The organism is Arthrobacter sp. GW822-FHT05G07 (genome assembly GCF_058799755.1).
This window is the reverse complement of the sequence record NZ_JBXALT010000005.1, coordinates 285869-343539: the sequence shown is the minus strand read 5'-3', so window position 1 is coordinate 343539 and position 57671 is coordinate 285869. Positions and strand designations below refer to the sequence as shown.

Here is a 57671-nt window from a genome sequence, read left to right as displayed (position 1 = left end):
AGCACCGACGCGAACTTTTTGATGGCGCCACAGAGGCCATTTCCGAGGTAGGTGGGTTCTCTGCCACGATCGGCGGACAGCGGACCTACCTGCTGCAAACTGCGGAAAAGGGCCTCTCGTGGCTGCGCCTCGTAGCCCATGGCCGGGCAGGACACGGCTCCCAGATCAACACCGACAACGCTGTTACCCGCCTTGCCCGTGCTGTGACCCGCATCGGCGAACACAAGTGGCCTGTGGAGCTGACGCCCACCACCCGACAGTTCCTGGACGGCGTCACCGAACTCACCGGCGTCGAGTTCGACGCCGACAACCCGGACATCCTGCTGAAGGAACTTGGTACCGTGGCCCGGTTCGTCGGTGCCACCCTTCAGAACACTTCCAATCCCACGTTCCTGCGTTCCGGATACAAGCACAACGTCATCCCTGAGTCTGCCGAGGCGTTCGTGGATTGCCGCACACTGCCCGGACAGCAGGAGCTGGTGTTCGAGACCATCAAGGAACTCGCCGGGGACGGCATCGAGATCAGCTACGTCAACAAGGATGTTTCCTTGGAGGTGCCGTTTGCAGGGAACCTGGTGGACTCCATGATTGATGCGCTGCACTCCGAAGACCCGGGCGCCAAGGTCCTTCCCTACACGCTCTCCGGTGGCACGGACAACAAATCACTGAGCAAGATCGGCATCACCGGCTACGGGTTCGCTCCTCTGATGCTGCCCGACGAACTCGACTTCACCGGGATGTTCCACGGTGTTGATGAGCGCGTGCCGGCCGAATCCCTCCAGTTCGGTGCCCGCGTCCTGAACACGCTGCTGACTAACTACTAACGGCAATCACCGGAAGAAGCTCCACGTCATGACTCCCGAAGAAATCCTGCCCGACGAACTGCTCGAACGGCTCCGTGGCCGCGCAGCAGGATACGACCAGAACAACCAGTTCTTCCACGAAGACCTGGAAGACCTGGCGGCCGCCGGTTACCTGAAGCTGTTCGTACCGGAGGCCGACGGCGGCGCCGGACTCGGTCTCGAAGCAGTAGCCGCGCTGCAGCAGCGTCTCGCCACGGCTGCACCGGCCACAGCGCTGGCCGTGAACATGCACCTGGTGTGGACCGGCGTCGCGCAGGTCATGGCGGCCAGGGGAGACGACTCGCTGGACTTCGTACTCAAGGAAGCCGGACAGGGTGAGGTCTTTGCTTTCGGCATCTCCGAGGCCGGCAACGATTCCATGCTGTTCGATTCCGGCACGGTTGCAGAGCTGCTGCCCGATGGAGGCTACCGGTTCACCGGCCGGAAGATCTTCACCAGCCTCTCGCGCGGCTGGACCCGGCTGGGCACTTTTGGCAAGGATATCGATGCCAGGGACGGAGAGGGTGAGCTCGTCTTTGGATTCCTCCGCCGCGATGAGCCGGGCCACGAAACACTGAGCGACTGGGACACCTTGGGTATGCGTGCCAGTGCATCCAACACCACCCTCTTGCACGGGGCAGTGATTCCCCCGGACCGCATCTTCCGCAAACTGCCCGTGGGACCCAACAAGGACCTGCTGATCTTCGCGATCTTCGCCTGTTTCGAAACGTTGCTCGCCGCTGTGTACACCGGCGTAGCCGAGCGAGCGTTCACTCTGGGCGTGGAAAATGTGAAGCGTCGTGTGTCAGCCAAGTACGGTGGCCGCAGCTATGCGCAGGATCCGGATATCCGCTGGAAAGTGGCAGACGCCGCGTTGGCGATGGATGGGATCTATCCGCAGATATCCGCCGTTGCGCGAGACGTCGACAACCTGGTGGATCACGGGGCGCTTTGGTTTCCAAAGCTTGTGGGGATCAAGTCCCGCGCCACAGAAAATGCACGCCACGTAGTGGATCTGGCCATCCGGGTTACTGGTGGATCCAGTTACTTCCGCGGCTCCGAAATGGAGCGCCTGTACCGGGATGTGCTTGCCGGTATCTTCCATCCGTCAAATGATGAATCCGCGCATAACACCGTGGCCAACGCGTGGTTGGGGCCCTTGGAGTAGCGGCGGACGCTTAGACGGTTCGCTGCACGGAATAGACTTTACGGCGCAGCCAAAAGCGCCGGCCGCCTCCGAGATAGAGCACGCTGCGCTCGAGTTCCCACTTGCCGTATTCGGAATGCTCGGCAAGCCGGCGCCGGGCGTCCGGCAGCGAATCGTCAGGTCCCACCGTCAGAACGAGGTATTCGTACTGACGTGCGTAGTCTCGTTGGCGCTCAACGGAGCTGCCCGGAAATTGTTCTCTCATCCCTCTCCATTTTCGTCCTTTTCCAGCTAACGTGAAGTCATGAGCATCGATCCGCGTGTCGCGCTTCAATCACTGACCGCCGCCCTGGAAGAACATCTCGCTGCCGCATCCGCGCGCAGGGGCGAAGGTGACCCCAACGTCGAAGCGTCATTTTTCGCCGTCGCTGACGCCTTCGAGGTTTATGAAGACGCACTCTACGAGGCCTATTCCGAGGTTACTCCGCTTCAAGTTTTTGACGACGAAGATGAGGAAGACGACGAGGTTCTGGACGAAGACCTGGAAATCGTAGAGGACTAAATACCCTGATGACCGGCCACCCACTGGGTGGCCGGTTTTTCGTGGCTTCCTGGCGCGTTCTTGTGCCGTTTCCAGCCCGGATTTCCGGCGTTTTCCACCTCGTCGCCGAGCCCGAAAACACGTAGTGTGGTCGCCGCCGGCTAGGTACTCGCACGTAGATGCAATGGGTAATCCTGCGCAAACTTGAGTACAGACTACTGGTGCGCCTCCTGACCGCCGCCGCTTCACTGATAAGTAGGCAATGGCAGGTCTGCAAAGAAGGCTGACATGGTGAAAGTTCCAGTCTTGCGTATAGGCAAGGTAGCGGCACCCACGGGTGCGGACCATGCCCTGGCGGGGTCAGCCTTTCCCGCAAAAAATGCCATCGCCGACGTCAATCCGCCGGCGTCTCCCTGGATTGACAAGTCCGTTGCTGCACAACGGACTGAAAAGGCGGGACTGGCGGCACCGAGGTCCGAGGTCACCCTGGACTTCGTGCCGCCAGTCACCCGCAGGACCCCTCGGATCACTTTCCCTCGCCGGGGCCGCTCCGACTGGACGCACTCGCTGACCAACAGCCTTCGCATGTCGGACACGGCCCTCGTTGCTGCGGCTGTGTTCGCGGGCTTTGCGCTCAACACCAATGGCCTGTCCTTGGCAGCGGAAAGCCCTGCGTTCACGCACCATCTGATGACGGGATTGATTCTTGGCCTGGTTTGGTTGGGTGCACTGGAGGTCTACCGCACCCGGGATCCCAAAGTTCTCGGCGTAGGACCCGAGGAGTACAAGCGCGTCCTGTCGGCCAGTTTTCGCGTATTTGGCTTCCTGGGCATCGTTGCCGTGGTTTTCCGGCTCGATGCCGTTAGTTCATTCGTGCTTGTCTCCCTGCCCCTTGGCCTGGTGGCGCTCACCGGCAGCAGGTGGAGCTTCCGCCGGTGGCTGAGTCACGAAAAGTCCCGTGGGCGCTGCCTCTCCCGCGCGATCGTTGTGGGTGAACCCCAGGACGTCAGATACGTCATCAAACAGATCAACCGAAAGTCCGGCGCCGCCTACGACATCCTCGGAGCATGTCTTCCAGGTGCCCGGCGTGGTGCGGTGCTGAAGGTGGACCACCTCCGCGTCCCTGTCCTGTCGTCGATCTACGGCATCGCCCACACAGTCCGGCAAACAGGGGCAAACGCAGTAATTGTGGCCGGCCCCGTTCCCGGAGGAAACCAATTCATTCAAGAGCTGGGGTGGCAGCTGGAGGAAAATGCCGCGGAGCTGGTCCTCGCAGCCACCCTGACCAACGTTGCCGGCCCGCGCATCCACTGGCGGCCCGTCGAGGGACTTCCCCTGATGCACGTGGACATCCCGCATTACTCCGGGGGCAAGCACACGCTCAAGCGCTTGATGGACATTACGGTCTCGGCGTCGGCATTGCTGATCCTGTCACCGATCCTGCTGCTCCTCGCCGCCATAGTCCACCATGACAGCCCCGGCCCCGTACTTTTCCGGCAGGAGCGGGTTGGCAGGAGGGGCACCACCTTCCACATGCTGAAGTTCCGTTCCATGGTGGTGGACGCCGAATCGCGTTTGGAAGAACTCAATACCCGGGATGAGGGCGCAGGTGTACTCTTCAAGATCCGCGGCGACCCCCGCATCACCCGTTGCGGCCGGTGGATGCGAAAGTACTCCCTCGATGAATTGCCCCAGTTCTGGAATGTCCTGGTGGGCAACATGAGCCTGGTGGGGCCACGGCCACCCCTGGCCCGGGAAGTCAGTGGATACGAACGCCACACGCATCGTCGGCTGCTCATCAAGCCCGGTATCACCGGCTTGTGGCAAATCAACGGGCGGTCCGACCTTCCATGGGATGAGGCCGTGCGGCTGGACCTCTACTACGTCGAGAACTGGTCCATAGCGGGAGACCTGATCATCATGTGGCGGACCTTCAGGGCAATGATTCAACCCTCCGGAGCCTACTAACCAGTATCTGCAACAAACCAAGCAAATCGCGCTGTCAACATAGAAGCAGAGTGGGAAATGAGCATACGAACCATTCCATCAGGACAACTGAACGGCCACGGACTACAAGCCAAGCTCCGAATCGCGGTGGTCGGGGCAGGATATTGGGGGCCCAATCTGGCACGGAACCTCAAGGCCAGCCCGGACTGGGATCTCGTGGCCATCTGCGACCTCGACGTCGAACGCGGCCTGAAGCTCGCAGAGACGGTCGGTGGGGTGGCCGTCGTCGAATCCTTGGACGAGCTGTTGGATACCTACAACCTGGACGCCATAGCCGTAGCGACGCCGGCGCATACCCACCATGGAGTGGTGATGACGGCCCTGCGCGCAGGTAAACACGTCCTGGTGGAAAAGCCGTTGGCCGACAGCCGGGCCAAGGGCTTGGAGATGGTGGACGAAGCAAAAGCCAGGAGATTGGTCCTTATGGCAGACCACACGTATTGCTTCACTCCGGCGGTCCTCAAGATCCAGGAACTGGTGTCCAGCGGCGCCCTGGGCGATATCTTGTACGTGGATTCCGTCCGCATCAATCTGGGGCTCGTCCAACCGGACGTCAACGTCTTCTGGGACCTGGCCCCGCATGACCTCTCCATCCTGGACTTCGTCCTGCCCGGCGGCCTGCATCCCACGGAAATTTCAGCTCACGGCGCGGATCCCCTGGGAACGGGCAGGGACTGCGTTGGACACCTCACCTTCGGTCTGCCCAATGACGCCATGGTCCATATTCATGTGAACTGGCTCAGCCCCACCAAAATCAGGCAAATGATCATCGGAGGGTCAAAGAGGACCCTGGTGTGGGACGACCTCAACCCCCAGCAACGCCTCAGCGTCTACGACCGCGGGGTCAGCCTGGAGCACCAACCCAGATCTGCCGCAGACAAACGGACCTCGGCCATCTCCTACCGCCTCGGCGACACGTGGTCCCCGGCGCTGCAGGAAAGGGAACCCTTGGGCCAGGTGGTCAGTGAACTTGCCTCGTCCATCCGCAACCGCACAACGCCACGGACCAGCGGTGAATCCGGGCTCCGCGTCTTGTCCGTGCTCGAAGCCGTCACCAAAAGCCTTGGTACAGACGGACAATCAACAATCGTCGCCGGGAATGAAGTCTCCCTCCAGGTTGCACGATGAAAGAGCTTCCAGGGGCGCGTGTCCTGGTCACCGGAGGCGCCGGCACCATTGGATCGACGCTGGTTGACCAACTGCTCGACGCCGGTGCGGAACACATAGACGTGCTGGACAACCTCGTCCGCGGCCGACGCGCAAACCTGAACGAAGCCCTCTCCAGTGGGAGGGTGCAGCTGATCGAAGGCGACCTCCGTGACCGCGACCTCGTCCACGACCTCACCAAGGGCAAGGACCTTCTCTTCCACCAAGCCGCCATCCGCATCACCCAATGCGCGGAAGAACCACGGCTGGCCCTCGAAGTACTGGTGGATGGGACCTTCAACGTCTACGAGGCCGCCGCAGCACACAAAGTGGACAAGCTCATCTCAGCGTCAAGTGCCTCCGTTTACGGCATGGCGGAGGAATTTCCCACCAAAGAAAGCCACCACCACCACAACAACGACACCTTCTACGGTGCTGCAAAGTCCTTCAACGAAGGAATGGCACGGAGCTTCCGAGCCATGTCAGGCCTGGACTACATCCTGCTGAGGTACTTCAACGTTTACGGACCCCGCATGGACGTCCACGGCCTCTACACCGAGGTACTGGTCCGCTGGATGGAACGGATTGTCGACGGCCAGCCCCCGCTGATTTTCGGCAGCGGGCACCAAACCATGGACTTCATCCATACCGCGGATGTCGCCAGGGCGAATGTCCTTGCTGCCGTCAGCAACGTACGCGAGGGCGTCTTCAACGTGGCCAGTGGTACCGAGACCAGCCTGGCGGAACTCGCACAGACACTGCTGAAAGTCATGGACTCACCACTTCGACTGGAACATGGCCCGGAACGTGCCGTCAACGGAGTTGCCCGAAGACTTGCAGACATCACGGCAGCACGCGAAGCCCTGGGCTTCGAGGCGGCCATTGGCTTGGAAGACGGGTTGCGCTCGCTGGTTTCGTGGTGGCGTCCGCTTCGGGCCGAGATCGCTGCAGCCCGCACCACTAGTCGTCCAACAGCTCCGGCAGTGGGTGCGCGATGACCATCTCCGAAACCCGATTGGCCCGCATTGATGTCATGAAGCCGTGGCTTGGCGAAGAAGAGACCCAAGCCGTTGCTGAAGTGATCGCATCAGGTTGGGTTGCACAGGGCCCCAAGGTGCGGCAATTCGAAGACGCCTTCGCCGCCGAGCAACAAGCCGACTTTGCCATTGCAACGTCGAGCTGCACCTCGGCACTGCACCTGGCGCTCGCCGTCGCTGGAGTTGGACCAGGGGATGACGTGGTGGTGCCGTCGTTCTCCTTCATTGCCACCGCCAACGCGGCAACATACGTGGGCGCGCGGCCGGTCTTCGCCGACGTCGACATGCATACAGGCTGCGTTACTGCAGCAACCATCAAGGCTGCCCTGACACCCGCCACCACAGCGGTGATCGCCGTTGACCAAGGTGGAGTCCCTGTTGACCTGGAACCCATCCGGGCACTCTGCGATCCTCTCGGAATCATCGTGGTGGAAGACGCTGCGTGCGCTATCGGCTCCAGATACCGCGGACGACCTGTAGGTTCCAACGCCGAGCTGGCCGCATGGTCCTTCCATCCGCGCAAGATCCTCACCACGGGAGAGGGCGGGATGATAACCACTCCTCGCCAGGATTACGGTGACAGGGCACGACGGCTTCGCGAACACGCCATGAGCGTTTCAGCCGCCGACCGCCACGCCAGCCTGCTCGCCCCTGCTGAGGAGTACCTCGAAGTCGGGTTCAACTACCGCATGACCGACCTTCAGGCCGCCGTCGGACTTGTCCAACTCGGCCGTCTCCAAGCAGTTGTCCAACGGCGGCGTCAGCTCGCCGCTACCTACGCCAACGCCTTCGCCGGCGTCGAAGGCCTCCGGCTGGTCAGCGACCCCCATTACGGCATCAGCAACTTCCAATCGTGCTGGTTGGAGATCGGCCCGGCGTTCCCGCTGGGACGGGAGGCGTTGTTGACCCGTTTGGCCGGAGACGGCATCTCTGCCCGCCGCGGAATCATGGCGGCGCACAGGCAGCCCGCGTATTCCGGTGCGGACACCGGCTCGGCTGAGCTGGGCGTTACTGAATGGTTGTCGGATCACACGCTCATCCTGCCGCTCTACCACGAACTGTCACTGCAGGACCAAGTCCGGGTCATCGACTCCGTGCTGCGCGCGGCGGGACAGCCATGAGCGAACTACTCCTCATTGCTGCAAGCGGCCTCGCCCGGGAGGTGCTTGCCATGGTCCGCAGCAGCGGGCCCTTCGACGTCATTGGGATCCTCGACGACGACGAAGACAAACTTGGGCGCGTAGTAGATGGGGCCCATGTGCTGGGCCCCATCCGCGACGCCTTGAAATTCCCCCATGCGATGCTCCTGGTCTGCATCGGCTCAGGAAGTGGGCGGGAGGGCGTCGTAATGCGGCTACGGACACTCGGACTCGACGATGACCGCTACGCGACAGCGATCGATCCATCTGTGAACGTTCCCGAGGGCTGCTTGATTGGCCGCGGAAGCATCATCCTGGCCCACGTCAGCATGACGGCATCCGTCACTATCGGCAGCCATGTCGTCGCGATGCCGGGAGTAACCTTCACCCACGATGACCTCATCGGCGACTACGTCACGTTGGCCTCCGGCGTGTCACTGGGCGGCAACGTCCACATCGGCCGGGCAGCCTACATAGGAATGAATGCCAGTGTCCGCGAGCGCCTGACCATCGGTGCGAAAGCAACGATCGGAATGGGCGCTGCCGTCCTCAGCGACGTCCCGGAAGACGAGACGTGGGCCGGTGTCCCTGCCCGGGTGATCAGGCGGGGCAACTCTCCGGCGCTGGAGGGGGCCCAGTGACACTTCGGAGCCCGGTCACTCCCCGGCGGACACCAACGCCCACCAGGGCATTCGTGATCAGCGTGGTCAACGCTTTCATCACGAAGCTGGGCACGATCGGAATCGGCATCGCGCTGGCACGCCTGCTGGGTCCCGAAGAATTCGGAACCTACGCCGTAGCGTTTGTAGCTTTGGTTGCGGTCCTGAGCTTCAATGAATTGGGGGTCAGCCTCGCGATCGTTCGCTGGCCGGGTGACCCGAAGGCCATAGCGGCAACCGTTACCACTATTTCGGCAACATGCAGTGTCCTGCTCTTCGCCGTTTCCTATGCAGCTGCACCCTACTTCGCGGCCGCCATGGGAAATGAAGCAGCCACGGATGTGGTCCGTGTAATGGCGGTCTGCATCGTGCTGAACGGCTTGGTGGCCACCCCTGCAGCCCTGCTGCAACGGAACTTCCGTCAAGGCCAGCGCATGGTCATTGACCAAGTCAATGTATGGCTGGGGGCTGGCGCCTCGTTGATCATGGTGATCGCCGGAATGGGCGCCATGAGCCTTGCCGTTGGTCGGGCCCTGGCCAGCTTGGTAGCCGGCGTCCTGTTCCTCATCTATTCTCCCTTGCCCTACCGTTTCGGATTCTCGTCGAAGGTTGCCAGGCAATTGCTGGCCTTCGGGCTGCCCCTTGCCGGCGCCAGTATGGTGGTCTTTGCGGTTGGCTACGTTGATCAACTCGTTGCGGGAAAGATGCTGGGGCCTGTCGCGTTGGGCCTGTATGTCATGGCGTTCAATATGGCTGGTTGGCCTTCCAGTTTGTTGTCTCCGCCCCTTCGGAGCGTGGCACCTGCTACCTTTGCCAGGTTGCAGGACAGGCCGGGGGACATGCAGTCGGCGCTGTTGTCCCTGACAGGGGCGCTTGGAGCAGTACTGTTGCCGGTCTGCGCGGTAATGATGGGATGCGCTGTCCCACTGGTCATGCTGGTTTATGGCGATGCCTGGGCTCCGGCCGGCCTCGCCCTTTTTTGGTTGGCTCCGCTGACCGCCGTGCGAGTGCTTCACGAGCTTTTTTATGACTACCTGGTCATTCTTGGTTTGTCTGGTCCGATTTTCACGGTCCAACTGATGGCGCTCGCAGCTTTGGTCCCCGCCCTGATTGTTGGGGCCATTTATGGCGGCATGTTTGGACTGGCTGCAGCGCCGGTGGCCGTTGCTGTTGTGGTGACCTCACCGATGTACCTCAGGGCCATGAAGCGGGCGAACGTTTCACTGCGGGCGTTGGCCGGTCGACTTTTCCGGCCCTTCTTGGTGGCTGTTGCTGCCGGTATTGGTTGCGCGCTGCTGAGCCAATCTGTGCGGTCACCGATGGAAGCTGTTCTCTTTTCTGCTGGTGTGGGCGTTGTTGCGATGGTCCTCACGCTTGCGTTCGGCAGGCGGGACATTGCCGACGTCCGGCGTTGGGGCCGTGGTCGGGGCCCTGAGGAGGCCTGGACATGAGAATCCTCGTTTACCCACACGACCTCCGCCTGGGCGGCAGCCAGCTGAATGCAATTGAATTGGGCGCAGCCGTACAGCGCTTGGGGCACGATGTCCTGCTCTTTGGGCAACCTGGTCCACTGGCGCAAACGGCTGTCGAGTTGGGATTGGAGTACGTTCCCGCACCACTTCCCGGGAAGCGTCCTTCGCCAACTGTCATCAGCGCCTTGGTACGCACTGTTCGCGAGCGCGGTGTGGACGTTCTTCACGGATACGAGTGGCCGCCGGCCTTGGAGTGCTTGGCTGCTTCCAAAGTGGTCCGTGGGACTACGGCCGTTGCCACCGTCATGTCCATGGCCGTGGCTCCGTTCATTCCAAAGTCCATGCCGCTCATGGTGGGTACTGAGCAGATCCATCATTGGGAGTCTTCCCGGGGGAGGGGAGAAGTGCACGTCATGGAGCCGCCGGTGGACACGCACGCCAACCAGGCGTCCGCGACGGTGGGCTTGGACGCATTTACCCGGCAGTTTGCACTGGCTGATCGTTCCCTGACCGTTGTCTGTGTTTCACGCCTGGCGCAGGAATTGAAGCTTGAGGGCCTTATGAGCGCCATGGATGCTGTACGGCTGTTGTCCCTTGAACATCCGGTGAGGCTGATCATCACGGGAACAGGTCCGGCGTCGGATGCAGTCGCAAGCCGGGCTGCACTTATCAACGCGGCCACTGGGCGGGAGACGGTGACGCTCACTGGTGAGCTCGCGGATCCGCGGCCTGCCTACGCTGCTGCGGATGTGGTGTTGGGAATGGGTGGTTCAGCATTGCGCGGCCTGTCCTTCGGGAAGCCCCTTGTGGTGCAAGGTGAGCGCGGGTTTTGGGAACTTCTCACACCCGATTCCCTGCCTACTTTCCTGTGGCAAGGATGGTACGGATCCGGTCCGGGTTCAGGCGGCGAAGGACAAAACGCTTTACTCGCCATCCTGCGAGCGCTCATGAACGATGAGCAACTTCGCCGCGATTTGGGGGTCTTGGGTCGGCAGGTCGTCGAGCAGAGGTACTCATTGGACTCCGCTGCTCGACGTCAGGTGCGCCTTTACGAGGATTTTGCCGCTGCCCGCCCTGGCCTGGCTGCGACCATGGCGTCTGAAGTGGCAGCCATAGGCCGATACGCCGGCTATGTGGGGATACGACGTTCTCAGCGCGTGCTGCGACGACTGCCACGGGACGACTTCAATGCACGCCCTGTTGCCAGCCACGCTGCAGGGCCGGGGCTACACGTCGCCAGGGGGGTCTGATGGAAACCATCATGTATATCTCCGGGGGGCGGTGGGATGGCCTGCCCGGCACTGACCGCCTTCTGGTGGAATCGCTCGCGGTAGCCGGTCCTGTGCTGTGGGTTGATCAGCCTGCGCCGGTTTTCCGTTTTGGGGATGTACGGAAGTACATGGTGAGAAGTCTCCGCGGCGTTCCGGAAATCCTGACCCCGCACCTCAAGCGTCTCCGGCTTCCAGCACCCCCGCTTTTCAGTTCCAGTGTTGGCCGTCCCATCACTCATGCAATCTCAACACACTGCATGGAAAAAGCCATCCGATTCTCCGGCCGTCCGCCAGCGGCCGTCATCAACGCTTCACCCGTTGTGGCATTTCCCGCGAATGTTGCCGGGACACGGTTGCTCCATCTGACAGATGACTGGTTGGCCGCAGCTGACCTCATTGGGTTCCCGTCGAGCTACCTGCGTCGTTCACTTGAACGCAACTTAGCGGCGGCAGACGTTGTTACTGCTGTTTCGCCTGGATTGGCTGCGAAGATGTCCAGCTTCGCGGGGCGGCCCGTGGGCGTTCTTCCCAACGGCTGTCGTCCGCCCGTCAGGCGCACTACCGATAATCGCCGGCGGCCCATCACGGCCCTGGTTGGGCAGCTCAATGAGCGCCTGGACCTGGATGTGCTCGAATCGTTGGCCGACTCCGAACTCGACATCCTGGTCCTTGGCCCACGGACTGCGTCCGACCCCGCAGCCAAGCTAAGACTCAATGCTTTCCTGAGCAGGGGAAATGTGGACTGGCGTGGATACGTTCGGCCCAGAGAGGTACGCCGGCTCCTGGAGACAGCATCGGTAGGGATCACTCCGTATGCCAACACTGAATTCAACAGGTCCAGCTTCCCCCTTAAGACGCTGGAATATCTTTCTGCGGGACTGCCCGTCGTAGCAACGGACCTGCCATCAGTCAGCTTGCTGGAGTGCAGCGCTTTGTTCGTTGCCGGTGACCGCGCAGAGTTCGTGGATTTGGTCAGGGGAGCCTTGGACCATCATCCGGATCAACAGCAACGCGACGACATGCGGCGAGTCGCGGAGGCAAACTCCTGGGAAGTGCGGGCTTCAACCATCCGGGACCTCTGCGGACAACACATACCCCCGGACGCCGTTGCTGAGTCCGTTCGAGGAGGACACCATGATCGATGACAACCGGACAACCGCCGATTCGCTTGATCACGTCTTCCTGACGCGTTTCAACCTTCCCTCCCAAGGCTTCGAGAGCCTTGTAAGGGCCCAGGACGGGTGGCTGAGAGAACGAATGGTGCTTTTCGAGCGCTACTGCCTTCCCTCCGTGAAAGCCCAAACCAACCAGGACTTTCACTGGATCATCTACTTCGATCCGGAGAGTCCGGTATGGCTGCTGGATCGCATCCAGCAGCTGAACCGGGACCGGACCTTTTTACCCCTGTTCAGGACAGCTGTCAGCCCTTCCGAACTGCTCCAAGACATTCGGGCAGCAGTTCGAGGCGATCGCCAACTGCTCCTCACCACCAACCTGGATAACGACGACGGTTTGGCAGTGGATTTCGTTGAGCGACTACAAAAGGCTGCCGGCGGCGAGGGCAGCACAGCCATCTACCTTGCTTCCGGCCTTGTTAAGGGAAATGGCTCCGTTTTCCTCAGGCACGACCCCAACAACGCGTTTTGCTCCGTGAGCGCAAACTGGTCCACACCCGTGACATGTTGGGCCGCATGGCACAACATGCTGGGAAACTCCATGAACGTCAGGACGCTCCATGGCTCACCGGCATGGCTGCAGGTGGTACATGACCACAATGTGAGCAACCGGATTCGCGGTCGCCGTGTAGCCCCCGAGCCATACCGGCGCCTCTTTCACAGCCTTTTGGAGGATGTGCCCAACCCCGGCTTGCAGACGATCATCGCGGACCGCGTTTTTGAGTCGCCACTGAGGGTTCTACGGGAGCTGATTCGATGCACTGCCAAGGCAGTCACCATTGCACTGCTGGGACGCCAAGGGATTGATCGGATCAAAACGGCCGTCGCAAGTAGGAAAAGCACCATGCCAGGGCCGTGAGCCAAATGGCCGTCCAACCCTAAGTCATCGAATGAGAGGTAAGTGCGGGACATGCAGGTACAGAAGATATTGAAAAGCCTGGGACGCCGATGGTTCATTGTTGTGCTTGGGCTTGCCCTGACCGCGGGTACCTGTTTCATCCTTCAACGGAGCACTCCCGACAACTACAAGGCCCAGGCAAGTTTGGTTCTGCTGCCCTCAACCCAAAGCGTTGGAGAGACAGGCAATCCATATTTGGGGCTAGGCGGCATGAGCGAGGCTCTTGACATCCTGACGCGAAAGATGTCCTCCGAAGAGTTCAAGGAGAACATCCGCGAGCAGAGCGGGGCAGCCACGTTCACAGCTGAAGCCGACCGTGGAACGAGCGGCGCCATCCTCCTTATCACGGCCACTTCACACGACGCCGACCAAGCACTCAAGGTCTTGGACACGGTCATGAATCAGGCCCCGGTGGCTCTAACCGAACTACAAGACGTGCTCAACGTTCCTAACGCATCCCGCATTTCCACAATGAACCTGTTGGAGGACAGCAAGGCTGTTCCAGAGGTCAAGGCGCGGACTCAGCTCATCCTCGTAACTGCTGCCGGAGGGACAGCCTTCACCGTCATCATCACTGTGCTGCTCGATGGCTTGCTTCTGACAAGGAAGAGTCGCAGGAGTACACAAGGACCCGCAAATCACACTGGACCAAAGCCGCCAAACCCGGCTCGCCGTCGGCAAAAGACCGTGTCGCGTGCCTCTGCCAGCGGCACAGTCAATCAACCTGCAGTCCCCATCCTGAACTCGCACCACGTCCACAAGCCATCATCCCTCGGTCGCCCTGCACGTAGTCGGCCCAAAGCCGACGATCCGGCTTACCTCGCAGGTGAAACAGTCACCGTCGTACCCAGCTCGTCCAGGCCGGGATAATCATGACCGCAGCCGTCCTCCTAGGCATCATGGCCAGGCGCTGGTACATCCTGGCCATCGGAATCGTCGTCGGTCTCGCGTCCCTGGGCGCCGTCCGGTCATCTGAACCTGTGTACTGGACAAAGGCTGAAGTCACCTTTGTGGCTCCAGACCGAAAGCCCGCATATTGGATCCCCGGCGATGACTACGCCTCGCTGGTCGATTTCGCAGCAATGGTGGAACGACGCGTGAACTACAACTCGGCTTCGGTGGACCTCACGCTGTCAAGCGGAACCCTCTATGGCGCCGGTGTACGGCATGGTTACTCGGTGAATCTACTGAACAGTGGTGGTCAGTGGGCCAAGAGCTTCCGATGGCCGGTCCTCTCCGTTCAAGTCGTTGACTCCAGTGCTCAAAAGGTGAAGGAAGTCCTAAACGGTGTCATTGACCAAATCAACGCTGCATCACTGGCCCTGCAAACTGAGGCCGGGGTCCAACAGGACCTGATAACTACGCTCACTTCACCGTCAAGCCCGGAGATTGTTTTCGGCGGAGGAACCCAAATCAACCGCGTCAAGGGCGCCGTCTTCTGGGTAGGAATAGCAGCCACGCTTTCAACATTAGCCGCCGTGATCATCGACGCACGGCCTCGTCGAAGCAGGACCCCAAAGAAGCAAACTACGCGTGTGCAGCAAGCAGAGGGAAAGTCCCATGTACCGGGTTAATGGTTTGCTCCACAGCGAAGGTACCCAAGGAGCGGCCCGGAAATCCGATGCCCCCATGTTCCTCACCGTGTACTTGGTGCTGACCTTTGCACTGCCATCGAACCTGGTCATCGCATCCCTGGGTTCCGTCGGCCGACCGAACACGCTGTTTGCGCTCCTGGGATTGGCATGGTGGATTCTTCACCAATTACAACGCACCAAATCATTCACCAAGAGCTTCCACCCCTTACGCATTGGCATCTCAGCGTTCCTCATGGTCGCCCTAGCCAGCTATGCCTACGCAATGGTGAGAGGACTACCCGAAAGCGAAGCCAGCCCTGCAGACGCCGGTTTGCTGAGGTTGGCGGGCTGGGCCGGGATTCTGCTGATCGCAGCAGATGGCCTGACTACCCGTGAAGGAGTCAGGAAGGTGCTCCGCCGGATCGCCCTTGTAGGCGGATTGACAGCAACTCTGGGATTGCTCCAGTTTGCCACTGGATCGTCACTGATCGAATGGATCAGAATACCGGGCCTCAGCGTCAGTTCCGAGCTGGCAAACATCGACTCCCGCGGCGGATTTGTTCGGGCAGCAGGCATGTCCATGCACCCTCTCGAGTACGGAGTAGTACTGTCCGCCTCCCTACCTATCGCCATCACACTCGCCCTCAACGACGTCACGAAGCGCCGAGTCCTATGGTGGATCCCGGTGGGCCTGATTGCAGTGGCTGCCATGTTGTCAGTCTCAAGAGCCGCGCTGATCTGTATGGCTTTGGCCTTCCTCATTCTTTTGCCGGTGTGGCCCAAACAACTCCGACGACGGGCTGTGGTTGTTTCGGCGTTACTGGTCGCAGTCATATACGTAGTTACCCCCGGCATGATCGGGACGCTCTTTGGCCTTTTTACCGTAGGCACCAATGACCCCAGCATCAGCTCACGAACGAATGGATACTCCACTGCCTTCGGAATGGCAAGCCAACAACTGGTGTTGGGCCGCGGGTTCGGAACCTTCCTCCCGGCGTACGTCATCGTTGACAACCAATACCTTGGACTTTTGGTCGAGCTCGGCATAGCAGGTCTTGTCGCCTTCCTGCTATTGGTGTCTGCCGGAATGTTCTGCGCCTGGCGGGCACGCAGGCTGGCAAGCAATAATGAACAGCGTCAAATGAGTCAATCAGTACTGGCCTCCATCGCGGCGGCCGCCCTGGCCTTTGGATTCTTTGATGCTTTTGCCTTCCCCATGGCGGCCAGCCTATTATTCCTCATGCTTGGAATTGCTGGAGCGCTGTGGCGGATTTCGCATCGTGAACTCGCTGACGCGCAGCTGAAAGAACACCTGAAGGAAGAGGCCGCCCCTGCCGGGAACGACTGAGCAAGGTCCAAGCCGGGCTGATCTGCTAGCGGCGACTTTCATCCCTTTCCCAAACGGGGGAAGACTTGGCGGACAACGACGCACCACGGCGACCCACAATCGCGAACGTGGCGTAGATGAAAGCGTCAAAAGCCGTCCACGGCCCCCGCACTGAAGCGATCAACTCCCGCAGCGTCCGTGTCAAGGACGCACCACCAGTCGCAACGTCCTGCTCGGTATTTCCACGATATGTACGCCGCAAGACCGCCAACAACGCAGCAGTGGTCCGGGGCGTTCGAACAATTACCGGCTCCGTAGGAAGTACAGCTTTCTCCCGTTCATCAAACAGCCTGTCCACAAAGTAGTCGTCGCCCGTAAGGGCAGGAAATTCACCCAAGCGATCATGCCCGCGCCGGCTCAACGCGTAAACACCTGCGCCCCACAGGCCCTGCGCGTTGCCTGGAATCCGGCTACGGGCCCGGTAGTAAGCGCGTACGGGCACAGAAGCACCCTGGGTGTCGTAACGAAATGCCGGGCGTGCTGCCAGAAGGGCGCCATCCTCCAACGCCGTGAAAACGGCCCTGAGCGCCTTCGTGTTCACTTCGATGTCTGCATCCAAGTAGAGACGCGGCCACAAGCAAGTGCACCGGTCGCCGGCATTCAGCGCAGCAGCCTTCGACGCCTCCGGCACATGAAGTACAGAAACACCCTCCCACCGGGACACGATCGCATCCGTGCCATCCGTGCACCCGTTGCAGGCCACGACCACCTCAACTGTTCCCCATCCAATGACTTCACTGAGGGACTGAAGTGTCCGTTCGATCACTGCGGCCTCATTATGCGCAGGGATAATGACAGCGCCCGAGGGAAAAGCCGCGGGCATTCAGTGGCCTCCATCCGCACTCCGCACAGCGTGGGGGAGGAGATCCCTCCGCCGCTTGCTGGCCAAAGCCCACACAGCGACCAGGTGACCAGGCTTATTCAGGCGAACGACCTCCGCAACGAGCACGGCACAGCGAAATGCCAGCACCCGGCTCTGATTGAAATACTTCTCCGCATAGCGGACCCTGTTCACAGACATAAGCGCTGCCAATTGGGGCGACGCCCCGGAACCACCACGCGTGTGCCACATCCTGGCCGCCGGCTCAAACCAGATCGAATAACCCGACGCCCTCAGACGATGACAATAATCCGTCTCTTCCGAATAAAGGAAGAACCTTTCGTCCCAAGCGCCCACCACCGTCGCTGCCTCGGCGCTTACCAAGAGCGCAGCACCAGTAGCCCAATCCACCTGGTGCCCGTGACGGTAGCTCTCTTCATCAAAGTCCATCTCGGACAACCAACCAGGGCGGGCTTTAAAATGACTGCCCAAGGCCGCGTCACCAAGCGCTCGCAGAATGCCCGGCTCGCGACGCAAGGAGGGATACACGCTGCCGTCATCGTCCAACAACATCGGCACCACCATTCCAGCGCCGGATTCATTCATGCGCTTGAGCATTGCCCTGATCGCGCCCTTTTCGACACGGAGGTCCGGGTTCAGAATGAGATAGGCTCCAGCTTCTCCAGCTTGCGCAAGTGCGGCGTTGATACCGCCGGCGTAGCCCAGGTTTCCTCCGGTTGCAACGACCGTGACATCGGGATGGCGCGCGAGTTCTGTGCGCGTGAGGTCGTTTGCGGAATTGTCGGCTACCACCACCTTGATGGACTGGTTTACTGCTTCTTTCCGGAGTCCCAAGATCAACGGTCCTACATCGTCTGCATTGTTGTAAGTGACAATGACAATGGCGAGATCAGCGGTGGCACTTGACGACACAAAGGTACCCGGAGCGCGGCTGGGCTCACGCTCCGGGACGACGGAGGCAAGGCGGATGGACGGCGTCCACGGTGGGACGGACAAACTGCTGTCCCTGCGCAACCGGAAATATGCTTCGGGCCCGTCCACGAGGTATCGACGGGACAGCCGACGCGGTTCCATTGCCAGCCTCCAGGCCCACTCCAGCCCATTGGAACTGATCCAGGACGGAGCCCGCCGGACGTGCCCGGCCAGAAAATCCACAACAGCACCGAAGGCCAGCAGTACTTTGGCGCCGGTCAAATGGCCGTACTCCGAAATCCAGAGTTCCTGCCGGGGCTTTCCCAATCCAACGACCAGAATGTCGGGAGCCGCCTCGGAAATCCCAAGGGCAAGTTGGCGGGACGCCGCATCGTCGTTCAGCGTGGTCCGCGCCGGAGCCCACCAACCGGCCACCGCAAGGTTCGGCCGGTCCACAGCGAAGTTCTCGCGAATCAGGTTGTGAGCTTCTGCTGACCCGCCAAGGAAACCAACGCTAAGCCCCCGCAGCCCCGCTTCATCCAGCAACGGTCCCACGAGGTCGCTGCCAGCCAGGCGCGGCCACGCCCTGCCCGTTAGACGCCGGGCCTCCGTCGCCAACGGCGCTCCATCTATGAGGGTTAGCCATTCAACGGTCCCCGCCTGGTCCAGGGTGTCGGACCAGCGTCCGCCCGCCCCGAAATGGCGAATGTGGTCGAGGTTTGCGGAGCAGACACCCAAAGGCGGTGCGCCCGCCTCGACTGCCCTGCCCAGGATATGTTCAACCGCGGCGTTGAACTCCATGAGTTTCACCGGTACGCCGCCCAGGCCTACAAGTGACGCGGCGGGGACAGCCTCACTCCGCTCAGGCGGATTCGTAGGACGGTGGAAAAGGAGACTGCCACCGGCGATGGCGTGTGTAGAGGAGGTTTGGGGGAGTACCCGATGAAGTGCGTTTCGGGTGGGCGTGGTCTTCGGTAGCAGCATTCTCGGCTCCAGGCTCGGGGCAAGCTCAAGGCATAACCATGTGGCCCACGATCCGTGGCTGCTGCACTGCCAGGATCGTGGGTGGCGGAATAGCTCCGCCACGTCGACATGTTTTCTTGAGTTGTCTCCCGGCCTCCTGCCAGAGGCTGCCGTAGGCCTACTGTAGGCCGATTTTTCGGTCTCCGCCAGAGTCTCGGATGCATCTACCCGGCAGGTTCCGCCCGGACTTCTCCTAAAGTGCTATGCGGTAAACATGATGAGAGTATTCGTTCGGGAATGCATCCGTGAACTGTCCGTCCTGGATGGGTATTGACCGGTTTTCGTGCACCACCTCAACCGTGGTTCCGGACAATCCGGCGGGAAGCGTAAACACTCTGGTGCCAACACCACCGTCATCGGTCATGGCGAATATGTAGGCATCAGCATCCTTGACCTTCAACATGGTGTCGGTGCCGGCACCGAAGTCCCAGGCATAAGACTGGGTATTGAGGATCGGCGCGTAAGACCTGATCGCATTGTTCACGGCACCAACGGCGGCCACTTGTTCTTTAAGGCAGTCGGCACTGTGGATCCTGGCGTCTTGGAAAGCATCCCCGCTGATGCAATCGTTGACGTTTTGCTGGTCCGGAGACTGGCTGAACCACACAATGCCACGTGCCTCGTGAATGATGGATGCCCATACCTGTGCCTGGACCTGTTCCGGGCTCAATTGCCGATACCCGCCCTTCGAACCACCGGTGCTGATAACGGTGGGAAGTGCCCACAATGGGGCTGACACACTACGGGCTGCATTGACCTCTTGCTGAAGGGACATGATCTTCCCATAGCTTGAAGCAGTGCGGCAGTTTGAAGGATTGATCGGGTTCTGCCCAATCGGAGTCCGCCACCTTAGCGCTCCCTCCCCCCAGTCGCACTGGGGTACGGCGTAGAAGTATTGATCAACCGAGTTCACATTCACGGTGTTGTAATAGTCCGTGGAGTACTGCATGGAGACGTCGTACGTGATGATGCCTGCAGTCCAGTTTGCGTAGGTAAACCTACCTGTCTTGGCCGGATCGTGCTGGGATGCAAGTTGCCTCATGCGAGCAAGCCCTGGGACGGGGTGGTACCTCCCGTCCACTTCATCGTCCAGCACAGTGCCCACTTGTCGGTCCCAGTCTGCCGGCGCGTCATCCGGAGCGAAGAGGGTAAACATGCCGTTGGCAGCGATTTCAGCGCTGGATGCATCGGGGTTACCTTGCACATACGTGTTGATGCCCAGAGACTTGTCGTACTTCAGTTGCGCGTCGCTACCCGGAGATCCATACCAAACTGCAATAGGAAAGAAGGAAGGGTCGTCCCATCCGGCTGCGGCTGCTTTGGCAAATTGATTCCAGTATGCCGGCCCGCCGTCCCAGGGAATCCTGGGAAGCTCAGAGAGGGTTGATGCGGCTTGCCCGGGCGTGTTCACCGTACCGGGCTGAGAAGGCATCGCCGTCACTCGTACAGTGCCTGGTATTGTGCTTGCCAATACCAGCGCACCAAGCGTCGCAGCCACAGTAGTGAAGTAGCGAACCCTCATAGCTTCATCTTCTTCCGCAACGCAATAACGAAGTACCTAAAGGATGGCACCAGCATCAGGAATTCGTAACCTCAAGTCCTTGGGCCATTGCGGCGTGTTTAGGAGGGCAGCTGGGGATCCACATGTCGGAGGTATTCAACCAGGCGCTCTTTGGCATCGGGTGGGTCAAAACCGGTGGCGCGGATCCGGGCCAGGTCCAGGACACTGCTTGGCGGCCTCGGCGCAGTGTCGGGCTTCGCATAGTCCTCGGTGCTGATGGGTTTCACAAGAAGTGGATCGGCACCCTGTAAGCCGTAGATGTCGCGGGCAACCTCGTACCAGGACTTGGCTTCACCGCTGTTGCTGAGGTTGTACGTCCCGTAGGGTGCCGTGCTTCGGAGGAGGTGACGAATGCCCGCCGCGATGTCGGACGCGAAGCTCAATCGCCCCCGCTGGTCATCGACCACCGATGGCGAAGCCCCCTTGACGGCCAACGAAGCCATGGTTCGAACAAAGTTCCTTCCGTCGCCTACTACCCAACTTGTCCTCACGATGTAGTGCTTCGGTACGGTGCTCACGGCAAGATCACCGGCGGCCTTGCTTTGGCCATAGACACTTAGGGGAGTGGGAACCTCATCTTCGTGATGCACCTTTGTTGTGCCATCGAAAACGTAGTCGCTGGATACATGGACCAGCGTCAGTGAATGCTCGACGGCGGTACGCGACAAGCGGGAAACGGCAGCTGAGTTGATGCGCCAGGCAGCTGCCCGGCCTTCCGGGGTCTCGGCGGCATCTACCGCGGTGTATGCGGCTGCGTTGATGATCGTGGAGTAATCGCGCCACTTGAGTGCCTCATAGGAGGCCTCAATGGCGATGTCGAACTGCGCCCGACCCGCGAACTCCACCGTCGGATCGTGCGCGAAGGCATGCCGGAGGGCCGTACCCAGCTGGCCGTCCGCTCCAAGGACCAGCGTCCGCCGCCCGTGCATGGGAACAACGTCACCCAGCCGCGGATGCCGCCTGTCCTGTGCAGACACAATGGACTTCTCCAAGGGGATCGGCCACCGCACGGCTACTTCCTCATCGGCAAGGTTGAGGAACGTGTACTCCTTCTGTGCCTCCGCGCTCCAGTGATCGTTGACCAGGTATGTGTACGCCGTGTCGTCTTCCAGCGTTTGGAATGCATTGCCTACGCCACGGGGGACGAAGACGGCGTCCTGAGGCGTCAGCTCTGCGGTAAACAGTGTCCCGAAAGTCGGGCCCTCGCGCAGGTCAACCCACGCGCCGAAGATCCGACCGGAGGCCAAGGAAACTAACTTGTCCCAGGGTTCGGCATGGATGCCCCGAACCGTACCGCGCGCTGCGTTGAAGGAAATGTTGTTCTGCACCGGACCGAAATCAGGCAGCCCGGCATCCAGCATCTTGGTCCTGTGCCAGTTCTCTTTGAACCATCCCCGGTCATCCCCGTGAACAGGCAGCTCAAACAGCAACAGGCCAGGGATGGGAGTGGTCCTCGAACGCAGCTGCCGTCCCGGAACCATGTCTCAGTGCCCTTGTCCAGCGTATTTGGCCTCCGTTGCCGCTTTCTGCGGCCGCCACCAATGTTCGTTGTCCCTGTACCACTGCACTGTGTCAGCCAGCCCGGCGTCGAAGTCCGAATAACGGGGCGCCCACCCGAGTTCGCGTCGAAGTTTGCTTGAATCGATGGCGTAGCGGAGGTCGTGGCCGGGCCGGTCGGTCACCAGGTCATAAGCTTCGCGGGGCTGCCCCACGAGGGAAAGCAACATCTCCACTACCTCGCGGTTGGAGCGTTCGCCGTCGGCGCCGATTAAGTATGTTTCGCCCAGGCGGCCACCCTCCAATATCGCCAACACTGCGGACGAGTGGTCCTCCACATGGATCCAGTCCCGGACGTTCCGCCCGTTGCCGTAGAGGCGGGGACGGAGACCGTCAAGGATGTTGGTGATCTGCCGTGGAATGAACTTCTCCACGTGCTGGTAGGGGCCGTAGTTGTTGGAGCAATTACTGATGGTCGCCTTGAGGCCGAAGGAGCGAACCCAGGCGCGCACCAGCATGTCCGAGCCCGCTTTCGTAGCGGAATAGGGACTTGTGGGACGGTAAAGTGAATCTTCAGTGAAGCGCTGAGGATCGTCCAAAGCCAAATCTCCGTACACCTCGTCCGTGGAGATGTGATGGAACCGGGTACCGTGCTTTCGCGCGGCTTCGATGAGGGTGAACGTACCGAGCAAGTTAGTGTCCACGAAAGGCCGGGGCTCCTCCAACGAGTTATCGTTGTGCGACTCGGCTGCAAAGTGGACAACCGCATCCACTGAAGATGTCAATAAGTCCACCAAGGCAGCATCGCAAATGTCACCCTCGAAGAATTCAAAACGGTCTGTGGGTAGTCCCGACAACGATTCAATGTTGCCCGCATAAGTCAGTTTGTCCAGGACAGTGACATGGAGACGGGTGTGCTCCATGATGAAGTGAACGAAATTGCATCCGATGAATCCGGCCCCGCCGGTGACAAGGATTCTCTGCATGGCCATAGCGTAACCGTCGAATACGGCGATGTGCAGCGGGAGAGGACAGGTAGATGCGTGGAATTATTCTGGCCGGTGGAACAGGATCCCGGCTCCATCCCATTACGCTCGGAATCAGCAAGCAGTTAGTACCCGTCTTCGACAAGCCAATGATTTACTATCCACTCTGCACCTTGATGCTTGCCGGCATCCGCGACATCCTCATCATCACAACACCCACGGACGGCCCTCAATTCGAAAACCTGTTGGGCAACGGTTCCCAATTCGGCATTAATTTGAGCTATGCCCGGCAGCCGACGCCGGACGGGCTTGCGCAGGCATTCGTCCTGGGCGAGCAGCATATCGGCAGCGGCAAAGTTGCGCTGATCCTGGGTGACAACATTTTCAACGGCCCCGGCATGGGCAACCAGCTACGGCACTATGCCGATGTGGACGGCGGAGCCATCTTCGGATACTGGGTCAAAGACCCGTCCGCCTACGGCGTGGTGGAGTTCGACGACCAAGGCATGGCAGTTTCCATTGAAGAAAAGCCCGCAGTCCCCAAAAGCAACTATGCAGTTCCTGGGCTCTATTTCTATGACAACAACGTGGTTGCCATGGCCAAGGACCTGCAACCATCGCCGCGGGGGGAACTGGAGATCACGGATATCAACAGAAAATACATGGAGCTTGGCCGGCTGCATGTACAGAAGTTTCCGCGGGGGACCGCCTGGCTGGACACCGGTACCTTCAGCGACCTGAATGACGCCTCCAACTATGTACGTACCACGGAAAACCGGCAGGGTTTGAAGATAGGTGCTCCAGAGGAGGTGGCTTGGCGAATGGGCTACCTGACGGACGACGAGCTCCGACAACAGGCTGCCAAGCTCGCCAAGAGCGGCTACGGCAGTTACCTTTTGGACATTCTGGACCGCCAATAAGCCCAACTAAGCTGCTGAAACATCCTCGAGAGCGCGCGCAATCTCAGCCGGCAGCGCCGTCAATTGAGCGTCCAGTAGTTCTTTGAGTTGAACGGCGTTCCTGGGGCCAACAATTGCCGTCGCCACGCCCGGCCGGGAGAGCAACCAACTGAGGGACACGTCCATCGGTGTGCGGCCCAGTCCGCGGGCTGCCATGGCCACGGCCTCCACTACCCGGGATGGCCGCGAGTCGAGATAGGGCTCGACGTAACCGGCCAAGCGGCTCTGTGCTGCACGGGAATCGGCAGGAATCTGGCCACGGTATTTACCGCTGAGTACTCCTCGACCCATGGGTGCCCACGCCATGAGCCCCAGTCCGGCGTCTTCCACAGCTGGAATGAGTTCTTCCTCGGCTTTGCGCTGAACCAGGGAGTATTCGGACTGGTTGGCCACGAGGGTGAAGCCGGCCACGGCGGCTGCCTTGGCGGTCTGCCAGCCGTTGTAATTGGAGATACCCACGTAGCGGGCACGTCCGCTCCGCTGGGCAAGGTCCAAAGCCGAAAGAGTCTCGTCCAAGGGCACGTTCGGATCCCACTCGTGGGCGAACCAAATATCGATGTAGTCGGTGCCGAGCCTGGCGAGGCTGGCATCAAGGGCGGACAACATCGCGCCGCGGGAAGCATTGATACTGCGCCTGGAGTCCGACGACGACACGCCGGCTTTCGTGGAAATCACAATTTCCGATCGGGCCACCACATCGCCCAGCATGGACCCCAACATGGCTTCTGCCCGGCCTTGGGCGTAAGACGCTGCCGTGTCCACAACAGTGCCGCCGGCGGCAACGAATTCATGGAGCAGTTCGGCAGCGTCCTGCTCGTCGGTCTCCTGGGCCCAGGACATGGTTCCAAGGGACAATGAGGACACACGGAATCCACTGTTTCCGACATAACGCTGCTGCATAGCAGTTAGCTTACGGGGAGTTAGAGGACTTCATGACGTAGGGTCTATTCACGTGAACTGGATAGAAGCAGCCTTGCTGGGCCTGGTGCAGGGCCTCACCGAATTCCTCCCGATTTCCTCGAGCGCACACCTGCGGATTGTCGGATCATTCCTTCCGAATGCCGCAGACCCCGGTGCTGCCTTTACGGCCATAACGCAGCTGGGAACTGAAACCGCCGTGATTGTCTACTTCTGGCGTGACATAGTACGGATCGTCCAAGCATGGTTCGGCTCCCTCACAGGCAAGGTGGAGCGCAACAATCCGGATGCCCGCATGGGTTGGCTGGTCATCCTGGGCAGCCTGCCGATCATCGTCCTGGGCCTGTTGTTCCAGGACCAGATCGAGTCGGTGCTGCGCAGTATGTGGATCGTCGCCACCATGCTGATCGTCTTCGGCATGATCCTTGCTGTTGCCGACGCCGTTGGCAGGCAGGAGAGGGATCTCACGCAGCTGAGCTACAAGCACGGCATCCTCTACGGCTTTGCACAGGCCATGGCCTTGATCCCGGGCGTTTCCCGCTCCGGCGGCACCATCACCGCCGGCCTGCTCATGGGGTACACACGTGAAGCAGCCGCCCGGTACTCCTTCCTCTTGGCCATACCGGCCGTGTTCGGCAGTGGCCTCTACCAGCTCTACAAGACAGTTTCCAACGAGGGACTCGCTGGTCCCTATGGCCTCCCGGAGACTGCGCTGGCCACAGTCATCGCTTTCGTGGTGGGTTACGTCATCATTGGCTGGTTCCTGAAGTTTGTCTCCACCCGCAGTTACCGGCTGTTCGTTTGGTACCGGATTCTCCTTGGCTTGGCCTTGTATGTCCTGCTCGGTTTCAATGTGATCAGCGCCTAGCACTAAGGTTGAGTAGTGAAATCGTGGACCTCCCGCCCTGTTCCTGAGCTGCCCGGCAGCATGCCGCAACTACGGCTGTACGACACAGCCCTTGGTCGTGTGGTGGACGTCGAGAGACAGCCGGAACAGTCGTTGTATGTCTGCGGCATCACGCCGTATGACGCCACCCACATGGGACACGCAGCCAGTTACGTGGCTTTCGACCTCCTGAACCGTGCCTGGCGCGATGCCGGCGTCCGGGTGTCCTACGTCCAGAACGTCACGGACATCGATGATCCGCTTTTGGAGCGGGCCACGGCCACTGGCGTGGACTGGCGCGAATTGGCGCAGAGCCAGATTGACTTGTTCCAGACAGACATGGACGCTTTGAATGTCCTCGCTCCGAACCATTACATCGGTGCGGTGGAGGCCATCCCGGACATCGTTCCCGCCATCGAGCAGCTCATTGCAGACGGCGTGGCCTATCGCGTTGCCGGCTCCGAAGGAGAACCTGACGGCGATGTCTACTACGACGTCGAGACGGCAGGCAAGCGCTCGGATGCCACTGACGCTTGGACGCTGGGCGACGTCTCCGGCCTCGGCGAAAAGGAGATGCTGGAGCTTTTCGCTGAACGGGGCGGCGACCCCACCAGGGCCGGGAAGCGCCATGCCCTCGATCCTTTGCTCTGGCGCGTCGCCCGTGACGGCGAGCCGAGTTGGCCAGGTTCCACCCTCGGCGATGGCCGGCCTGGCTGGCACATCGAATGTACCGTGATCGCTCAGAAGTACCTTCCCGCTCCCTTCACCGTTCAGGGTGGTGGCTCGGACCTGGTGTTCCCGCACCATGAAATGGGCGCCGGCCACGCCTATTCACTGTCCGGAGTCCCGCTGGCGCGCCACTATTCACACGCCGGCATGGTGGGGTTGGACGGCGAAAAGATGAGCAAGTCCAAGGGCAACCTGGTTCTTGTCTCAAAGCTTCGCGCTGCCGGTGAGGAACCTGCGGCAATCCGCCTTGCAATCCTTGCCCACCACTACCGCTCTGACTGGTCATGGACCGATGCGGAGTTCGCCGAAGCCAAGGACCGGCTCAAGCAGTGGCGTGCGGCACTGGATCATGCCCCGGCCGGATCCGCCGCGGCCCTCATATCAGCCATGCGCGATGAACTTGCCAATGACCTCAACGCTCCAGGTGCCATAGCCGCCGTCGACCATTGGGCCGCGGAAGCTATTCGCTCCGGCTCGGACAAGTCCGAGCAGGACACCGCGCTTGTCACGGATGCCATCGACGCTTTGCTTGGGGTTGAACTCTAGGCCACAACAGAAAACGCCAACGGCCCTGACTTCGCGTCAGGGCCGTTGCTGGTTTCGGCGGCATTAATCCGTCAAGGACGTTCTTTGCCGCGACGTTTCAAATACCGCTCAAACTCGCGGGCGATGGACTCGCCGGACGCCTCCGGTAGATCGGCGGTGTCCTTCGCTTCTTCCAGTTGCCGCACATAGGCAGCAATCTCAGGGTCTTCCGTTGCAAGCTCGTCCACGCCGCGCTCCCAGGCTTCAGATTCTTCAGCCAATGCCTGGCTATCCAAGGGAACCTGCAGCAGGTCCTCGATCCTGTGCAGGATCGCCAGCTGCGCCTTGGGGGAGGGGGGCTGGGCAACGTAATGCGGAACTGCTGCCCACAGGGAGACCGTCGGCAGCCCTGCCAGCATCGCGAACTCTGCGAGCACACCCACAATTCCCACTGGTCCCTCGTACTGGGAAGCTTCCAGGTTGAGGCGCTCCCTGAGGGAACTGTCCTCGGTGGTGGTGCTCACCGGAATTGGACGGCTGTGGGGAACGTCGGCGAGGAGCGCACCCACCAAAATCACGGAGTCCACTTTGAGCGCTTCAGCATGGACCAGCAGTTCGGTGGTGTAGGCCCGCCAGCGATATGAGGGCTCAGTGCCCAGAACCAGAACCACATCCACGTTGCTGTCCGGAACTTCAGCTTTGTAAATCCGCGTTGACGGCCATTTCACCTTTCGGGCGCCTGAGGATGTACGCCGCACGGTTGGCCGCGTGAACTGGAAGTCGTAATACTCCTCGGCGTCCACAGTGGCAACCTTCTTGCCGTCCCAGAGCTTGTTCAAGTAGTGCAGCGCATCGCTGGCAGCCTCACCGGCGTCATTCCAGCCCTCAAACGCCGCGAGCATTACGGTGACGCGCTGGCCGTCCGCGGGTTCCTTGAGGAAACGCTCGGGCTCCGCGGTCATGTCCTGTCCTTCGGGGGTCCCGTCCACACTGTTCATCCACTCACCCTACGTCCAAGACCCTTATGGATGCATGGCATTCCGCGCCGAAGCGTGTCCGCGATTCGCCCACAGCGCAACGCGGGGACAGCCGCCCGCCAGGTTCCACGTAGACTGGAAACCATGCATTCGTTACCCAGCCAGCCCCTCCTCAAAGCCGTGCTCTGGGACATGGATGGCACACTCGTGGACACCGAGCCCTACTGGATCGCGGCCGAGCGTGCGCTGGTGGAATCCTACGGCGGCACGTGGTCCCAGCAGCAGGCCATGCAATTGGTGGGCCAGGCTTTGCTTCACTCGGCAGCCGTTCTGCAGGCCGCCGGTGTCAGGCTTGAGGCCCGTGAAATCGTGGACACCCTGAGCACACAGGTCATCGAACAGGTCCGAAAAGAAGTCCCGTGGCGGCCAGGCGCCCGGGAACTGCTGGATGAACTCCACCAGGCAGGCATCCGCTGCGCCCTCGTGACCATGTCCGAGGGCCCCTTGGCCGGCGTCGTGGTGGAAAGCCTCGCCAAGCCCTACTTCGAGTTCATGGTGACGGGCGATACTGTCACCAACGGAAAACCGCACCCCGAGGCCTACCTCACGGCGGTGGAACGGCTCAGGCTGGACGACCCGTCCGTCACCGTTGACAACTGCGTCGCTTTGGAGGATTCCATCCCAGGTGCAACTGCCGCTATCGCGTCGGGTGTGGTCACAGTGGGAATTCCCCATCAGGTTCCCCTCCCGGAAGACCCCCGGATGATCACGTGGCCCACGTTGGTTGGCCGCACCGCACCCGATCTACAGCAGCTGGTGGCTGACCGTTTCGCCGCAGCAAACCTGCTTGAAGGGGCCAACTAGGTGAGCAGCCCATCCACACAGCATCACACGCAAAACAAAAAGCGGGACGGCATCCCCCTCGGAAGAATCGCGGGCATTCCGGTTTACCTGGCCTACTCGTGGTTTGTCATCGCAGCTTTTACGGTGATCGTCTACGGCCCGGTCCTGATGGACTACATGCCCTATCTGAACAACTGGGCATACTTCGTAGCGCTGTGCATTGCCCTGCTGCTCGCCCTCTCTGTCCTGATCCATGAACTTGCACACGCGCTCAGCGCAAAAGCCTTCAAGTGGCCCACCGAAAAAATCGTGCTCAATCTTTGGGGCGGACACACACAATTCGAGAACTTCACGGCTTCGCCGGGACGTTCGGTTGTTGTCGCCCTGGCTGGACCCGCTTCCAACTTCCTGGTGGCCGGGGTGATGTGGGCTGTGATGTCCACCGACCTGCTCAGCGGCGTGTCCGCAACCTTGGGCGACATTCTGATGCGAGCCAACCTCTTGATCGGCATCTTCAACATTCTTCCCGGAATGCCACTCGATGGTGGTCGCTTAGTGGAGTCGGCCGTCTGGAAGGCGACCGGCAGTCAGGACAAGGGCACTATCGCTGCCGGCTGGTCCGGCCGGATCATCGTCGTCGTGCTGGTCATCTTGTTTATCGGCGTTCCCTTGATCAGCGGCGCGTGGCCGGACCTCACCTTCATTGTGATCACCGTGCTGGTGTGCGGCTTCCTCTGGATGGGCGCCTCAAGCTCCATCCACCACGCAAAGCTCCGCAGCCGTCTCTACTTGGTAAGTGCCGCCGGCCTCGCTGAGCCGGCACTAGGCGTGCCGAACTCGGCAACAGTGGCTGACGTCCTGGACATTTCACCCACCGGAAGTCCCGCCGTCGTGATTTGCGGCCCCGACGGCAAACCGCAGGGAGTTGTGGATTTCAGCGCAACACTCGCGGTGCCCGCCGCTGCCTCTACGACGACGCCCGTCACCGCTGTGTCGCACGCCCTGGCTGCAGGGGCTTACGTTCCGGAATGGTCGAAGGGGCAGGAATTGATCCAGTACTTGGCCCGACTCGAAGGCGGCGAATACGCTGTGGTGGACCACAATGGCATCGTCACCGGGCTGCTCCGCCAGCAGGCGGTAGTGACGGCCATAACAGGTAAGGAAGCACGCAGGAGCGGGCGCGCCTGACTGCGTTGCCGGTAGAGTTACATGCCGGCGGTTATACAAAAGAGACCCATTGATTTTTTGGCGCCCACCAGCCGGTCACACATCGCGGCCCAGCCGTACAGGAGCGAGGAACACCACATGAGCAGCGAAACCGCCGCCCCCGCAGCAAGCGCAGGCACTGACGAGTCGGCCACCGGCTCGGCCGTACAGCCGACAGGCGCTGCACGACGCCGCGGGCCTTTCCGCGTGGGCGAGCGGGTCCAGCTCACGGACGAGCGCGGGCGAATGAACACCATCACCTTGGAAGTGGGCGGCGCTTTCCATACGCACCGCGGCTTCTTGAACCACGATGAAATCATCGGCAAGGTGGATGGGTCGGTGGTTAGCAACAACGTCGGCCAGCAGTACCAGACGTTGCGGCCCCTGCTCTCTGACTTCGTGCTGTCCATGCCCCGCGGTGCGGCGGTGGTTTATCCCAAGGATGCCGGCCAGATTGTCACCATGGCTGACATCTTCCCCGGTGCACGTGTTGTGGAAGCGGGAGTTGGCTCAGGCGCCCTGTCCATTTCCCTTCTGCGCGCAGTCGGCGACGGCGGTTACCTCCACTCGTTCGAGCGTCGCGAAGAGTTCGCGGACATCGCACGTGGAAACGTGGAGACCATCTTCGGGGGCCCGCACCCCGCTTGGCAGATCTCCCTGGGTGACTTCCAGGAAGAGGTCGTCAAGGCCGAGGCCCCGGGGTCCGTGGACCGGGTTGTGCTGGACATGCTGGCTCCATGGGAATGCCTGGATGCCGTTGCCACCGTGCTGGCTCCCGGCGGCGTCTGGATCAACTACGTAGCAACCGTCACCCAGCTGTCCCGCACCGCCGAGGCAATCCGCGCTGATGGCCGCTTCACAGAGCCGGATGCTTGGGAATCGATGGTTCGAGGTTGGCACCTCGAAGGCCTCGCAGTCCGTCCGGATCACCGCATGGTCGCCCACACCGGATTCCTGCTTGTCACACGCCGTCTGGCCGATGGCGTCACCGGAATCTCCGTGAAGCGCCGCCCGTCCAAGACTGAATTCAGCGAAGAGGACCTTAACGCGTGGACCCCCGCAGCAGTGGGGGAGCGCGCCGTGTCTGACAAGAAACTGCGCCGTGCAGCACGCGACGCAATCGCCGGGACCAACGTCCAGGATGAGCCCTCAGTCACAAACTGACAAAGGTCACAATAGGGTTCGCATTCCGAATGTCACCCAGCACCCTGAGCGTTTCGGGACTAAGGTCTTGTTAAGCGCAGGAAGGGGCTGATGAATCGTGGATACGTCAAACAACGACCTTGGACGGCCGACGCCGGAAGAAGCAAACGACGCAGCGGAGAATACGGCAAGCCGGAGGCTTGGCGCTGTTCAGCCGCCGGAGACCTCGAGTGAACTGACTGTTGCCGAGCGGCAGATCAATATCCTTCGGGACAAGCTTCGCCACATCGACCGCCAGTTGGCAGCCGCAACCCAGAACAACAGCAAACTTGTCAGCATGCTGGAAACGGCGAAGGCCGAAATTCTTCGCTTGAAGGGCGCCTTGGAGCAGGAGGGTCAACCTCCTTACAGCTTCGGTACCGTGGTGCAGATCAACCCACGGAAACAGCCGGCCGCCGGCAGTTCGGGGCAGGCAGCCACCGAAGAGTCCGTGGACATTTTTAATGCGGGCCGCAAGATGCGTGTGGGCGTCAGCCCGCTGGTGAACCTCAACCAGCTCGCTGTCGGACAGGAAGTCCTGCTTAACGAGGCACTGCTGGTAGTGGCCGGACTCGGCTACGAACGCGCCGGCGAGCTCGTCACGCTCAAGGAAATGTTGGGCAGGGACCGGGCGCTGGTGGTCGGCCGCGCCGATGAAGAGCGCGTCGTCAGGCTATCGGGAGCGCTCCAGAGCGTTCACCTGAAAGTGGGCGATGCGTTGTCGCTTGATTCCCGGACAGGTTACGCCCTGGAGAAGGTCCCGCGCGCTGAGGTGGAGAACCTCGTCCTTGAAGAAGTTCCGGACATCACTTACCAGGATATCGGTGGCCTGGTCCCGCAAATCGAACAGATCCGGGACGCCGTGGAGCTGCCGTTCCTGCATCCGGACCTCTACCGTGAGCATGGCCTGAAGGCCCCAAAGGGCATTTTGCTGTACGGCCCTCCGGGCTGCGGCAAGACCCTCATCGCCAAAGCAGTAGCGAATTCCCTCGCTGCCCGGGCGGCGGAACGGGCTGGCAATACCGATCTGAAGAGCTACTTCCTGAACATCAAGGGCCCTGAGCTCCTGGACAAGTATGTGGGTGAGACTGAGCGCCACATCCGGCTGATCTTCTCCCGCGCGCGTGAAAAGGCGTCCGATGGCAGCCCCGTGGTTGTCTTCTTCGACGAAATGGACTCGTTGTTCCGCACACGCGGTACCGGCGTGTCGTCCGACGTCGAAACCACCATCGTGCCGCAATTGCTCAGTGAGATCGACGGCGTGGAGCGCTTGGACAACGTGATCGTCATTGGCGCCTCAAACCGTGAGGACATGATCGATCCCGCCATCCTTCGTCCAGGTCGCCTCGACGTGAAGGTCAAGATCCAGCGTCCCGACGCTGAAGCTGCGGCCGACATCTTCGCCAAGTACATCACCACTGACCTGCCGTTCCACGCCCAGGATTTGGCTGAGTATGGCGGCGACGTGCAGGCCACTGTGGATGCCATGGTCCAGCGCACGGTGGAGGCCATGTACTCCACTGAGAAGTCCAACGAGTACCTCGAGGTCACCTACGCCAATGGCGATACCGAGATGCTGTACTTCAAGGACTTCAACTCCGGTGCCGTGGTCCAGAACGTGGTGGATCGCGCCAAGAAGTATGCCATCAAGGATTTGCTGACCAATCAACAGAAGGGTCTTCGAATCGATCACCTGCTTCGGGCCGTTGTGGACGAGTTCCGTGAGCATGAGGACATGCCCAACACCACCAACCCGGATGACTGGGCACGGATTTCGGGTAAGAAGGGCGAGAGGATCACCTACATCCGCACGATCGTTCAGGGCAAGGCCGGTCAGGAACCGGGCAAGTCCATCGAAACCACCGCGAATACGGGCCAGTACCTGTGACAGCAAGACCCGAGGGAACACCGGCAGAGAAACTTCCCGCAGGCGGCGCCATGCGTGTCATGGGCTCCGAAACTGAATACGGAATCCATGCGCCGTCAGCGCCGGGAGCCAACGCCACCATGATGTCCGCCAGGATCATTCAGGCTTATGCCACGGTTACCCGGCAACGGGCGGCCGGCGGGGCTGAGACGCGGTGGGACTACACGGACGAGGAACCTTTGCACGATGCCCGCGGTTGGACCGTGGACAGGGCGGTGGCGGATCCCAGCCAGCTGACGGACCAGCCGCCAGTGCTCGACGCCGAAGCGGTCGCCCTGGCTTATGGTCGCCAGGAGTTGGAACTGGATGGCGCAGACGAGTCCGGTTCCCTCCTGATGAACATGGTCCTCGGCAATGGTGCGCGCCTTTACGTGGACCACGCGCACCCTGAGTATTCCAGCCCGGAGGTCACCAACCCACGCGATGCCGTGGCGTGGGATGCCGCCGGTGACCTGGTTGCCTTGGCCACCGTCCGGAAGGTCGCGTCCGATCCCTCGCTTCCTCCGATCAACCTGTACAAGAACAACACCGACAACAAGTCCGTGTCCTACGGCTCGCATGAGAACTACCTCATGCCGCGTTCTGTGCCCTTCGGAGACATCATCCGTGGGCTCACGCCGTTCTTCGTCTCCCGTCAGGTCATCTGTGGCGCGGGCCGGGTGGGGCTGGGGCAGGACAGCTCAACGCCCGGCTACCAGATCAGCCAGCGGGCAGACTTCTTTGAAGCCGAGGTGGGGCTGGAGACAACCATCCGCCGCCCCATCATCAATACGAGGGACGAGCCCCACGCGACAGCGGACAAGTACCGACGCCTCCACGTGATCATTGGGGACGCCAACCTCAGCCAGGCCTCAAATTTCCTCAAGTTCGGTACCACCGCCATGGTCCTGAGCCTCATTGAGGCAGGACAGGCTCCGAAGATTGAGGTTCACGAGCCCGTCCAGGCGCTCCAAGCCATCAGCCACGACACCACGCTGGCTGTGACCGCAAGGCTCCTCGACGGGAGACGCGTGACCGCCCTCGATCTCCAGTGGATGTATTACGAGGCAGCCGCCAAACTGGCCCAGGAGACAGGGGTGGCGGATTCGGTCACTGGAGATGGCCACACCCATCTGGTCCTGTCGCAGTGGGAGTCCACGTTGACAACCCTGGGCACTGATCCTGATGCCGCTGCCTCGTCGGTTGAATGGGTGGCCAAGAAATCGCTTCTGGAAGGTTACCGCCACCGGGACGGACTGGCGTGGGACGACGCCCGGCTCGGCTTGGTGGACCTTCAGTGGTCGGATATCCGGCCGGAGAAAGGCCTTTACTACAGGCTGCTCTCCAGGGACCGGATGACGCGCATAGTCGACGACGGCGACATCACCCGGGCGGTCGCCGAACCGCCGTCGGATACCCGCGCTTACTTCCGCGGCCGGTGCGTTTCGAAGTTCGGAAAGGACGTTGTCGGCGCCAGTTGGGACTCGGTGATCTTCGATGTTCCCGGGCTGGGGAAACTGCAGCGGGTACCCACGCGCGAACCCCTGCGGGGAACCCAGGCACTCACCGGCGCCCTTTTCGACCGGCATGAGGACGCCGGCACTTTCCTGTCCGAATTGATGGGCCGGAACCCGCCTCCGGCGAGGAGCTGAAGAGTGGCAGCCACAGGGAGATTCGTGCCCCCGCAAAGCCACGCGCAGCAGCCCGCAGCGTGGCACTATGGCAGTAGGAAGTCTCCGTCAACAGGGGACTGACAGTAGGGAGAAAGAAAATGGCAGCACAGGAGCAGCAACAACCACAGTCCCGGGAAACCGAGACCGAGGTGGATGTACCGGAGGCACCCCCGGCAGCACCCGAGGCACAGGCCTCGGAGGCGACGCAGGGAGTGGATGACCTTCTTGACGAAATCGACGGCGTTCTGGAATCCAACGCTGAAGAATTCGTCAGGGCGTTTGTCCAAAAGGGCGGCCAGTAACAGGACCCACCCCCGCAGGTACTGCCCGGTAGGCGTGAGGCCACCGGGCATCGGAACGCAGAGTCGAAGGAGTGCAGCAATGCAGGACCCATCAACCGGCCCCCTGGCCACCCAGGCAACGTCTTCTTTCACGGAGCATCTTCAACGTTCGCGTCCCGAACTCCTACCGTTCAATCAATTGTTACCCGCCGGCACAGTGCCGTCGTCGCCGCATGCCACCACCATCGTGGCCTTGACCTACGCCGGTGGTGTGTTGATGGCCGGGGATCGCCGGGCCACCATGGGCAACATCATCGCCAGCCGTCACATCGAGAAGGTGTTTCCTGCCGACGAGTACTCCGTGCTGGGCATAGCAGGCACCGCCGGCTTGGCAATCGACATCACACGGCTTTTCCAAGTTGAACTGGAGCACTACGAAAAGATCGAGGGCACGCTGCTCAGCCTCGTGGGCAAGGCCAACCGCCTGGGTGCGATGATCCGCGGAAACCTGCCCATGGCAATGCAGGGGATGGCGGTCATTCCGTTGTTCGCAGGCTTCGACCAGGTGGCAGGCGTGGGCCGCTTGTTCTCGTACGACGTCACAGGCGGCCGCTATGAAGAACAGGAGCATCACTCCGTTGGCTCCGGTTCGGTGTTTGCACGGGGAGCGCTGAAGAAACTGTGGAAGCCGAACTTGTCTGAGGAGGACGCCATATCCGTGGCCGTTGAGGCGCTCTACGATGCTGCCGACGACGACTCCGCCACCGGTGGCCCCGACCCCGTCCGGCAACTATGGCCGGTGGTCTACACGGTCAACCGCTCCGGCAACCGACGTGTCCCTGAGAGGGACCTGGCTGCGATCGCCGGCGCAATCGTTGAATCGCGTGCCGTCGCCGGACGGGAGGCCTGACATGACACAGCAGTTTTATGTCTCTCCCGAACAGTTGATGAAGGACCGTGCGGACTTCGCACGCAAGGGCATCGCACGCGGGCGCTCTGTGGTGGTCATCAGCTGCGCCGATGGCATCGCATTGATCGCGGAGAACCCTTCGCCGTCGTTGCACAAAATCGGTGAAATCTACGACAAAATCGCCTTCGCCGCAGTGGGCAAGTACAACGAATTTGAGAGCCTCAGACAAGCAGGCGTCCGCTACGCAGATGTTCGCGGCTACTCCTACGATCGCGAGGACGTGACGGCCCGGGGCCTGGCCAGCGTTTATGCTCAAAGCCTCGGAGCTGTATTCACGGCCGAGCAGAAGCCGTTCGAGGTGGAATTGGCAGTGGCCGAAGTCGGCGTCACGCAGGAACAGGACCACCTGTACCGCCTCACCTTCGATGGATCAATCGCCGATGAGAACGGCTTCGTGGTCATGGGCGGACTTGCTGACCAAATTTCCGACGTCGTCAACGGGGCTTGGGAGCCGGAGCTCAACTTGGCGGGGGCCATGCAATTGGCACTTCGTGCCCTCGCCACCAACAAGGAAGTTGAAGAATTGCCCGCTGCCGCCGTGGAAGCCGCCGTTCTTTACCGCGATTCGGAAAGCAACCGCGGATCCCGCAGGGCGTTCCGACGGCTGCTTCCGGAAGACATGACCCGGTTGCTCACAGAGGAGAGCTGAGATGGATAAGCGGATATTTGGCATTGAAACGGAATTTGGAATTTCCTATTCCAGCCCCGATTCCCGCCCTTTGGCACCCGAAGAAGTGGCACGCTACCTCTTTCGCAAAGTGGTCAGTTGGGGCAGGTCATCCAATGTCTTCCTGACCAACGGCTCCAGGCTGTACTTGGATGTGGGCTCCCACCCTGAGTACGCCACCGCAGAGTGCGATGACCTTGCACAGCTCATTGCCCATGACAGGGCGGGCGAACTGATCCTGGACGACCTCGTGGATGAGGCCCAGGCAAGGCTGGCCGCGGAGGGGTTCAATGGCACGGTTTATCTCTTCAAGAACAACACCGATTCAGCTGGTAACTCCTATGGCAGCCACGAGAATTACCTCATACCGCGGCGTGGAGAGTTCTCCCGCCTTGCCGAGATCCTGATCCCCTTCCTGGTCACCCGGCAACTGATCGCGGGTGCCGGCAAGGTCTTGAAGACCCCGCACGGTGCCACGTTCGCGTTTTCTCAACGGGCCGACCACATCTGGGAGGGCGTCTCCTCTGCGACCACCCGGTCCCGGCCCATCATCAACACCCGCGATGAACCGCACGCGGACGCAGAGTTCTACCGCCGCCTCCACGTGATCGTGGGGGACTCCAACATGTCCGAAACTTCCGCGCTGCTCAAGGTCGGCACGGTGGACCTCATCCTGCGCATGATCGAGGCCGGCGTCATCATGCGGGACATGCGCATGGAGAACCCCATCCGAAGCATCCGCGAAATTTCCCACGACCTGACGGGCCGCGCATTGGTACGGTTGGCCAACGGACGGCAGCTCACCGCACTTGACATCCAGCGCGAGTATCTCAACAAAGTCACCGATTTCGTGGCCACAAACGGTGCCCACAACGCCCACGTTCCGCTCATCCTGGACTTGTGGCAGCGGACCCTGGATGCCATTGAGAGCGGCGACACCAGCACCATCGACACCGAAGTTGATTGGGCCATCAAGAAGAAGCTCATGGATGGCTACATGCGCCGCCATGACCTCAGTCTTGATTCACCACGCATTGCCCAACTGGACCTCACCTACCATGACATCTCGCGGCAACGTGGCATCTTCTTCCTCTTGCAGGCGCGCGGCCAAGCACGCAGGCTGGTCACTGAAACCGACGTTAAGGATGCTGTGGATGCCCCGCCACAGACAACGCGCGCAAAACTGCGGGGAGACTTTGTGCGCAGGGCACAGGAGCTTGGCCGCGACTACACAGTTGACTGGGTACACCTGAAACTCAACGACCGCGCACACCAGACCATCCTCTGCAAGGATCCGTTCCGGAGCGTTGACGAACGGGTGGATGCCCTCCTGGACTCCATGGGCTGACGGGCCTTATAAGCTGGCTCCCAGCTTCACGGGCTATTCTGGATAGTGGTCTCTTCCCGAGATACACCTTGCTTGGATGCGCTACGCGTCTTTCCGAGTGTCCCTTTGCCCCGACGAAAGTGTCTTTTTGTGCGTCGACTCCTAGCAATTCTACTTCCCGCCCTGCTGCTCATCACCGCGTGCGGAGGCGGAAGCACTCCGGCCGCTGAGCCCACCAGCCAGTCAGCAGGCGAAGTCGCCAAGCTCGACTCCGTGAAAGTTACGGATAACGGCAATGACAAAGCGCCCGGCATTGAATTCTCCAAGCCCCTCGCCGTGACCGAACCCACCGTCAAGGTTGTCAACGAAGGTGACGGTGAACCCGTCAAGGCTGGACAGACGGCGGAGCTGGCGTATCTCGCATTGGATGGCACTGACGGCAAGACCCTGGAAGATGCGTACGCGGCCGAGCCCCAGCAACTTGAGCTTACGGACCAGCTCAAATCCGAAAACGCGCTGATCTACAACGCCTTTGTCGGCGCCAAGGTCGGTTCGCATGTTGCCTTTGCTGTGCCCGGCACTGCCACTGGTGCTGCCGCAGCATCCACCCAGCTGATCGTCTTCAAACTGGTTGCCGCCAAGGATGCAGCCCCGGTGCTGGAAAAGCCTGAAGGTGAAACTGTTACGCCTCCCGCGGGACTCCCCACCGTGAAGGAAAACGACAAGGGCATCCCGGAGATCTCGGTTGAGGGAATCGCAGCTCCCACTCAGCTGATCGCCCAGGACCTTATCAAGGGATCCGGCGCGGCAGTCAAGGCCACCGACACGCTTACCGTCAACTACGTGGGCGTCAACCTTTCCGACGGCAAGAAGTTCGATTCCAGCTTTGATCGCGGCGAGCCTACAAGCTTCCCGCTCTCCGGCGTCATCAAGGGCTGGACCCAGGGCCTGGAAGGCAAGACCGTAGGTTCCCGCGTCCTCCTGGTCATCCCCCAGGACCTCGCGTATGGCGAGGCAGGTCAGGGCGAAGCCAAGGGCCACCTGGTGTTCGTCGTGGACATCCTGGGCGTCAAGTAACGCCAGCAGGATAGGCAGGCACTCGCTTAGGCTGGTTCCTGACATATTTTCTTTTCTCACCTAAGGAGCAACCATGTCATTTGGTCAGCGTGACTTCGACCGCACCAAGCCCGAAATCGACTTCCCCGAAGGCGACGTCCCCACGGACCTTGTCATCACGGATCTCATTGAAGGCACCGGCACCGAGGCCAAGGCCGGGGACACCGTGTCCACCCACTACGTCGGCGTTGCCTGGTCCACGGGCGAAGAATTCGACGCTTCCTGGGGCCGCGGCGCTCCGCTCGACTTCCGCGTAGGCGTCGGCCAAGTCATCCAGGGCTGGGATCAGGGTCTGCTCGGCATGAAGGTCGGCGGCCGCCGTCGCCTGGAAATCCCCTCGGAGCTGGCTTACGGCTCACGCGGCGCCGGTGGAGCAATCAAGCCCAATGAGGCCTTGATTTTCGTGGTTGACCTCGTAGCCGTCCGCTAGGACTTTGGCTTTTCGCAAGGCGCGTTACCTTCCGGTTTTGCCGGTCGGTGACGCGCCTTGCTGCTTTCCCGCAGGTTTTTAGTAACGTAGCAAGCGTGTCCGCATCCCGCACTGAACGCCTGTTGAATCTCCTCCTTGCTTTGCTCAATACCAAAGTGGGCCTCCCACGTGCCGTGCTGCGCGAAAAGGTTTACCACGATTCGGCGGAGAACGATGTCGCCTTTGGACGGATGTTCGAGCGCGACAAAGTTGACCTGAAGCACTTTGGCTTCGAGATCGAGACCTTGACGGATCCGCAAAACTTCGGCGCCGACGACCCCGCCTCCACCCGATACCGCATTGGCAAGGACTCCAACCGGCTGCCCGATGTGAGTTTGACGCCTGCAGAGAGCACCGTGCTGCTGCTCGCTGCACAGTTGTGGGAACGCGCAGCGCTGGGAACCGCAGCCGCCAACGCCGTCCGCAAGCTGCAGGCAGCCGGAGGCTTCACGGATGTGGACCTCCCAGCAGGGGTCCAGCCCCGGATCAAACCCGCCGGACAAGCTTTCGACGACGTCGTTGCAGCCATGCACGGCAAGCACCCGGTCCGCTTCGGCTACCTCGCGGTCAGTACCGGGCGCGAAGAAGTCCGCGAAGTGGAGCCTTGGGGACTGGGCAGCCGCTTCGGCCAGTGGTACCTCGTGGGCTTGGACCGGGGGAGGGACGCCAAGAGGCTCTTCAGGCTTTCCCGGATGACCACAGCAGTGAGCGTGGACACCTCGGGCAGTTTCCTTCCGCCGGAGGGTTTCAACGCCCGGGCTGAGCTGGACGCCCTCAACGAGCTTCCCGTTCAGCGGGCCACCTTGGTCGTCGAAAAGGACAGGTTGCTTGCCCTCCGCAAAAGGGCTGCTTTCATCCAAACGGACCCTGATGAACGCAGCCGGGACCGCATATCTGTGGATTTCCGGGATCCTGAGCAACTAGCAGAAGAGTTGGCATCCTACGGGCCCCACGTCAAGGTGACCGGACCCGCGGAACTGCGCTCCGCCGTCGTACGCCGCCTCCAAGCAGCCGCAAACTTTGATGACGTTTCCCCGATACCCGTTGAGTTTCCGGAAGCGGGACGCGCGCCCCGGGCACGCAAGCGCACGTCCGAAGACCAATTGTCCAGGATGCTGCAGCTGGTGCCGTTTCTGGTCCACCATCAAGGACTGCATATCCAGCAGGTGGCTGATCATTTTGGCATCAGCCGCAAGGCGTTGATTGACGACCTGAAGATCCTGATCTGTTCCGGCCTGCCCGAGGGATATCCGGATGACCTGCTGGACATCCAGTGGGAGAACGATCACGTGTATATCTCCGAGCACCTGGATTTGAATCGTCCCGTGCGTTTCAGCGAGGACGAAGCGGCCGCACTACTGACCGGCCTGGCCATGCTGGGCGATCTGCCGGCGCTGGCAGGCCTGACAGAAGATGAGTCCGGCAGCGCCTTGGAATCCGTCACCATCAAGCTGACGGGTGCTGCCGGGCAGGCAGCACGATTGGCCGGTTCCGTGTCCGGCCAATCGGTGGCGCCTGAACAGTCACAGGCTTTCGCTGCCATAACCAGAGCCATCAGGGAAGGTCAGCAATTGAGGCTCAGGTACTTCTCGTTGCAACGCGACGAAGTAACCGAGCGTGACGTGGACCCCCTGCGGCTCTACTCGCTGGACAATACGTGGTACTTCGAGGCCTACTGCCACAGCAAGGCCGGCATCAGGAACTTCCGGCTGGACAGGGTGGAAACCTTGGAGAGCAATGGTCGGCCCGTGTCCGGCGCTGCGACTGCAGAGCAGGATTTTCCGGCCAGGTTGTTCACTCCTGGAGACGACGACGTGCTGGTGATCCTCCAGCTGACGCGACAGGGTGCCGGACTGGCTGACGACTACTACGCCGAACGCACGGCCCAACTGCCCGACGGCGGATTGCTCGCCGAAGTGAGGTTTGGCAATCCGGAGTGGCTGCCGATGTTTGTTTCGCAGCATGGGGGATCCGTTCGAATCCTCGAACCCGGGACCTTGCGGCAGGAAAGCCGTGCGTGGGTTGACGCGGCCCTGGTGCAGTACGACTCACCTTCGGGCACCAAGGCTGGCTAGACTACTCAAATGCCTTGGTGGTTCTGGATCCTGTTGTGGATCGCGCTTATAGCCCTTTCGTTGCTCCTTCACCTGACACTGGGCTATCGCTTGTACCGAAAATTCATGTCAACTGTTCATGAACTGGCTGCTGCGGGTAAACGATTCAGCAATCTCTCACCTGTCGTGGAAACCTCCGACGTTGACGGCGCGAATCCCCGGCCAGAACCGGGATCCGCAATTTTTGCCTCCCCGGACCAGATGCGTCATGATTACCTGACGGCCAAAGCCTTCCGCCAGGAAGTTCGCCGTCAACGGCGCGTCAAGCGCAAAGCCGAGCGCGGTCAGCCGCAATCCCTGCACGACATTGAAATCAGATAGACGTAGGATGTATCCAAAAGGAAAGGACCTCCCCACATGAGGCTCGAAGGCTGGCATCTCATCATTATCATCGTCCTGGCTCTGGTGCTCTTTGCAGCGCCGAAGCTGCCGTCCATGGCGCGCAGCATTGGGCAGTCGATGCGTATTTTCAAGTCTGAAGTCCGGGAAATGAAGAAGGATGGTTCTTCCGAGGCGAAGGACTCCCAGGACGCTTCCGACGCCGTAGAAGGCAAGGTAGTAGGCCACCCGGACGTCAAGACCAAGAACAACGGCGAGACTGACGTACCGCCCTCCACCCGCGTCTAAAGAGAAGTGGTAGAAACGAAGGGGCGCAAGGCCAACCCCGAAGCCCGGATGGCGCTCCTGGACCACCTCAAGGAGCTGCGAAACCGGCTCTTCAAGGCTGCAATCGGCGTCATTCTGGGAACAGTGGTGGGCTTCATCGTCTACCAGCCCCTCCTGGAAGCACTGATCAAGCCGATCAAGGACCTCAATGAAAAAGAGGGACGCGCTGCCACGCTGAACTTTGATGGCGTCGCGAGTTCGTTCGACCTCATGGTTCAGGTATCGGTCTTTCTCGGTGTGATCCTGGCAAGCCCTGTCTGGATCTACCAACTTTGGGCCTTCATAGTGCCTGGGCTCCACAAGAAGGAGCGGCGCCTCGCACTGTCCTTCGTGGCAGCAGCGGTCCCGCTGTTCATCGGCGGTGTCCTGCTTGCCTGGCTGGTGCTGCCCAATGCCGTTCGCGTGCTGACCGACTTCACTCCGGTGGGCGGGTCAAACTTCATCAGCGCTGAAATCTACTTGGCCTTTGTCCTCCGGCTCCTTCTGGCCTTTGGTATCGCATTCCTGGTGCCCGTGGTGCTGGTTGGATTGAACCTCGCGGGAATAGTCAAGGGCAAACAGCTCATCAAAAGTTGGCGAATCACCATCTTCCTAGTGTGCTTGTTCGCTGCGATGGCAGCTCCGGGCGCTGACGCCATGAGCATGTTCTACCTCGCGGCGCCCATGCTGCTCCTGTTCTTCGCGGCCATCGGCGTCTGCGTCCTGAATGACCGGCGCCGTGAGCGCCGTGCCATCAAGCGGGCAGCTGAGACCGAGGCCACTGCAGACATCGCAACCCCGGCCACGGATCTGGAGAATCTCTAGACCTTGGGCCACTAGGCTTGATGCATGTCCTCCACTTCCGGGTCTTCATCACCATCAGACCGTTATCAGGCGGCAGCCCAGCGGGCAGCTGAGTCGAAAACTTACTTGGGCGCGTTCGCCCGTACCTTGGACTTTGACCTGGACGACTTCCAACGTGAGGCGTGCAGGTCGCTCCAGGAAGGCCGCGGCGTTCTGGTGGCGGCCCCCACCGGCGCTGGTAAGACGATCGTTGGCGAATTCGCGATCTACCTGGCCTTGGAACGGGGACTTAAGGCCTTTTACACCACGCCCATCAAGGCCCTGAGCAACCAGAAGTACTCGGAACTGGCGGCAAAATACGGACCCGCGAACGTTGGCTTGCTGACAGGTGACACCACCATCAACGGAGAAGCTCCCGTAGTGGTCATGACCACCGAAGTTCTTCGAAACATGCTTTACGCCGATTCTGAAACCCTTGGCGACCTGGGGTTTGTGGTGATGGACGAAGTTCATTACCTGGCAGATCGATTCCGCGGCGCCGTCTGGGAAGAAGTCATCATCCACTTGCCCAGCGAAGTGCAGGTTGCCTCGCTGAGTGCCACAGTTTCCAATGCGGAAGAGTTCGGCGCCTGGCTGGATACGGTCAGGGGCGATACGGACGTCATCGTCTCCGAACACCGTCCTGTACCCCTTTGGCAGCACGTCATGGTGGGCCGGGAAATTGTGGATCTCTTTGCCGGCGACACGACCTTCGACGAGATTGCGCCCCAGGCACCTGGTGCACGGGAAACCGAAGTGCCGGATCTTTCCGAAGCGGACGAGGTACTGACCGAGCCGGCCCCTACTGATCGACGACGTCCCGCAGCCAAGCGCATGTCCGCAAACACAGTCCGCCAGGCAGTCACCGGCCCCGAGTTCGAAGTGAACCCGGACCTCTTGGCCATGGCGCGCTCAGAGAGCCGGATGAACATGAATGGCCGATTTGGCCATGGTGGCCGGAGTCGTCGGCGCCAGGACCGGTACCGCGATGAGCGGCAGCAATCCGAGCAGCGCAGTCCGGTGCGGAAGGCCAGCCGCCCCCAGGTCATTGAGAGCCTCAGGCGCCAGGATCTTCTGCCCGCCATTACCTTCATTTTCTCCAGGGCAGGTTGTGACGCTGCCGTAGCGCAGTGCGCGGCATCGGGACTTTGGCTGACCACCGAACGTGAACAGCAGATCATTGCCCAGCGGGTGGACGAGGCGAGCCACGAGATTCCCGCTGACGACCTCGACGTCCTCGGATTCTGGGGCTGGCGCGACGGCCTTGTCAGGGGCTTCGCGGCCCACCACGCAGGCATGCTTCCAACGTTCAAGGAAGTAGTGGAGAAGCTCTTTGCCGACGGCTTGGTCAAGGCAGTCTTCGCCACCGAAACACTGGCCCTTGGTGTCAACATGCCTGCACGCTGCGTGGTGCTGGAAAAGCTGGAAAAGTTCAACGGCGAAGCTCACGTCAACATCACTGCGGGGGAGTACACCCAGCTCACAGGCCGCGCGGGACGTCGAGGCATTGATGTCGAAGGCCATGCCGTTGTGCTGTGGCAGCCGGGTACTGATCCGGCCGCCGTAGCCGGACTCGCCTCCCGGCGCACGTACCCCCTGAACTCCAGCTTCAGGCCTACGTACAACATGAGCATCAATCTGATTGCCCAGTTCGGACGGGTCCGGGCACGCGAAATCCTAGAGTCCTCCTTTGCCCAGTTCCAGGCTGACCGCTCAGTGGTGGGCCTTGCACGGCAGGTGCGTGGGCGTGAAGAGTCGCTGGCGGGCTACGCCAAGTCCATGGAGTGCCACCTGGGCGACTTCACCGAGTACGCAAAGCTCCGGCGTGAACTCAGTGATGCCGAGAATTTCGCTGCCCGCGACCACCATCGCGCCCGGAAATCCCATGTTGCTGATTCCCTCACACGCTTGATCCCCGGCGACGTCATCAGCATCTACAGCGGTCGACTGGCCGGTCATGCCGTTGTGCTGGAGGTGGACCCCAATGCCCGGGAACCACGCCCCTCCGTGCTCACCTCTGACAACCAGCTGCGACGCATCGGTGTCCATGACCTCGATGGTCCCGTGTCACCGATAACACGTATCCGCATTCCGAAATCCTTCAATGCCAAGGTTCCCAAAGCCCGCAGGGACCTCGCTTCCTCCATGCGGCACGCCATCAGCGAGGACGCTCCCCAAAGCCGCCGTAACAGCAGGCACGAAGACTTCGGGCTCGGCGCCCGCCTGCCGGATCAAGAGAAGAAAATCGCAGATCTTCGCCGGGCACTGCGTGCTCATCCATGCCATGGGTGCAGCGAACGCGAAGACCATGCACGGTGGTCGGAGCGCTGGTGGAAACTGCGCAGGGAGACCGACGGCCTGGTCCGGCAGATCCAAGGCAGAACCAACACCATTGCCAAGACGTTCGACCGCGTCTGCGATGTTCTTTCGGTTTACGGTTACCTGGAAACCAGCGACGCCGGACATGTCACCATCAGCACCGATGGGCAACGGCTGCGCCGGATCTATGGAGAGAAGGACCTGCTCATCTCCCAGACTGTTCGGCGGGGCGCCATCAACGACCTCGATGCCGCCGAACTGGCTTCGTTTGCCAGCACCTTGGTTTACCAGGCCAAACGGGAAGACCGCGGGCTGCGGCCCAAGATGCCTAGCGTCTCACTGGAATCGGCCATAGACATCGTCATCCGTGAATGGTCGCAGCTGGAAGACACCGAGGAACGCAACAGGCTGCCTTTGACGGGCGAACCGGAACTCGGACTGATGTGGCCCATGTACAAGTGGGCCAAGGGGCGCCACCTTCAGGACGTGCTCAGCGGAACGGACCTCGCGGCCGGAGACTTTGTGCGCTGGGCGAAGCAAGTGGTGGACCTCCTTGACCAGCTGGCCAAGATCCCGCAACTGGACCCGCGTTTGGCCCGCATCTGCCGTGAATCCATTGACTTGGTCCGCCGCGGCGTGGTGGCTTACTCCACGGTGGCTTAGCGCGTCCCTTCCCTGATTGACAGTTTTCAACGCTCGAGGAGCACAACGCATGAACCAGCCAGGCGTGCCAGCCGGCCAAGACCACAACACCAAGTACCGCAAGGTCACGATGTATCGCAACGGTTCGATCTATACCGCAGCCGACCCCTTTGCCACCGCCATGGTGGTGGACGGCGACACCGTAGCCTGGGTGGGCTCCGAGCAGGCAGCCACCTCCATCGCTGACTCATCCATGGACATCATCGATCTCCGGGGTGCCCTCCTTGCGCCCGGATTCGTGGACTCACATGCACACCTGACGGAGACAGGCCTTGCCCTGTCCGGTCTGAAGCTCGCAGCGGTGCGTTCGGCCAAGGAACTGCTCGACGCCGTTGCCTCCGCCGGCGGTACGGGCACAGTCCTGGGCCACGGTTGGGATGAAACCGCGTGGGAAAATCCTGTGCTCCCTACCCTTGAAGAGCTCGAAAGGGCATCCGGTGGACGGCACGTCTATCTTTCACGCATCGACGTCCACTCAGCCCTTGTGTCCTCCTCGCTGGCCGCGGCCGCAGGGTTGAATGGCCTCGACGGGTTCTCCGGAGTCGCACGCGTGGTGCGGGCAGCACACACCGCATCCCGGTTGACGGCGCGGATGTTCCCGGAGTCCGAAAGGCGCGGGTACCAGGAGCAGGCCCTGCAGGAGGCCGCGTCCCATGGATATGTAGCCATGGCCGAGATGTCCGCACCACACATTTGCGGATCCGAAGACCTGAGGATGGCCGCCTCGTGGAACCGCCACGGAGACAAGCCCGAGGTGCTCCCTTATTGGGGCGAGCTGGCGACGTCGGAGGAGCACGCCCAGGCCATACTGGACGCCTTGGGTACCGAGGTTCTGGGTCTGGCCGGTGACCTCAACATGGACGGTTCCATCGGTTCCCGCACGGCGGCCCTCCTGGACGACTACGCCGACGCACCGGGCCACCGCGGGAGTTTGTACCTTTCAGTGGACGATGCCACCAAGCACCTGATATCCACGTCCCTTCTGGGGGTCCAGGCAGGCTTCCACGTCATAGGTGACGCCGGACTGGGCGCAGTACTGGACGCACTGGATGCAGCAGCCGACGAAGTGGGGGAGCAGCGCATCCGGGCAGCCGGCCACCGCCTTGAGCACGTGGAGATGGCAGACCAGTCCGCCATCGATCGGCTGGCCAAGTACTCCGTGTCGGTCAGCGTTCAGCCTGGTTTCGACGCCGCATGGGGTGCCTCAGGCGGCCTCTACGAGCAGCGTTTGGGTGGCCGCAGCCAAACGATGAACCCCTTTGCATCCTTCTACGCAAGCGGCGTGCCTATCGCTTTCGGCAGCGACAGCCCAGTCACGCCTCTCCGCCCGTGGTCGAGCGTACGAGCCTGCCTGGAGCACAGCAACCCGGAGCAAAGAATTTCGGCTCGTGCCGCGTTCTTGGGCCACACACGTGCGGGGTGGCGGGCCACCAAGCACCGGAACCCCCTGATGGGCCAGCTGGTGCCGGGGGCACCTGCGAGTTTCGCCGTCTGGGAAGTGGACGAACTGATGGTCCAGGTGGCTGATAGCCGAGTACAGTCATGGAGCACGGACCCCCGGGCGCGGACGCCCCTTCTGCCTGCTCTGGACACCGGCAGCGATCCCCGTTGCCTGCAGACGGTCCGCGAGGGACATGAGCTGTTCGCCCACGAATCGCTCAGGGTGTAAAGCAGGAATTTCCATCGGCACAGTGCCGCCTGATCTGCGACGACAGACGAAACCGCAGGTCATTGGCCGGTTGACACCCTAAGGTGAGTCCGTAGCATTGAGGCTCAACGGACAATCAACGCAGAGGCTGTGGCCGTAGCGTGGTGGTCCGGTCGTGGCCGGAGCGCATTCATGGTGGCGGCAGATGAGTGGGCAGGTCCACAGCGACCCGGAAAACAGTGCGTTTGCGGTTTCGTCCTCCGACGCCACTGGTCCCGGGCTTGTGGACCTGCCCGCCAGCGCCCCGCCACTGCCTGCGACCATGTGTCCGGCGCCACAGCCGCCAAATGAGTCCTTGCCGTCGTCCTATAATGGAGAGTTGCGCCAGAACGCCAGCCGTAAGGCTGCTCCGGCACACTGACCGCTCCATCAAGGAAAGGCCTCTTCTTGCGTGTCCTGACGATCATTCCCACCTACAACGAGCTGGAATCGCTCCCCGTGACATTGGGTCGACTGCGCGCAGCAGTGCCCGATTCCGATGTCCTGGTGGTCGACGACAACAGCCCTGACGGCACGGGAAAGCTTGCCGACGACTTCGCCGCAAAGGACAGCCAGGTGCATGTACTGCATCGCAAGGGCAAGGAAGGCCTGGGAGCCGCGTACATCGCCGGCTTCAAGTGGGGACTGGCCGCAGGCTATGACGTCCTGGTGGAAATGGACGCTGACGGTTCACATAAGCCGGAGCAGTTGCCGCTTCTCCTGGACGCCGTCAAGGACGGGGCAGACCTTGCAATGGGCTCACGATGGGTTCCCGGCGGGAGTGTGGTTAACTGGCCGCTCTACCGCCAGGCCATCTCCCGTATCGGCAGCACCTATGCCCGCATTATGCTGGGCGTCAAGATCAAGGACGTCACCGGCGGCTACCGTGCTTTCCGACGCAGCACTCTGGAAGCACTCAACTTGGACGAGGTCGAGTCGGTTGGCTACGGCTTCCAGGTTGACCTCGCGTGGCGCGTTGCCAAGCTTGGCCTCCGCATCGAGGAGCGCCCCATCACGTTCGTTGAACGCGAACTCGGGGCATCGAAGATGAGCGGCAACATTGTGGTGGAAGCCATGATCAACGTCACCAAATGGGGACTCGCGGCACGTTGGGCAAAGCTCACCCGCAAGTCGCCTGCCGTAGCCAAGTAGCTCGTTACCTTTATCAAGCAGAAAGGCCGGGTCCGGTTCCCAAAGGGAAACCGGACCCGGCCTTTCTTGTGTCCATGGCCGACTAAGCGGAGCGGCGCTCTCCACGGCGCTCACGCAGGATGTTCAGACGATCCTCGAGGATCTGCTCCAGCTCGGGGAGGCTGCGGCGTTCCAGGAGCATGTCCCAGTGGGTGCGGACAGCTTTCTCGTTTGCATCCACAGGACGCTCGCCATCAACCAGCAGCGCCTCCTTGCCGGTCTTGGAAACCCAAACGGGGGGAATTTCGGCCTCGGAGGAGAAGGTCACGAAGACCTGCTCGCCGTCCTCGCAACGGTACTCGACCCGCTGGCGCGGTGCCGGTTCAACGCCGGATTCTGTTTCCATGCTCTGGGCGCCAAGACGCATACCCCGCAGGCTGCGATCGCTCATGATTACTCCCTCTGTCTGTTCGCGGAGCAGGAACCCCGCGCTAGCCGTAAGCCGTTTTCACGATCCTTACGGACTACTTCTGCACACCTTGCATCACTAATTGCAACGCCTGGCCAAGCTTTAATGTTCCATCCACGCTGAACCAGCCGGACAAATATCCCATTATACGCGGATCATCGCCCACTACTCAAAAAGGCGGACAAACAACGAGCGGCCAGCCGGAATGGCTGACCGCTCGGAGACCCTGCAATGCTGGTTTACTCAGCCGGCCGCGGTTGCTGCGCTGTCCCCGCCGGCTCGGAGGTCTTGGTCTGTTCATTTCCACCGAAGAGGCCAGCGGGGGAGTCCCCGTTGTTCCCTCCAAGGGCACCGCCGATGCCTTTGAGTGCCTCTCCGACTTCACTCGGAATGATCCAAAGCTTGTTCGAGCTTCCCTCAGCGATCTTAGGAAGTGTCTGCAAGTACTGGTACGCAAGGAGCTTCTGGTCCGGGTTGCCCTTGTGAATGGCGTCGAAGACCTTCTGGATGGCCTGGGCTTCACCGTCAGCCCTCAGGATGGCCGCCTTCGCGTCACCTTCAGCCGCGAGGATGGCAGCTTGGCGCTGGCCTTCTGCGGTGAGGATCTGCGACTGCTTGGTGCCTTCGGCGGTCAGGATGGCTGCACGGCGATCACGCTCTGCGCGCATCTGCTTTTCCATCGAGTCCTGGATGGAGTGGGGCGGATCAATCGCCTTCAACTCGACGCGGGACACGCGGATGCCCCAGCGACCCGTTGCTTCGTCCAGGACACCACGCAGTTGACCATTGATCTGGTCGCGGGATGTGAGTGCTTCTTCGAGGTTAAGCCCGCCCACCACGTTACGAAGCGTGGTAGTGGTCAACTGTTCCACGGCCTGGATGTAGTTGGCGATCTCGTAGGTTGCTGCCCTGGGATCGGTGACTTGGAAGTACACAACGGTGTCAATCGAGACCACCAGGTTGTCCTCGGTGATGACCGGCTGAGGCGGGAACGAAACTACCTGTTCACGCAGGTCGAGCAACGGCAGCAGCCGGTCGACGAACGGGATCAGGATGGTCAGCCCCGGGTTGAGCGTCCGCTGGTACTTGCCGAGGCGTTCAACGACGCCGGCACGGGCTTGCGGGATGATCCTTACCGAGCGGACCAACACGATGATGACAAAAATGACGAGAACAATCAGCACAATTGCTGCTGCTGTTCCTCCTAAGCCGTCCATACATCTCCTTCATTCCCCAATTGCGTGGTTTGATGCGGCGTGGCCCTGGCAGGCTGCCCGGGCCGGCAACCGCTGAAATTCAAGGGCGCGCCTTAGCGCGGGCTGTTCTCGGCAGGCGAGGCGACTACCGCCGTCGCGCCGTCGATCCTGGTGACCTGAACTGTCGAACCGGCGTCGAGAACACCGGCCGTGCTGCGGGCGCTCCATACGTCGCCGCCGATCTTGACCAGTCCACTGGTTCCACTCACGGCTTCGATGACGAGAGCGGACTGACCGATGAGCCGGTCGATATTGCTGCGCTGTTCGGCTGGTCCCTTATGCAGGTGCTTCATGGCGACAGGACGGACAAAGACGATCATTAGGAGGGAGACCACGGAGAAGATCACGATTTGGAGCCAGAAATCGGCCCCCGCGAAGTCGGCGATCAGTCCGGCAAGGGCACCACCACCGAGCATGATGAAGAAGAGGTCGAGGGTAAGCATCTCCACCACCGCGAACGCGAGGAAGACCGTGAGCCAGAGGGCCCACCAATTCTCGCCGAGCCATTCAAACATCATTTCCCCCTTGGTCCCGGATCCCGCGAGCGGGATCACAGTCACTGTTCCTCCATCCTAGCCCGACGTACCGTCCCACGTCAGGACACGGTAAATTCGCTGATTCGGAACTTCGCGCTGGTGGCCACGGAGCCTTCCACCGCGGTCAATTCCGCCAATTGTCCGCGCTGAAGGTGATGCCCGGCTGGACCCATGTAGGCGAGGTCAGCTACCTCCGGTCCGCTGAGCGTCAGGGGGAGATCGAGGCTCTGGCTGGCGCCTGAGAGGAAATGGTCCCGCATGGAGTCCATCAGCCGCTCCTCTTTGCCTTCTTCAATGCCGAGCATGCCTGTCCGGGCTGCGATTTCGGCGAGATGGCCCGGCCTGGGCGTCACAACGATCAGCGAGCCTCCGGGCCGGAGCACCCGGGCGAACTCGGCGGGGTTACGCGGGGCAAAGACCACCGTCACCACATCCGCAGTGTTGTCCGCCATGGGCAGCGGACGCCAAATGTCCCATACAAGGTTTGCGGCCTGCGGATTGAGCCGGGCGGCGCGCCTCAGGGCGAATTTGGAAATATCCACACCGATTCCGGCCACCTTGGAGCGGCCAAGGACAGCCTGGAGGTAGTGGCCCGTGCCGGTACCGGCGTCGAGAACCAGCGCGTCGGGACGTCGGAGTGATCCTGCGGCTGCTTGGGCGACGGCCTGGGCAAGGCCGGAGTAGTGTCCGGCCTCCAGAAACCTGTATCGGGCTGCCACCATGTCCGCCGAATCTGCTTCGAAGACCGTGCCTTTGCCCGTCAGCAGGTTGAAGTAACCCTGTTTGGCTGCGTCGAACAGGTGCCCGGCCTCGCAGGCGAGAGTTCGCTGCCGGCCTTCCCTGAGCTGGAACGTCCCTTGGCAAACAGGACAGCGGAGGGCAGCAACGGCGTCGGACAACATGGCTTCAATCCTACGGCGGGACGGAGTGTCAGGTGCCGGGTGCAGAGCAGCCGGGCTAGGCTCACCAACGTGAAACCCGAGCAATTGCACCTGCTGAACTCAGTGTCCGCCCCGGCAATCCACCCCGATGGAACCAAGGCGGTGGTATCCGTCACGAGGCCTGACTTTGACGCCGACAGCTATGTGGGCCAGTTGTGGAATGTTCCCCTGGACACCACCAAGTTTCCTCGACGCATCACGCGCGGCTTCAGGGACAGTTCGCCGGCGTTCTCACCCGATGGACTTGTCCTGGCCTTCCTTCGGAGTGACCCGAACGGCAAACCGCAACTGTACGTAGTGGAGGCAGCCGGCGGTGAACCGCAGCGCATCACGGACCAGCACGCCGGTGTAGGTGGTTTCGTGTGGGCGCCCGATTCGCACCGGATTGCCTTCGAGGCCCGGGTGCCGGAGCAGGGGCGCTACGGAACGGTCGACGGCGTCGGTTCCGGCGCCGAGGACGCCCGGCTTATCGCTGTCAACCAGTACAAGCAGAACGGCGTCGGTTATACCTCCGATCAGCGTCAGCAACTTTTCGTCGTTGAGGTCCCGGAGTTGGGCGGTGAACCTGCTGTTGCTCCGCGGGGGAGGGCCGCCCACGAACAGCCCACCAGGACGGCGACGGGGATTCCAACTGCCAAGCAGGTCACGTACGGTGACTCGGACCACGAGTCGCCGTGCTTTTCAGCTGACGGCACCCACCTTTACTTCATTGCCGCCCTCCATGAAGGACACGACGACGACCTCGTCACCGCTGTCTATCGGGTCGCCGCCGACGGCGGTCAGCCGACCGCCGTCGAACCTTTCAAGCAAAAGCTGCAGACTGTCACGGCCGTGCGTGCCTCCACAGACGGCCGGTGGTTGTTTTACGTGGCCCAGGACCTGGGTGACACCGGCAAGGACTTCGTGGCTCGAAATGCTGTTCTGTACGTCATGCCTATCGCCGGGGGAGAAGCGGCGGCCCTGACGGACGTTGAACATTTGGACGTATCGGGACCTCTGGAACCCAGCGGGCCGGCCAGCGTCCTGGTGCTGAACACAGCGCTGGGAAGTGTCGAACTGCTGGACGTCACGGCGGAGGGCGGGATCACCCCACTGGTCCATGGCAACCGTGTAGTTGTCGGGGCAACAGTGGCCGCCAACGGCGAAATTGCCGTGAGTTTCTCAGATGCCTCAACGGTGGGAGATGTCGCGTCACTGGAACGAGGAGAGATCCGCCTTCTCACGGACTTCTCAGCCGCCTTGCGCAACAACTCCCGTGTAACGGAACCCTTGGACTTCGAAGCCGAATCCACCGATGGACAACCCGTTCACGGTTGGGTGGTGCTGCCTGATGGCCCTGGCCCACATCCCGTCCTGCTCACCATCCATGGAGGCCCCTTCTCCCAATACACCGGCGCTTTCTTCGACGAAGCGCAGGTATACGCAGCTGCCGGGTACGCAGTTGTCATGTGCAATCCACGCGGGTCCTCCGGTTACGGACAAGCCCACGGGCGTGCCATCAAGGAACGCATGGGCACAGTGGACATGCAGGACGTGCTCGCGTTCCTGGACTCAGCGTTGGCTTCGTTTGCCGTCCTGGATGAAACACGGGTGGGGATCATGGGCGGTTCGTATGGCGGCTATCTGACCGCGTGGACCATCGCCCACGATCACAGGTTCAAGGGTGCGATTGTAGAGCGCGGTTTCCTGGACCCTGTCAGCTTTGCGGGTTCCGCTGATATTGGCTGGTTCTTCGGGACCGAGTACACCGGGGGAACCCCGGAACAGATGGCGGCCCAAAGTCCCATGGCTGTAGTCTCCCGCGTTGATACACCTACTCTGGTTATTCACAGCGAGAATGATCTACGCTGCCCCATGGAACAGGGTCAGCGCTACTACGCGCAGCTGAAGGCCCAAGGCGTGGAGACGTCATTGCTCATCTTCCCGGGGGAAGATCACGAGTTGTCACGGTCCGGGACGCCTCATCACCGCAGGCAGCGCTTTGATCACATCCTCCGATGGTGGGCAAAGTACCTTCCTACGGACGTGAACCGCAAGGAGGGCTAGCCATACAGTCCGGTTTCCGCCTCAGGGAAGGAATCCAAGGGCCCGTCGTGCCTCATCAATGTTCGGCGCGAACCAGCGGGCGGAGTGCTCAGCATTACTGGACAATGAGCGCAGTTCGGCCCGGTCCAGGTACAGGATGCCCTGAAGGTGGTCTGTTTCGTGCTGCACGATTCGCGCCTGCCACCCAGAGAACCACTCTTCCACGGGCTCGCCTGCTGGATTGGTGTAGCGCAGCTCCACGTTCCGGTGACGCGTCACTACAGCTTGGTATCCGCTGACGGAGAGGCACCCTTCATAAAATGAGGCAGTTTCTGTTCCGAGGGGACGGTACTGCGGGTTAACGATGGCGAAGAACTCCAATGGTTCCCTGTGACGCACCGCCGCCGACTCCGGGTCCACCTCATATTTGTCCTCCAGAACGGCCAGCTGCAAGGGGATTCCCAGCTGGGGAGCGGCCAATCCGACACCCGGGGCGTCGTGCATGACTTCCTTCATGCGCTCCAGGAAGGCCGCCAACTCGGCATCGTCAATTTGGCCGTCGTAGGGGGCCGCCAGCTGGCGCAACACGGGGTGCCCGGCCTGCACGATGGACGGAAGCGCTTCTGCATCAAGCAACCTGCGGACCGCGTCCCGTATCTGGGTTGGGTTATAGTCCGTGGCGGGGCTCGTGGCCTCAGGGTGAGGTTGGTGGGTCATACAGTGAGCCTAACGCGATGAAGGCAATCCCGACGGTGGGCTAGGCTCGACGAATGATCGATTCCACCCCTCTGGATTGTGTACTCGGGTTTGTTCGAACGGTTGAAGCCGGCGGCGGAGCTGCTGAACTGCGGCCCTTCCTGGCCGACGATTTCATACTCACTGAGTGGCCGCATGCCTTGTCCAAGACGGGCTCCACGCGGAACCTGGCCGAGACCTTGTCTGGCGCCGACCACAGCAAGGACATTGTCTCCGATCAGCGCTTTGACGTGGTCCGCACTACGAGCCAGGAAAACCGAGTGGTGCTTGAAATGAACTGGTCGGCCACTTTGCTGCTTGACCTTCCGCACTGGGACCGCGGCGATACCATTCGCGCCAGGAGCACTGCCGTTTTCGAGCTGCGTGATGGGCTGATCATCAGCCAGGACACGTACGACTGTTACTACACGACGCCGGAATAGCTAGCGCCCCGGAAATACCTAACGCATGGTGAAGCGGCGCTCCACCAGTTCTGAAATTGCCGGTATGGCCAGGGCGCTTGCGAAAAGCGTGTTCCTTGCCGACATGGCGGGAGGCGGGAGCGGTCTGCCCAGGGCCATGTTGAGGCCGGCCTGACGTGAAGCGCGAAGCGCCGCTTTCCTGCGTGACTTCTCGAAATTTGCCACATCGCGTCCTACGTCGGCACCCCGAAAGGATGCATCAATGATGGGGGCCAGAGCTGCAGCATCCAACCAGCCAAGGTTCATGCCCTGCCCGCCGATGGGGCTGATCTCGTGAGCGGCATCCCCCAGCAACACCACCCTGCCGTGAACCATGCGCTGAGCCAGCCGCGAACGTACTTCGAAAGCGCTCAACATCGAATTGCCGGCTGTGTCCAGTACCTCACCGGTCCTGGCCGTGACCAGGTGGGCCAGCCCCGCCGCCGTCGGGTTCTTGTGCGGTGCGCCCAGCCTGACGACCCATCTGCGGATGCCTCCTGGCAGAGGAAATGACTCCACGATTCCTTCGGGTTCCAGGTACAACACGGCGTCGGCGCCATGCCCCGTGTCATCCGGGAAATCGCCCATGATGTAACAGTCCGGATAGCTGCGGAACGGCAAGGCCGGCAGGTAGTGCGGACGGATGGTTGAGTGCGCTCCGTCTGCGGCTATTACCAAGCGTGCATCTGCTTCCAGGCTCCCGGAAGGTGAAACCCCGCGAACGTGTAAGGTTTCGCCGCCGTGGTTGATCTCCTGGACATCGACACCCCGGACGATGGCGCCGGCATCCAGATCCCGTACCGCCAGCTCCAGAACTTCCTCGGTGAACGTCTGCGGGACGGCAAGGATGAAGGGAAACGCAGCGTCGCCGTCGAACGCGAGCTCCGCCACCCGTCGTCTCCGGCTGTAAGCCACGCCGCGCTGGATGTGGACTCCGGCAGCCATGAGTTCCTCGGCAACTCCAGCCCGCGCCAGCTCGGCCAAGGCCGGGGGGTGGATTCCGATCGCGCGGGAACGGTTGCTCCTGCCCCTTCGACGCTCCAAAATGCGGACCTGGTATCCCCGTTGAAGCAGCAGGACGCCCATGAACAGGCCCACAGGGCCGGCCCCCACAATCACAACGTCAGACACGGTTCTCCCCGCGGTGTTCGGTAAGGGCCTGGGGAAGAGCATGGACAAGGAGATGATGCCACGGTCCGTTTGGTTCCACGGTCCATGGGGCCGGGACTGCTGCTTTCAGTTCCGCCGCGGTGTAACTGCGCCTGATGGACGTCAAACCATCCCCGCAGATGTACGAGCCCACGCCCAAAGGCCAAAATCCTGCCAGGAACAAGAAGTATGCGATATTGCTGCGATTGAGGTCGTTATGGAGGCAAAGTCCCCGGCTCAACAACTCCGAATCGTGGAGGACCGCCGCAAGTTGCGCGGGATCGAGGTGGTGGAGGATGTGGTTGGAGATGACGACGTCAAACGTCCGGCCTTCCGCGACGAGCTCTGAGCTGTGCGCCTGACGGTAGCTGACCCCCTCCATACGAGGGGCTTGGGATGCAAAGGCGAAGGCTCTCTCATCCGGGTCGACCGCTGTCACTGTGAGCCTGAAGCCATCCCGTCGGGCCCACTTCGCGAGGCTCCGTGCCACATCTCCGCTGCCGCATCCGATGTCCAGCAATGACACCGCACGATTGGCTGCCAACAGCGGCCGAAGTCGTCGACGATACGTCCGGTGCCACCCCGAAAGCAGCCTGTTCACCACCGGGAAGCGGGCGTAAGTCCTGTTGAGGCGCCTGGGGTCGCAGTCTTCCCTGTCCATCTCCTCGACGGCGTCCAAATCCCTCTCTTGTAGGGATCCCCAGGGACTCACAGCGCAGGCGAGACCAGCGTAAAGAGTCCCGTTTCAACTGTCAGGCCCGGGCCGAACGCCATGGAACAGATCCTTTCCTCACGTTCGCTGACCGACCGTTCAAGCATGTACTTCAGGACGAACAGCACAGTAGCGCTGCTCATGTTCCCGTATTCCCTCAGCGTTTCCCGCGCGGGAACCAACTGTTCCTGGGTGAG

General features: G+C 61.2%; 54 protein-coding genes (2 of these 54 running past the window's edge). 38 read left to right on the top strand and 16 right to left on the bottom strand.

What is annotated here, in order from left to right:
• On the top strand, positions 1-824 hold the 3' portion of the coding sequence (locus AC1RJY_RS10815; RefSeq protein WP_043470269.1) for a M20/M25/M40 family metallo-hydrolase. The gene continues 481 nt to the left of window position 1, outside the view; 824 of the gene's 1305 nt are visible here — the last part of the coding sequence; its start codon lies beyond the left edge, outside the window; the stop codon is at positions 822-824.
• 28 nt (positions 825-852) lie between these two features.
• Complete coding sequence (locus tag AC1RJY_RS10810) at positions 853-2010, top strand: acyl-CoA dehydrogenase family protein (protein WP_011774831.1); 1158 nt, start codon at positions 853-855, stop codon at positions 2008-2010.
• A 10-nt stretch (positions 2011-2020) separates the two neighbouring features.
• Here the strand turns inward: AC1RJY_RS10810 and AC1RJY_RS10805 are convergent, their stop codons facing one another.
• Positions 2021-2254 (bottom strand): DUF5703 family protein, encoded by a 234-nt coding sequence (locus tag AC1RJY_RS10805; RefSeq protein WP_011774832.1) that lies wholly within the window; start codon positions 2252-2254, stop codon positions 2021-2023.
• A 39-nt stretch (positions 2255-2293) separates the two neighbouring features.
• On the opposite strand from AC1RJY_RS10805, the gene AC1RJY_RS10800 reads away from it, so the two are divergent.
• The 13 genes from AC1RJY_RS10800 to AC1RJY_RS10740 all read left to right on the top strand — a co-directional run bounded on the left by AC1RJY_RS10800 (position 2294) and on the right by AC1RJY_RS10740 (position 16256).
• Entirely contained in the window at positions 2294-2551 is a 258-nt protein-coding gene (locus AC1RJY_RS10800; RefSeq protein ID WP_011774833.1) for a hypothetical protein, read from the top strand.
• Positions 2552-2818: 267 nt separating this feature from the next.
• A complete protein-coding gene (locus AC1RJY_RS10795) occupies positions 2819-4498 on the top strand; it encodes a sugar transferase (RefSeq protein ID WP_011774835.1) in 1680 nt (559 codons plus the stop codon).
• 57 nt (positions 4499-4555) lie between these two features.
• On the top strand, positions 4556-5665 hold the full coding sequence (locus AC1RJY_RS10790) for a Gfo/Idh/MocA family protein (RefSeq protein WP_011774836.1): 1110 nt from the start codon (positions 4556-4558) through the stop codon (positions 5663-5665).
• The gene (locus AC1RJY_RS10785) at positions 5662-6681 is read left to right on the top strand and encodes an NAD-dependent epimerase/dehydratase family protein (RefSeq protein ID WP_498602282.1); all 1020 of its coding nucleotides are present in this window, start codon (positions 5662-5664) and stop codon (positions 6679-6681) included. Before AC1RJY_RS10790 ends, AC1RJY_RS10785 begins: the two co-directional genes overlap by 4 nt.
• The gene (locus tag AC1RJY_RS10780; protein WP_014921909.1) at positions 6678-7841 is read left to right on the top strand and encodes a DegT/DnrJ/EryC1/StrS family aminotransferase; all 1164 of its coding nucleotides are present in this window, start codon (positions 6678-6680) and stop codon (positions 7839-7841) included. The genes AC1RJY_RS10785 and AC1RJY_RS10780 overlap by 4 nt, the downstream gene beginning before the upstream one ends.
• Positions 7838-8500, top strand: a complete 663-nt coding sequence (locus AC1RJY_RS10775) for an acetyltransferase (protein WP_011774839.1) — start codon at positions 7838-7840, stop codon at positions 8498-8500. The genes AC1RJY_RS10780 and AC1RJY_RS10775 overlap by 4 nt, the downstream gene beginning before the upstream one ends.
• Positions 8497-9969, top strand: coding sequence for an oligosaccharide flippase family protein (locus tag AC1RJY_RS10770; RefSeq protein WP_498602281.1), 1473 nt, complete (start codon positions 8497-8499; stop codon positions 9967-9969). The genes AC1RJY_RS10775 and AC1RJY_RS10770 overlap by 4 nt, the downstream gene beginning before the upstream one ends.
• Entirely contained in the window at positions 9966-11240 is a 1275-nt protein-coding gene (locus tag AC1RJY_RS10765) for a glycosyltransferase (protein WP_498602280.1), read from the top strand. The genes AC1RJY_RS10770 and AC1RJY_RS10765 overlap by 4 nt, the downstream gene beginning before the upstream one ends.
• Entirely contained in the window at positions 11240-12406 is a 1167-nt protein-coding gene (locus AC1RJY_RS10760; protein ID WP_498602279.1) for a glycosyltransferase, read from the top strand. The genes AC1RJY_RS10765 and AC1RJY_RS10760 overlap by 1 nt, the downstream gene beginning before the upstream one ends.
• On the top strand, positions 12396-13295 hold the full coding sequence (locus AC1RJY_RS10755) for a glycosyltransferase (RefSeq protein WP_498602278.1): 900 nt from the start codon (positions 12396-12398) through the stop codon (positions 13293-13295). Before AC1RJY_RS10760 ends, AC1RJY_RS10755 begins: the two co-directional genes overlap by 11 nt.
• Before the next feature lie 249 nt (positions 13296-13544).
• On the top strand, positions 13545-14204 hold the full coding sequence (locus AC1RJY_RS10750; RefSeq protein ID WP_237715857.1) for a hypothetical protein: 660 nt from the start codon (positions 13545-13547) through the stop codon (positions 14202-14204).
• A gap of 2 nt (positions 14205-14206) precedes the next feature.
• A complete protein-coding gene (locus AC1RJY_RS10745) occupies positions 14207-14908 on the top strand; it encodes a hypothetical protein (RefSeq protein ID WP_498602277.1) in 702 nt (233 codons plus the stop codon).
• Positions 14895-16256 (top strand): O-antigen ligase family protein, encoded by a 1362-nt coding sequence (locus AC1RJY_RS10740; RefSeq protein ID WP_498602276.1) that lies wholly within the window; start codon positions 14895-14897, stop codon positions 16254-16256. Before AC1RJY_RS10745 ends, AC1RJY_RS10740 begins: the two co-directional genes overlap by 14 nt.
• Before the next feature lie 25 nt (positions 16257-16281).
• Here AC1RJY_RS10740 and AC1RJY_RS10735 read toward each other — a convergent pair whose 3' ends face one another.
• The 5 genes from AC1RJY_RS10735 to rfbB form a co-directional block, all read right to left on the bottom strand.
• A complete protein-coding gene (locus tag AC1RJY_RS10735) occupies positions 16282-17118 on the bottom strand; it encodes a glycosyltransferase (RefSeq protein ID WP_017200937.1) in 837 nt (278 codons plus the stop codon).
• Entirely contained in the window at positions 17119-19032 is a 1914-nt protein-coding gene (locus tag AC1RJY_RS10730) for a WecB/TagA/CpsF family glycosyltransferase (RefSeq protein ID WP_498602275.1), read from the bottom strand.
• A gap of 232 nt (positions 19033-19264) precedes the next feature.
• Positions 19265-20503, bottom strand: coding sequence for a hypothetical protein (locus AC1RJY_RS10725; protein WP_017200939.1), 1239 nt, complete (start codon positions 20501-20503; stop codon positions 19265-19267).
• Between the two features lie 188 nt (positions 20504-20691).
• Positions 20692-22113, bottom strand: coding sequence for a sugar nucleotide-binding protein (locus AC1RJY_RS10720; protein ID WP_498602274.1), 1422 nt, complete (start codon positions 22111-22113; stop codon positions 20692-20694).
• Positions 22114-22116: 3 nt separating this feature from the next.
• Positions 22117-23115 carry a dTDP-glucose 4,6-dehydratase gene (gene rfbB, locus AC1RJY_RS10715; RefSeq protein ID WP_498602273.1) on the bottom strand — a complete coding sequence of 333 codons (999 nt, stop codon included), beginning with the start codon at positions 23113-23115 and terminating at the stop codon, positions 22117-22119.
• A 53-nt stretch (positions 23116-23168) separates the two neighbouring features.
• On the opposite strand from rfbB, the gene rfbA reads away from it, so the two are divergent.
• Entirely contained in the window at positions 23169-24035 is an 867-nt protein-coding gene (gene rfbA, locus AC1RJY_RS10710) for a glucose-1-phosphate thymidylyltransferase RfbA (protein ID WP_017200942.1), read from the top strand.
• 6 nt (positions 24036-24041) lie between these two features.
• On the opposite strand, the gene AC1RJY_RS10705 is transcribed toward rfbA, so the two are convergent.
• Entirely contained in the window at positions 24042-24974 is a 933-nt protein-coding gene (locus AC1RJY_RS10705) for an aldo/keto reductase (RefSeq protein ID WP_498602272.1), read from the bottom strand.
• 52 nt (positions 24975-25026) lie between these two features.
• On the opposite strand from AC1RJY_RS10705, the gene AC1RJY_RS10700 reads away from it, so the two are divergent.
• Together AC1RJY_RS10700 and mshC are read left to right on the top strand one after the other, a co-directional pair.
• Positions 25027-25860, top strand: coding sequence for an undecaprenyl-diphosphate phosphatase (locus AC1RJY_RS10700; RefSeq protein WP_011774854.1), 834 nt, complete (start codon positions 25027-25029; stop codon positions 25858-25860).
• 15 nt (positions 25861-25875) lie between these two features.
• Positions 25876-27153, top strand: coding sequence for a cysteine--1-D-myo-inosityl 2-amino-2-deoxy-alpha-D-glucopyranoside ligase (gene mshC / locus AC1RJY_RS10695; RefSeq protein ID WP_498602271.1), 1278 nt, complete (start codon positions 25876-25878; stop codon positions 27151-27153).
• A 71-nt stretch (positions 27154-27224) separates the two neighbouring features.
• Here the strand turns inward: mshC and AC1RJY_RS10690 are convergent, their stop codons facing one another.
• The gene (locus AC1RJY_RS10690; RefSeq protein ID WP_210063797.1) at positions 27225-28130 is read right to left on the bottom strand and encodes a PAC2 family protein; all 906 of its coding nucleotides are present in this window, start codon (positions 28128-28130) and stop codon (positions 27225-27227) included.
• Between the two features lie 30 nt (positions 28131-28160).
• On the opposite strand from AC1RJY_RS10690, the gene AC1RJY_RS10685 reads away from it, so the two are divergent.
• From AC1RJY_RS10685 to AC1RJY_RS10600, 18 genes are all read left to right on the top strand, one after another.
• Positions 28161-28973, top strand: coding sequence for an HAD family hydrolase (locus AC1RJY_RS10685; RefSeq protein ID WP_014921922.1), 813 nt, complete (start codon positions 28161-28163; stop codon positions 28971-28973).
• Positions 28974-30140 (top strand): site-2 protease family protein, encoded by a 1167-nt coding sequence (locus AC1RJY_RS10680; protein WP_014921923.1) that lies wholly within the window; start codon positions 28974-28976, stop codon positions 30138-30140.
• A gap of 117 nt (positions 30141-30257) precedes the next feature.
• Positions 30258-31322 (top strand): tRNA (adenine-N1)-methyltransferase, encoded by a 1065-nt coding sequence (locus AC1RJY_RS10675; protein WP_043470271.1) that lies wholly within the window; start codon positions 30258-30260, stop codon positions 31320-31322.
• A gap of 97 nt (positions 31323-31419) precedes the next feature.
• Positions 31420-33228, top strand: a complete 1809-nt coding sequence (arc, locus tag AC1RJY_RS10670; protein WP_498602270.1) for a proteasome ATPase — start codon at positions 31420-31422, stop codon at positions 33226-33228.
• A gap of 50 nt (positions 33229-33278) precedes the next feature.
• A complete protein-coding gene (gene dop, locus AC1RJY_RS10665; protein WP_052295498.1) occupies positions 33279-34898 on the top strand; it encodes a depupylase/deamidase Dop in 1620 nt (539 codons plus the stop codon).
• A gap of 119 nt (positions 34899-35017) precedes the next feature.
• Positions 35018-35221 (top strand): ubiquitin-like protein Pup, encoded by a 204-nt coding sequence (locus AC1RJY_RS10660; protein WP_043806102.1) that lies wholly within the window; start codon positions 35018-35020, stop codon positions 35219-35221.
• A 79-nt stretch (positions 35222-35300) separates the two neighbouring features.
• Complete coding sequence (prcB, locus tag AC1RJY_RS10655) at positions 35301-36110, top strand: proteasome subunit beta (protein ID WP_014921927.1); 810 nt, start codon at positions 35301-35303, stop codon at positions 36108-36110.
• 1 nt (position 36111) lies between these two features.
• Positions 36112-36819 (top strand): proteasome subunit alpha, encoded by a 708-nt coding sequence (gene prcA / locus AC1RJY_RS10650; protein WP_014921928.1) that lies wholly within the window; start codon positions 36112-36114, stop codon positions 36817-36819.
• Position 36820: 1 nt separating this feature from the next.
• On the top strand, positions 36821-38185 hold the full coding sequence (pafA, locus tag AC1RJY_RS10645) for a Pup--protein ligase (protein ID WP_011774865.1): 1365 nt from the start codon (positions 36821-36823) through the stop codon (positions 38183-38185).
• 129 nt (positions 38186-38314) lie between these two features.
• Complete coding sequence (locus AC1RJY_RS10640) at positions 38315-39241, top strand: FKBP-type peptidyl-prolyl cis-trans isomerase (RefSeq protein WP_043470276.1); 927 nt, start codon at positions 38315-38317, stop codon at positions 39239-39241.
• A gap of 73 nt (positions 39242-39314) precedes the next feature.
• Positions 39315-39710 (top strand): FKBP-type peptidyl-prolyl cis-trans isomerase, encoded by a 396-nt coding sequence (locus tag AC1RJY_RS10635; RefSeq protein ID WP_011774867.1) that lies wholly within the window; start codon positions 39315-39317, stop codon positions 39708-39710.
• Between the two features lie 95 nt (positions 39711-39805).
• Positions 39806-41824, top strand: coding sequence for a helix-turn-helix transcriptional regulator (locus tag AC1RJY_RS10630; protein WP_210063794.1), 2019 nt, complete (start codon positions 39806-39808; stop codon positions 41822-41824).
• A gap of 9 nt (positions 41825-41833) precedes the next feature.
• Complete coding sequence (locus AC1RJY_RS10625; RefSeq protein ID WP_011774869.1) at positions 41834-42184, top strand: hypothetical protein; 351 nt, start codon at positions 41834-41836, stop codon at positions 42182-42184.
• 36 nt (positions 42185-42220) lie between these two features.
• Positions 42221-42490, top strand: a complete 270-nt coding sequence (gene tatA, locus AC1RJY_RS10620; RefSeq protein WP_498602269.1) for a Sec-independent protein translocase subunit TatA — start codon at positions 42221-42223, stop codon at positions 42488-42490.
• Between the two features lie 6 nt (positions 42491-42496).
• A complete protein-coding gene (tatC, locus tag AC1RJY_RS10615; RefSeq protein ID WP_011774871.1) occupies positions 42497-43333 on the top strand; it encodes a twin-arginine translocase subunit TatC in 837 nt (278 codons plus the stop codon).
• Positions 43334-43357: 24 nt separating this feature from the next.
• On the top strand, positions 43358-46333 hold the full coding sequence (locus AC1RJY_RS10610; RefSeq protein WP_498602268.1) for a DEAD/DEAH box helicase: 2976 nt from the start codon (positions 43358-43360) through the stop codon (positions 46331-46333).
• A 49-nt stretch (positions 46334-46382) separates the two neighbouring features.
• Positions 46383-48041: an amidohydrolase gene (locus tag AC1RJY_RS10605; RefSeq protein ID WP_014921932.1), complete on the top strand. Its 1659-nt coding sequence runs from the start codon at positions 46383-46385 to the stop codon at positions 48039-48041.
• A 426-nt stretch (positions 48042-48467) separates the two neighbouring features.
• Positions 48468-49211, top strand: coding sequence for a polyprenol monophosphomannose synthase (locus tag AC1RJY_RS10600; protein WP_011774874.1), 744 nt, complete (start codon positions 48468-48470; stop codon positions 49209-49211).
• An 82-nt stretch (positions 49212-49293) separates the two neighbouring features.
• Here the strand turns inward: AC1RJY_RS10600 and AC1RJY_RS10595 are convergent, their stop codons facing one another.
• From AC1RJY_RS10595 to AC1RJY_RS10580, 4 genes are all read right to left on the bottom strand, one after another.
• Positions 49294-49641, bottom strand: coding sequence for an RNA polymerase-binding protein RbpA (locus AC1RJY_RS10595; protein ID WP_011774875.1), 348 nt, complete (start codon positions 49639-49641; stop codon positions 49294-49296).
• 257 nt (positions 49642-49898) lie between these two features.
• Positions 49899-50876, bottom strand: coding sequence for an SPFH domain-containing protein (locus AC1RJY_RS10590; RefSeq protein WP_011774876.1), 978 nt, complete (start codon positions 50874-50876; stop codon positions 49899-49901).
• A 92-nt stretch (positions 50877-50968) separates the two neighbouring features.
• The gene (locus AC1RJY_RS10585) at positions 50969-51430 is read right to left on the bottom strand and encodes an NfeD family protein (protein WP_043471323.1); all 462 of its coding nucleotides are present in this window, start codon (positions 51428-51430) and stop codon (positions 50969-50971) included.
• 80 nt (positions 51431-51510) lie between these two features.
• Entirely contained in the window at positions 51511-52353 is an 843-nt protein-coding gene (locus tag AC1RJY_RS10580; protein ID WP_498602267.1) for a methyltransferase domain-containing protein, read from the bottom strand.
• A 69-nt stretch (positions 52354-52422) separates the two neighbouring features.
• Here AC1RJY_RS10580 and AC1RJY_RS10575 point away from each other — a divergent pair, with 69 nt between their 5' ends.
• Positions 52423-54438, top strand: a complete 2016-nt coding sequence (locus AC1RJY_RS10575) for a S9 family peptidase (protein ID WP_014921936.1) — start codon at positions 52423-52425, stop codon at positions 54436-54438.
• A gap of 21 nt (positions 54439-54459) precedes the next feature.
• On the opposite strand, the gene AC1RJY_RS10570 is transcribed toward AC1RJY_RS10575, so the two are convergent.
• A complete protein-coding gene (locus AC1RJY_RS10570; protein WP_210063790.1) occupies positions 54460-55134 on the bottom strand; it encodes a peptide deformylase in 675 nt (224 codons plus the stop codon).
• Between the two features lie 53 nt (positions 55135-55187).
• Between AC1RJY_RS10570 and AC1RJY_RS10565 the strand changes: the two genes are divergently transcribed.
• Positions 55188-55595 (top strand): nuclear transport factor 2 family protein, encoded by a 408-nt coding sequence (locus AC1RJY_RS10565; protein ID WP_011774881.1) that lies wholly within the window; start codon positions 55188-55190, stop codon positions 55593-55595.
• Between the two features lie 18 nt (positions 55596-55613).
• On the opposite strand, the gene AC1RJY_RS10560 is transcribed toward AC1RJY_RS10565, so the two are convergent.
• The 3 genes in view from AC1RJY_RS10560 to AC1RJY_RS10550 are tightly spaced (each overlapping or abutting the next) and all read right to left on the bottom strand, a layout consistent with a single transcriptional unit that may run on beyond the window.
• Complete coding sequence (locus tag AC1RJY_RS10560) at positions 55614-56744, bottom strand: FAD-dependent oxidoreductase (protein ID WP_498602266.1); 1131 nt, start codon at positions 56742-56744, stop codon at positions 55614-55616.
• Positions 56737-57474 carry a class I SAM-dependent methyltransferase gene (locus AC1RJY_RS10555; protein WP_498602265.1) on the bottom strand — a complete coding sequence of 246 codons (738 nt, stop codon included), beginning with the start codon at positions 57472-57474 and terminating at the stop codon, positions 56737-56739. Before AC1RJY_RS10555 ends, AC1RJY_RS10560 begins: the two co-directional genes overlap by 8 nt.
• Positions 57471-57671, bottom strand: partial view of a type III polyketide synthase gene (locus tag AC1RJY_RS10550; protein WP_011774884.1) — the final stretch only. The gene runs 936 nt beyond the window's last position; the window shows 201 of its 1137 coding nt (coding positions 937-1137); its start codon lies beyond the right edge, outside the window; it ends in the stop codon at positions 57471-57473. The genes AC1RJY_RS10555 and AC1RJY_RS10550 overlap by 4 nt, the downstream gene beginning before the upstream one ends.

Excerpts from the sequence above, each read along its gene's own strand:
- AC1RJY_RS10810 (WP_011774831.1), top strand. The coding sequence starts at position 853 with ATGACTCCCGAAGAAATCCTGCCCGACGAACTGCTCGAACGGCTCCGT.
- AC1RJY_RS10805 (WP_011774832.1), bottom strand. The coding sequence starts at position 2,254 with ATGAGAGAACAATTTCCGGGCAGCTCCGTTGAGCGCCAACGAGACTAC.
- AC1RJY_RS10800 (WP_011774833.1), top strand. The coding sequence starts at position 2,294 with ATGAGCATCGATCCGCGTGTCGCGCTTCAATCACTGACCGCCGCCCTG.
- AC1RJY_RS10795 (WP_011774835.1), top strand. The coding sequence starts at position 2,819 with ATGGTGAAAGTTCCAGTCTTGCGTATAGGCAAGGTAGCGGCACCCACG.
- AC1RJY_RS10790 (WP_011774836.1), top strand. The coding sequence starts at position 4,556 with ATGAGCATACGAACCATTCCATCAGGACAACTGAACGGCCACGGACTA.
- AC1RJY_RS10785 (WP_498602282.1), top strand. The coding sequence starts at position 5,662 with ATGAAAGAGCTTCCAGGGGCGCGTGTCCTGGTCACCGGAGGCGCCGGC.
- AC1RJY_RS10780 (WP_014921909.1), top strand. The coding sequence starts at position 6,678 with ATGACCATCTCCGAAACCCGATTGGCCCGCATTGATGTCATGAAGCCG.
- AC1RJY_RS10775 (WP_011774839.1), top strand. The coding sequence starts at position 7,838 with ATGAGCGAACTACTCCTCATTGCTGCAAGCGGCCTCGCCCGGGAGGTG.
- AC1RJY_RS10765 (WP_498602280.1), top strand. The coding sequence starts at position 9,966 with ATGAGAATCCTCGTTTACCCACACGACCTCCGCCTGGGCGGCAGCCAG.
- AC1RJY_RS10760 (WP_498602279.1), top strand. The coding sequence starts at position 11,240 with ATGGAAACCATCATGTATATCTCCGGGGGGCGGTGGGATGGCCTGCCC.
- AC1RJY_RS10755 (WP_498602278.1), top strand. The coding sequence starts at position 12,396 with ATGATCGATGACAACCGGACAACCGCCGATTCGCTTGATCACGTCTTC.
- AC1RJY_RS10750 (WP_237715857.1), top strand. The coding sequence starts at position 13,545 with ATGAGCGAGGCTCTTGACATCCTGACGCGAAAGATGTCCTCCGAAGAG.
- AC1RJY_RS10745 (WP_498602277.1), top strand. The coding sequence starts at position 14,207 with ATGACCGCAGCCGTCCTCCTAGGCATCATGGCCAGGCGCTGGTACATC.
- AC1RJY_RS10740 (WP_498602276.1), top strand. The coding sequence starts at position 14,895 with ATGTACCGGGTTAATGGTTTGCTCCACAGCGAAGGTACCCAAGGAGCG.
- AC1RJY_RS10735 (WP_017200937.1), bottom strand. The coding sequence starts at position 17,118 with ATGCCCGCGGCTTTTCCCTCGGGCGCTGTCATTATCCCTGCGCATAAT.
- AC1RJY_RS10730 (WP_498602275.1), bottom strand. The coding sequence starts at position 19,032 with ATGCTGCTACCGAAGACCACGCCCACCCGAAACGCACTTCATCGGGTA.
- AC1RJY_RS10725 (WP_017200939.1), bottom strand. The coding sequence starts at position 20,503 with ATGCCTTCTCAGCCCGGTACGGTGAACACGCCCGGGCAAGCCGCATCA.
- AC1RJY_RS10720 (WP_498602274.1), bottom strand. The coding sequence starts at position 22,113 with ATGGTTCCGGGACGGCAGCTGCGTTCGAGGACCACTCCCATCCCTGGC.
- rfbB (WP_498602273.1), bottom strand. The coding sequence starts at position 23,115 with ATGCAGAGAATCCTTGTCACCGGCGGGGCCGGATTCATCGGATGCAAT.
- rfbA (WP_017200942.1), top strand. The coding sequence starts at position 23,169 with ATGCGTGGAATTATTCTGGCCGGTGGAACAGGATCCCGGCTCCATCCC.
- AC1RJY_RS10705 (WP_498602272.1), bottom strand. The coding sequence starts at position 24,974 with ATGCAGCAGCGTTATGTCGGAAACAGTGGATTCCGTGTGTCCTCATTG.
- AC1RJY_RS10690 (WP_210063797.1), bottom strand. The coding sequence starts at position 28,130 with ATGAACAGTGTGGACGGGACCCCCGAAGGACAGGACATGACCGCGGAG.
- AC1RJY_RS10685 (WP_014921922.1), top strand. The coding sequence starts at position 28,161 with ATGCATGGCATTCCGCGCCGAAGCGTGTCCGCGATTCGCCCACAGCGC.
- AC1RJY_RS10675 (WP_043470271.1), top strand. The coding sequence starts at position 30,258 with ATGAGCAGCGAAACCGCCGCCCCCGCAGCAAGCGCAGGCACTGACGAG.
- dop (WP_052295498.1), top strand. The coding sequence starts at position 33,279 with ATGCGTGTCATGGGCTCCGAAACTGAATACGGAATCCATGCGCCGTCA.
- AC1RJY_RS10660 (WP_043806102.1), top strand. The coding sequence starts at position 35,018 with ATGGCAGCACAGGAGCAGCAACAACCACAGTCCCGGGAAACCGAGACC.
- prcB (WP_014921927.1), top strand. The coding sequence starts at position 35,301 with ATGCAGGACCCATCAACCGGCCCCCTGGCCACCCAGGCAACGTCTTCT.
- prcA (WP_014921928.1), top strand. The coding sequence starts at position 36,112 with ATGACACAGCAGTTTTATGTCTCTCCCGAACAGTTGATGAAGGACCGT.
- pafA (WP_011774865.1), top strand. The coding sequence starts at position 36,821 with ATGGATAAGCGGATATTTGGCATTGAAACGGAATTTGGAATTTCCTAT.
- AC1RJY_RS10635 (WP_011774867.1), top strand. The coding sequence starts at position 39,315 with ATGTCATTTGGTCAGCGTGACTTCGACCGCACCAAGCCCGAAATCGAC.
- AC1RJY_RS10625 (WP_011774869.1), top strand. The coding sequence starts at position 41,834 with ATGCCTTGGTGGTTCTGGATCCTGTTGTGGATCGCGCTTATAGCCCTT.
- tatA (WP_498602269.1), top strand. The coding sequence starts at position 42,221 with ATGAGGCTCGAAGGCTGGCATCTCATCATTATCATCGTCCTGGCTCTG.
- AC1RJY_RS10610 (WP_498602268.1), top strand. The coding sequence starts at position 43,358 with ATGTCCTCCACTTCCGGGTCTTCATCACCATCAGACCGTTATCAGGCG.
- AC1RJY_RS10605 (WP_014921932.1), top strand. The coding sequence starts at position 46,383 with ATGAACCAGCCAGGCGTGCCAGCCGGCCAAGACCACAACACCAAGTAC.
- AC1RJY_RS10595 (WP_011774875.1), bottom strand. The coding sequence starts at position 49,641 with ATGAGCGATCGCAGCCTGCGGGGTATGCGTCTTGGCGCCCAGAGCATG.
- AC1RJY_RS10590 (WP_011774876.1), bottom strand. The coding sequence starts at position 50,876 with ATGGACGGCTTAGGAGGAACAGCAGCAGCAATTGTGCTGATTGTTCTC.
- AC1RJY_RS10585 (WP_043471323.1), bottom strand. The coding sequence starts at position 51,430 with ATGTTTGAATGGCTCGGCGAGAATTGGTGGGCCCTCTGGCTCACGGTC.
- AC1RJY_RS10580 (WP_498602267.1), bottom strand. The coding sequence starts at position 52,353 with ATGTTGTCCGACGCCGTTGCTGCCCTCCGCTGTCCTGTTTGCCAAGGG.
- AC1RJY_RS10570 (WP_210063790.1), bottom strand. The coding sequence starts at position 55,134 with ATGACCCACCAACCTCACCCTGAGGCCACGAGCCCCGCCACGGACTAT.
- AC1RJY_RS10565 (WP_011774881.1), top strand. The coding sequence starts at position 55,188 with ATGATCGATTCCACCCCTCTGGATTGTGTACTCGGGTTTGTTCGAACG.